We start from the raw sequence: 57,333 nt of genomic DNA on the forward strand, positions 1-57,333 counted from the left end.
ATGGTGGTACAGCACGAAAGTGGGGATGATCGACCTGAGAAATAGGTCGATCATCATGGGTAAAGGATGTTAAAAAGTGTTCACCATGTCCTTGAACACCTGTCTACCATGTCCCCGGTCTGTACAGGGAGAGGGTTCGGGTGAGGGGGCTATTTGCCGCTCAGTGCGCGTGGGAACAGCAGGTTGTTCTCCAGATGGATATGCTCCATCAGATCGCTGATAAACGTATTGATACCGTTGTACAGCGCCTGCCAGGTATTGCAGGCCCTTTCCGGTGGTGTGACGTTGTTGGTGAGGAATTTCACCACTTCCAACTGTTCGCCAGCCTCATCATGTTCATGCTCCATCACCGAAATCGGCCCTGCCGCCTGTTGCCCCATGCCCTGTTTAATCAGCGGAAACAGGATCTGTTCTTCCTTCATCATGTGATTTTCCAGATCGAGCCGGATCAGGTTTAGCTGCTTGGCCAGCCCGCGTGGGCAGGTGGGCTTGTCGCCATGGACGCGTTCAACCTTTTCCGCCATCAATACCAGTTCTGACAGCTGTTCACGATGGCGCTGGTGGAAGCGTGGCAGGATGTAATCGATGATCTCAGCCAGCGGAGCCAGACGCCAATCGCGGGTATCCACGGGGTCTGCCGCCAGCGCGGCTAGCTCACTTTCCAACTTATCCAGATCCAGTTCTTTGCGGCTGGCAGCGCGCTCCAGGGTTTGTTTACCCCCGCAGCAGAAGTCCAGATCGTAGTCGCGGAACAGCTTGCTGGCACGTGGGATTGCAATGGCGAGTGCGCCAAGGGATTGGTTACGGTAATCCATGATGATGCCCCTTTAAAGGAAGAAATCTATAACATGTATTTTAAATGCAATTTAAAGGGTGCGCCATGGTTAAAAAGGGGTAGAGGAGAAAAGGCGCGCCGTAACGCGCCTCACGCTCAATTATTTGGCTTGTAGGTCGATCTTATACAGCTCAAAGCCGATGCCGTCGTTACCTGCCGATTTCATAGGATACTGGGCGTTATCTTTAATAAACGCGGCAGCCTTCTCGCTAGGGGAGGTCTCAAAGCGGATATCCAACGGCTGTGGGCTGTGGAAGCTGGCCAAACGCCAGTTATTGTCCGCCTGTGGATGCACCGCGCCGTGCTTCTGGGTTTCTTCGCTGATGTAGGCCGCCAATACCGCGCGGTTCTCATCCGGTGAAGCAAAGGCAATATGCTTATCGCCCGTTCCGGCAAACTTGCCGCCGTAGGCGCGGTAGTTGTTGGTCGCCACCAGGAACTGGGCGTCAGGATCGATCGGCTTGCCCTTGAAGGTCAGCTGCTTGATACGCTCCGCCTGGTCATTGATCAGCGTACACTCCCCGTCGTAACGTGCCGGTTGGCTGACGTCGATCTGATAATTGACGCCGTCGATCACGTCGAAATTATAGGTGCGGAAACCGTCCCAATTGATCAGCCCCTGCGGTTTGCTGCTGTTAACGTCAATTTGGTTGAACTGCCCGGCGGAGCATTCCAGCCACTCTTTCACTTCCTTGCCGCTGGCTTTGACCACCACCAAGGTATTGGGATAGAGATAGAGATCGGCGGCATTGCGGAAGGTGAGCTGGCCTTTTTCCACCTCGACAAAGCTGGCGGGATCGTTCTTGCGGCCACCCACTTTGAACGGTGCAGCAGCGGCCAATACCGGCAGATCGGCCAGATCCGGATCGCCTTGAATATAGCGCTCAACGTAGGCTCTTTGCGCATTGTTGACGATCTGCACGGTAGGATCGTCCTGGATCAGGGCCAGATAGCTGTACATATTGCCGTCAGACTTGCCGATAGGCTTGCTGACGAACTCACGCGTTCCGTTATGATCTTCCTCTAACACCTTGACCAGCGCGGGATCTTCCACTGCCAACGAACGCTTGTTCTCTTTGTCATAAACCGGTCTGGCCTGCGCCTTCGCTGCGGTAACCTTCCAATTTCCCCCATCGTTATTCAACTGCAGATCCACAATGCCGAGATGATCTCCCCATTGGCCGGGCATCACCGCAGGCACCCCGTTCAGCAGGCCTTTATCGATATCCGCGCCTTTGATATTGGCGAAGTCCTTGCTGGGGAACACCGCGTGCGCATGGCCGAACATGATGGCGTCGATGCCTGGAACCTGGCTGAGGTAGTACACCGAGTTTTCAGCCATGGCCTTATAGGGGTCGCTGGAAAGGCCAGAGTGGGGGATCGCGACGACTAGGTCGGCCCCTTGTTTGCGCATTTCCGGTACGTAGCGTTTGGCGGTTTCGGTGATGTCGTTTACGGTTACTTTCCCCTGTAGATTGGCTTTGTCCCACACCAGGATCTGCGGCGGCACAAAGCCGATATAGCCGATACGTAAAGTATGAGCTTTGCCATCACGGTCTTTTACCGGGGTATCGACAATAATGTAGGGAGTGAACAACGGTTTTTGCGTGGTGGCATCAATAACGTTGGCGTTGACGTAGGGGAATTTGGCCCCCGCCAGGGCATTCTTCAGATAGTCGAGCCCGTAGTTGAACTCGTGATTACCGATATTGCCCACCACATAATCCAGGGTATTCATCGCCTTGTAGACCGGGTGCATGTCGCCGGGTTTCAAGCCCTTGGCAGCCATATAGTCAGCCATTGGGCTGCCCTGGATGATGTCACCGTTATCGACCAGTACGCTGTTGGTCACCTGCTGGCGAGCGTGTTGGATCAGGCTGGCGGTACGCACCAGGCCGAATTTATCGGTGGGCTTATCCTTGTAATAGTCGAAGTCCATCATATTGCCGTGCAGGTCGCTGGTTTCCAGCACGCGCAGGTCAACCGTGGCTGCCTGCGTTGAGGCGCAGACCAGCAGGGCCAGGGCAGATAGTCCCAAAGGGCGCTTGATCATGGTTATCTCCATTGGATTATTCTTCGAGGGGCATCTCAAGGGGGTATGTAATTACCACTACCTCTCTCAGCAAACTGTGAAGTCTGGCATAAACTGGCCGAATATAACCTATCGTTATGCAAAGTTGTGACGGAGAAGACTTGAATAAATACCACAGCTTAGCGAGTTGAGATGGATATTCCGCCCAAAAAAAACTAGGCTGCAAGCTATAGAAAGGGGAAATGTCCCACGCAACTGAATGTCTGAGGTGCACTATGTTGGAGCAGATTTGCCAGCTGTCCCGCGAGGCGGGTACGGCGATCATGGCGGTATATCATGGTGAACAATCGCTTGATGTGGCACAGAAAAAAGATGATTCACCGGTGACCGCCGCCGATTTGGCCGCACACCATATCATCAAACGGGGTCTGGCGGCACTGACGCCGGAGATCCCACTGCTGTCAGAGGAAGACCCTCCCGCCTGGGAAATCCGCCGCAACTGGACGCGTTACTGGCTGGTCGACCCGCTGGACGGTACCAAAGAGTTTTTAAACCGTAACGGTGAGTTCACGGTCAATATCGCGTTGATCGAAGAGGGTGAGGCGGTAATGGGCGTGGTCTATGCCCCGGCGATGGACGTGCTGTATCTGGCCGAACGCGGCAAGGCCTGGAAGGAAGAAGGGGGCCGGCGTCGTGAGATTAGCGTGAGTAATGCCGAGCTACCGTTGGTGGTGGTCAGCCGCTCTCATAGCGATGAGGAGTTACAGGATTACCTGCAACAGTTGGGCGAACACCAAACCATCTCGGTAGGCTCATCACTGAAGTTTTGCCTGGTGGCGGAAGGGCGGGCGCAGCTTTACCCACGGTTTGGGCCAACCAATATCTGGGATACGGCGGCAGGGCACGCGGTAGCGGTAGCGGCCGGGGCTCAGATCCACGATTGGCAGGGCAAGCCGCTGTTATATACCCCGCGTGAGTCTTTCCTGAACCCTGGCTTTAGGGTTTCTCTGTTTTAGGCCGCGCCCCGCTCATTGCCGTGCGGGACGCCGTTTAAGCGCTATTTCAGCAACTGGTGCAGCATCTCCATCACCTGCTGCACCTCTTGCGGCGTCAGTGCGCCATCTTTGGCAAACTGGATGTTGCCTTCTTTATCGAGCACCACAATTGCCGAGCCTTTTGGTTGCAGGTCCCAAGCTTTTTTGACGTTGCCATTACTGTCGACAATAAACTGCGACCAAGGGAACTCTTTCTTGCTGTCTTCAATACTGTTACGCACAAAGATGGCGGTACCGATGATGGCATCGTCGGTATTGACGATGGTCGTCGTTTGGTAACGATCGTGCGGTAGCTTGGCGGTCTTGATGGCTTCAATCAGCGGATCGTTGAGTTCTTTGGCCGAAGTGCGGCCAGCAATATGCTGCACCACTCGCACTTTTCCACCGAGCTGCGCGCTATTCCAACCTTTGTAGCTAAACTTATTATCAACATAGTCCAACTCGCCTTTATCGCTGACGCCGATCGGTGCCACGCGTTGGTGGAGTTGAAGGTTGTGAGCAGAGGCCAACATCGGGGCCAACAGCAGCGATATTATCAGCATGCAATTTTTCATGCGTTCTCCTGCAGAGGGAAATAAGTCTCAATATGACTCAAGGTGATTAAAGCATAGGTGCTCATCCGAGGTCTGTCCTGTTAACCGGATCGCAGTTTTTCCTTCTGGGGGCAATCACGCGGTTTTTGAATGGATATACTGCAAAGGTTATAAATAGGTATACACAATTCTGTCAGTAAGTGTAAATCCAGGATAGAAATCCAGGCGGAGTTGAACAAAATGGTCTTTACTCAGTCTACTAGAAAGCAATCAAGTTGCGCTCCGAATGTCGAGGTGGCCACTTTGGCCGCTCGCTGAGCGCATGGATCCAACGGGAGGAGAGTAACAACTATGAGAATCTTCCAGCGTTATAACCCACTGAAAGTGGCTACGTATGTAAAAACCCTGTTCCGGGGGCGGCTGTACATCAAGGATGTGGGGGCGTTCGAATTCGACAAGGGGAAAATCCTGTTGCCGAAGGTTCGTGACAAGCGCCACTTCAACGTGATGTCAGAGGTCAACCGGCAGGTGTTGTTACTACAGGCAGAGATGGGATAAAGCGCGAATTATGGAGTACCCTGCAAAGTAAAAATAATTGCGGCCCCCGAAGGGGCCGCTAATGTTTATGCCTGAGGTGATTCGTCCGGTGCTTTTGGTAGCACCGTGATCGGTTTGTCGACCAGCCTTGTTACCAATAGCTGATCAATTTTGTAGCTGTCGATATCGACCACTTCAAACTTGTAGCCGGCATATTTCACAAAGTCGGTACGTTTCGGGATTTTGCGCAGCATGTACATCATGAAACCGCCGATGGTTTCATAGTTGCCAGCCTGTGGGAACTCATCGATATGCAGTACACGCATCACGTCTTCGATTGGCGTCCCGCCTTCAATCAGCCACGAGTTCTCATCACGCGTCACGATCTGCTCTTCCTGACCTTGGCCTACCAGGTCACCCATCAGCGTGGTCATCACATCGTTCAGCGTAATAATCCCGACCACCAAAGCATATTCATTGAGGATCACCGCAAAGTCTTCACCGGCGGTTTTAAAGCTTTCCAGCGCTTCTGACAGGGTCAAGGTATCTGGCACGATCAGCGCCGAGCGGATCTGCACGCCGCTGCTCAGTACCAGGCTCTGGTTGCCCAAAACGCGGTTCAGCAGGTCTTTGGAGTCAACATAGCCAACGACCTGATCGATATGACCGTCGCACACCAGGAACTTGGAATGCGGATGAGTGGAGATCTTTTCTTTAATACTGTCTTCACTTTCCCGCAGGTCGAAGTAAATCACGCTTTCGCGGGACGTCATCGACGAGGGCACGGTGCGCGATTCCAACTCGAAAACGTTTTCAATCAGCTCATGTTCCTGTTTGCGCAGTACCCCGGCTAGCGCGCCAGCTTCCACCACCGCGTAAATATCTTCGGAGGTGATGTCGTCTTTACGCATCATCGGCAGCTTGAACATGCGGAAAATCAGGTTGGCCATGCCGTTGAAGAACCAGACCAGCGGGCGGAACAGCATGATCGAGAAACGCATCGGGTTGATGATCCGGACGGCAACCGTCTCTGGTGCAATCATACCGATGCGCTTCGGGGTTAAATCCGCGAACAGGATGAACATGCTGGTCACCATCACGAACGAGCACATAAAGCTTACCTGCTCGGAAATTTCGGGTGACAGGAAACGGTCGAAAATCAATTTGAAACTGGGGGAGAAGGCTGCATCGCCGACGATACCGCCGAGGATGGCCACGGCGTTGAGGCCGATTTGCACCACGGTAAAGAAAATACCCGGGGTTTCCTGCAGCTTAAGGACTCTGGCGGCATTGATGTTGCCTTCGTCAGCCATCAGTTTGAGTTTGATCTTGCGTGACGCGGCCAGAGAGATTTCTGAAAGCGAGAAAAACGCACTCACTGCGATCAGAAAAAGAATCAGTAAAATACTGTTTAACATAGTCTATCCATTCGTACCGACGGGATGTCGGCGATCTTTCGGAGGGGTAATACCGTAAAAAAAGGTGGATCCAAGGGCCGTTATATCACGTGCCCACAAAAGCGGGCCGCAAACGCGGCCCAACACAGTATAGCAGTTGCCCCGTGAGGGCCGCCAGTGGTTAAAAATTAACAGCTTAACCCTGTGGAGGCAGACACACCCCAATGCCGCCCAGGCCACAATAGCCGCCCGGATTCTTATGCAGGTATTGCTGGTGATCATCTTCTGCATAGTAGAAAGGCAGTGCCGGTGCGATTTCGGTGGTGATGGTGCGCTGATCGCCCGCTTTATCCATTGCCTGCTGGAAAGCTTGCAGGCTTTGCTCCGCTTCGGCCTGTTGCTCTGCATCCAGATAGTAAATAGCAGAGCGGTATTGGGTGCCGATATCTCCGCCCTGACGCATGCCCTGTGCAGGATCGTGGTTTTCCCAGAATACCTGTAACAGCTTGCGGTAGCTGATGACCTGCGGGTCAAACACTACGCGTACCACTTCGGCATGACCAGTCTGGCCGCTGCACACCTCGCGATAGGTTGGATTTGGCGTATAGCCACCGCTATAGCCTGCGGCAGTGCTATAAATCCCCGGCTGCTGCCAAAACAGGCGTTCAACGCCCCAAAAACAGCCCATGCCAAAGATGGCCGTTGCCATCCCCTCGGGCACGAAGGTCATGGAATGGCCGGTCACCTCGTTAAGCGTAGCGACGGGCATCGGCGTAGTACGGCCAGGAAGCGCACTCGCCTTATCGATGTTTTGAGACTTATCAAAAGATTGCACCACGTTTGACTCCTGTTGCCATAATAAGAATTAGCCTAATAGGAACGCGTGTCAGTTGTAACTGGCCGCTTCTTTGCCCACAATAAGCCCTATCTAAGGTTTATGTATCAGCTTAACGCAGTATTTTGAGCGCCAAAAGCTAAGAATGCGTCTTGTTTTCGGTAACGGTTGATGCCGTATGGGCAACGTCCGGGATCTAAAGGTAAGGGGGGCAGTCTGATAGCGCTGCCCCAGCACCAGAGCAAAGGTACTGACAGGACAGAAAAATCAATTAAGGAGCACCAGTGCCACGATATCGTGTCCTTTGCGTGTTATGTGCGCTATTCGTTATGCCGTCGGTGTTAGCGGCGAATGTGCGGCTGCAGGTTGACGGCCTGAGTGGGGATTTGGAGCGCAACGTTCGTGTGCGCCTTTCAGCGATCACGCCGGAAGAGGTCAATGCCGAGGGGCGTTTTCGCGCTCGGGTGGACGCTGCCATCCGCCTGGGGCTGCGGCCGTTGGGCTATTATCAGCCTACGATTGAATTCACCTTTGATGATAACCCGAAGCTTTCGCGGCCGGTATTGATCGCCAAGGTCGATCCGGGTGAGCCGGTGCGTATTGCAGGTGTGGATATCCAACTGCAAGGCGGGGCCAGAACCGACGAAGATTACCTGAATCTAGTCAGAACCGATCGGCCAACGATAGGTGAGATCCTCAACCATGGTCAGTTCGACAGTTTTAAAAGTTCGCTGACCAACCTTGCACTGCGTAAAGGCTATTTTGACGCTCAAATGCTCAAGAGCCAGCTTGGCGTGGCGGAAGAGTTGCATAAGGCATTTTGGGACATTGATTTCGACAGTGGTGAGCGTTATCACTTCGGCAAAGTGATTTTCAAGGGCTCGCAAATCCGCGAGGACTATTTGCAAAATCTGCTTCCCTTCCATCAGGGTGATTATTACAGTTCGAACGATCTTGCCGAGCTGAACCGCCGTTTATCCGCCACCAACTGGTTCAACTCTGTGGTGGTGTCCCCAGACTTTACCGACTCCAAAGAGAGCAAGATCCTGCCGCTAGATGCGGTGTTGACGCCGCGTAGCAGCAATATCGTGGAGCTAGGCGGTGGTTTTTCTACCGACATTGGTCCACGTGTGCTAGGAACCTGGAGAAAACCCTGGCTGAACGATCGCGGCCACAGCCTGGTAACCGCCGCCAGTATCTCTCAGCCGCAGCAGCAGCTGGATCTGACCTATAGAATCCCATTGCTTCGCAACCCACTAGAACAGTATTACCTGTTACAGGGCGGTTTCAAACGTACCGATCTGAACGACACTCAATCTGACAGTACCAAGGTCGTGGCTTCGCGTAACTGGGATCTCTCCAGCGGCTGGCAGCATGCGGTGAACCTCAGTTGGCGTCTGGACCACTTTACCCAGGGTTCCGTCACCAATACCACCATGCTGCTTTATCCTGGGGTGACCGTGAATCGAACTCGTTCACGGGGAGGCCTGATGCCCGTGTGGGGCGACAGCCAGCGTTATTCCATCGACGTGTCGGACACTACCTGGGGCTCCGGGGTGGACTTTGCGCTATTGCAGGCACAAAACGTCTGGATCCGTAGCTTGGGGGAGAAAAACCGCTTTGTGATCCGTGGTCAGGTTGGCTGGATCGAAACCAACGATTTTGACAAGGTGCCGCCGGATTTGCGCTTCTTCGCCGGTGGCGATCGCAGTATCCGTGGTTATAAATTCCAGGGCATTTCCCCGCGTGGCGATGATGGCAAGCTGACCGGTGCCTCTAAAATGGTGACGGGGTCGCTGGAGTACCAATATAACGTCACTGGCCGCTGGTGGGGGGCGATGTTTGTGGATTCCGGGCAGGCGGTCAATAAATTCTCAGACAGCAATTTCAAGACCGGTGCGGGCGTTGGCGTGCGCTGGCAATCGCCGGTAGGGCCGGTGAAACTGGATATCGCCGCGCCGGTTGGGGATAAAGAGACCCACGGCCTACAGTTTTATATCGGTTTGGGGCCTGAACTATGAGCCTGATAAAAAAGATTTGTCTGGGATTTTTGATCCTGCTGTTACTGCTGATAGGCACGTTGGCGTTTCTGCTTGGCACCACGACCGGCTTGCATATGGTGATCAACGGGGCCGCCCGCTGGGTACCCGGGTTGGAAATTGCGGCGGTCAGCGGTGGCTGGCGCGATCTGACCCTGAAAGGCGTGAAGTATCAGATGCCGGGTGTGGCCGTTAACGCCGGGCAGTTCCATCTCTCACTCGATCTCTCCTGTTTGAAACGCAGTTCATTGTGCGTCAATGCGCTGACCGCACAGGATGTTGATGTGGTGGTGAAAACCGCCGAAATGACGCCTTCTGCGCCAGTTGAGGAAAGCAACGAGCCGATCGGCGATCTCCGCACGCCTTATCCTATTACCCTGCGCAAGCTGGCGTTGAATAACGTCAAGGTTACCGTGGACGATACGGCGATCTCGCTGGGGGAATTCAGCACTGGCGCACAGTGGCAGGAACGTGCATTGACGTTGATGCCAACTACGGTGCGCGCTTTGCTGATCGCGCTGCCAAAAACGCCGGTGAATCCTTTACCGGAAGCGCTGCAGCCCGCAGCGGAGAAAGTGGCGGACAAGGTTGCAGAGAAAACGACGGTTGCGCCAGCATTGGTACCACCGCCAGCGGAAGAGAAACCGTTGGGCGAAACCCTGAAAGCGCTGTTTGCCAAACCGCTGCTGCCGGACCTGCCAGAAATTCGCCTGCCGTTGGATATTACCGTTGAGGAAATCAACGGTGAGCAGCTACATCTGACCGGGGACACTGAGGTGTCGATCACCCGCTTGCAGCTGCAGGCCAGCACCAAAGATCAGCATATTCAGCTGGGTCGCTTTGACGTGAGATCGCCGCAGGGCATGCTTTTCGCCAAAGGGCAGGCAACGCTGACCGGCAATTGGCCGGTGGAAATGGTGGCCAACAGCACGCTGAATATCGATCCGCTGAAAGGTGAGAAGGTGAAGCTGAATGTGTCTGGTGGGCTGCGTGAAGAGCTGAAAGTCGCGCTTAACCTGTCGGGCCCCGTTGGTGCGCAACTGGATGTGCAAACCCAGTTGGCAGAGGCGGGTTTACCCTTGGCGCTGACGCTGCAAAGCAAACAGCTGAAATGGCCGCTGACCGGCGAGGCACAGTATCAGGTTAATGATTTCCGCCTGCGCTTTAACGGCGAGGCCGCTGATTATGCGCTTTCTACCCGCGCTAATTTCAAAGGCCAGGATCTGCCACCGGCAGTGCTACAGCTGGATGGTAAAGGTAATCTTGAACAGTTCAGACTCGAGCGCCTGCGGTTGGTTGCGCTGGAGGGGAATACCGATCTGACGGCGCTGGTGGACTGGAGCAAAGCGATCAGCTGGACGTCACAGCTGACGCTGTCGGGCATTAATACCGCCAAGCAATGGCCGGAATGGCCAGCGCGCTTGGAAGGGAAAATCACCACCCGTGGCAGCCTGCACGGCGGCAGTTGGCAATTACAGGTGCCGGTGTTGCAGCTCGACGGCAATGTGAAACAAAACAAGGTATCAGCGCGGGGCTCTTTGCGTGGCAATGCGGCCGGGCAGTGGACGATCCCGGGTATCGATCTGGCGTTAGGGCGCAATACGCTCAACGTTAAAGACCAGTTGGATGAGAAAAGCTGGGTGCTGGATGCCAATGTTGATGCAGCGCATCTCGACGGTGCTTTACCGGGGCTTGCAGGCAATGTCCGCGGGCAGTTGAAGCTGCGTGGGAATTTGCAGGCACCGCAGCTGTTGGCAGATCTGACCGCGACGGGCTTGCAATGGCAGGCGCTGCACATCAATCGGGTGAAGGTCAACGGCGATGTCCGTTCCAGCGATCAGATCCAGGGGCAACTGGCGGTACGGGTTGAACAGCTCAAACAGGATGCGCTGCAGGTCAATCTGTTGACGTTGGATGCCAGAGGCAGCGAGCGCCAACATCGGCTGCAAGTGAATATCGACGGTAAGCCGGTTTCCGGGCAATTGGCCCTGGAGGGTAGCTTTGATCGTCAGCAACAGCGCTGGCGAGGCAACCTGAACAACACTCGTTTTGATACACCGGTGGGTGAATGGCGTCTGAGCCGTGCCATCGCGTTGGATTACCTGAATACGCAACAGAAGATCAGCGTAGGACCGCATTGCTGGGTGAACCCGAATGCCGAGCTGTGCGTACCTAGAACCATCGAGGCAGGGGCCAGCGGCCAGGCTAGCGTAGTACTCAACCGCTTTGACCTGGCAATGATCAAACCGTTCCTGGGGCCGGATACCGCCATGAACGGGGTCTTTACTGGCCGAGCTGACGTGAGTTGGCAACCGGGTGGCGCATTGCCACAGGCGAAGGTTTCCCTGGTGGGCAAGGGGGTGAAAGTGGTGCAGCAGGTGCAGGGTGCCGCATTGCCGATCGCCTTTGACACGCTAAACCTCAATGCGGGCCTGAACAATGGACGGGCACAGGCAGACTGGCTGATCAAGCTGACCAATAACGGCCAGTTTAACGGTAACGTTCAGATCGCCGATCCGCAGGTACGTCGTACCATCAGCGGCAACGTCAATATCACCAATGTGTCGCTGGCGCTGCTTAACCCAATACTGACGCAGGGCGAGAAAGCCGCGGGGATGTTGAATGCCAACCTGCAATTAGGCGGCAACGCGCAGAACCCGCTGGTATTTGGCCGTCTGGCGTTGGATAAGGTGGCGATCGTTGGCCACTGGATGCCGTTTGATATGACCGAAGGCCGCCTGGCGCTGAACTTCAACGGGATGACTTCGACCCTGGAAGGATTGCTGGCGACCACGCATGGGCAGCTCAATCTGTCTGGGGATGCCGACTGGCGGGATATCAATGCCTGGCGTGCACGTATTGCAGCCAAGGGCGATCGGTTGCGGGTGACCCTGCCGCCAATGGTCCGTATTGATGTTTCACCGGATGTGGTGTTTGAAGCCACGCCGCAGCTGTTCTCACTCAACGGTAGCGTAGATATCCCTTGGGCTCGTATCACGGTGCAAGAGCTACCGGAAAGCGCTGTCGGTGTTTCTCCTGATGAAGTGATGTTGAATAACCAGCTCAAGCCGATCCAACCGGCGACGGCAGGGATCCCAATCAACAGCAATCTGACGATCCGCGTGGGTAACGACGTGCGTCTGGATGCGTTCGGCCTGAAAGCCAGACTGCGTGGCGATCTGCGTGTGGCACAGGACCAGAATGGTCTGGGGGTGCATGGCCAGATTAATATTCCATCGGGGCGTTTCCATGCTTATGGCCAGGATCTGCTCGTGCGCAAAGGCCAACTGATCTTCTCTGGGCCACCGGATCAACCGTTGCTGAATATCGAAGCGATCCGTAATCCGGATGCGACGGAAGATGACGTGGTCGCAGGTGTTCGCGTGACCGGCATGGCCGATGCACCAAGGCTGGAAGTGTTCTCCGATCCGGCCAAGTCTCAGCAAGAAGCGCTGTCTTACCTGCTGCGCGGCCAGGGATTAGGGGCTGGCGGTGCCGATGGCAACGCCATGACCTCAATGTTAATTGGTATGGGGGTTGCACAAAGTGGTCAACTTGTGGGTAAAATCGGCGAGGCGTTTGGCGTAAGTAATCTGGCCCTTGATACCGAGGGAGTTGGCGACAGCTCTCAGGTAGTGGTGAGCGGCTATGTCCTCCCTGGCTTACAAGTAAAATATGGGGTGGGGATCTTCGACTCATTGGCCACGCTGACGTTGCGATACCGCCTGATGCCTAGGTTGTATCTGGAAGCGGTGTCTGGTCTCGACCAGGCACTGGATGTGCTCTATCAGTTTGAGTTTTAGCTATGCGAATCATTGTCTACGGCAGTTTACGACGCAAACAGGGAAACAGCCATTGGATGACCAACGCCCAATGGTTGGGTGAACATGAGTTAGAAGGCTACCAGCTTTATAATCTGGGGCACTACCCGGCGGCGATCCCTGGAGAGGGCACGGTACACTGCGAAGTGTATCGTATTAACTCATCGATTCTGGCCGAGCTGGACGAGTTGAAAAGCAATACCAAAGACTACAAGCGCGAGCTGATCCGCACGCCTTATGGCAGTGCGTGGATCTACCTGTATAGACACAGTGTGGACGGTTTCCCGCGGATTGAAAGCGGTGACTGGCTGAAGCGTCTTGACGAAAAGCAGTAAAAAAAACACCGCTCATCTGGGCGGTGTTTTTTTATCAGTTCGGGCGAGAATTACTTCTTGGCGCGCTCGAAAGAGGCAACGATCTCAGCTTTGGCTGCGGCAGCGTCTGCCCAACCTTCCACTTTCACCCATTTGCCTTTTTCCAGATCTTTGTAGTGTTCAAAGAAGTGGCTGATCTGCGCTTTCAGCAGTTCTGGCAGGTCGTTCACATCTTTGATGTGATCGTACTCTTTGGTCAGTTTGCTGTGCGGTACGGCAATCAGTTTTGCGTCTTCACCGGCTTCGTCGGTCATTTTCAGCACGCCAACTGGGCGGCAGCGGATCACTGAGCCTGGTTGCAGTGGGTATGGGGTTGGCACCAGCACGTCTACCGGGTCACCGTCCAGTGACAGAGTGTGGTTGATGTAACCGTAGTTGCACGGGTAGAACATCGCTGTGGACATGAAACGGTCAACGAACAGCGAGCCGGTTTCCTTGTCGATTTCGTATTTGATTGGATCGGCGTTAGCCGGGATTTCGATAACTACGTAGATGTCTTCTGGCAGGTCTTTGCCAGCAGGGACCAGGTTCAAGCTCATGTCGGTTTCCTTTAATCAAACCAGAAATGGAGTGGCGGCTATTATAGCGGAGTCTTTTGTGATTTCCCGCCCTTTTCATCATTGAGATGCTGACTGGTCTGTAACAGCAACTTTTCCAGATTAATCCTCTATTGATTGAAGTTTACTCCCCGGCTGCCGATAACTTCCTCAAATAATAACGGTCCAGCCGCTAGCTGGCCCTGCCTTCTTGCCTCCTCTACATCTGAAGCTACTTTTTTCTAAAGCCGGGAAACACTCATGTTAAAAAAGATCACCGTTAAGGCCGGGCTGATTGCCCTGTTGAGCCTGATGACGTTGCTGTTGATTGTTGTCAGCATCATCGGGGTTAAAGCCATTAACGACGGAACACGTTCGCTACAGACTCTGAACCAGATCCTGGGGGAAGAGCTGGGTTCGTTGGCCAACAGCTCCAACCTGGCGCTACGGGCCAGAACGGCTGCCTCGCTTGCAGTACGCCAGCGCGAGATTGGTCAGATTGAGGTTGCTGACGCCTCGGTGGGGCGCATTTATGGCTATCTGGAACAGTCGAAAAAGGAAATGGCGCGCTTTGTCGACGTGGGCACGGTGACCGAACGGGGTCGTCAATTCTCAATGCGCATGCAGGCGAGCTATCGCGCCTATCTGGAACAAGGCATTGCGCCCATGGCGGCGGCGATAAAGGCGGGGAAGTTGGATGACTATTACGCCATTCAAGAAAATCATATCTCTAAGCTGAGCATTGCTTTTGAAGCCGACCTCAGTGAGTTCCGCGCGTTTGCCATGGAGATTGGCCAGCAGCATGCGCATGAGGCAGAAAGAAATGCCAGCACCAAGATTATCCTGATCGTTGCGGCTGGGCTGCTCAGCGTGTTACTGGCGGTGCTGGCCTGGTTTGCTATGCGTGTGATCTTGCTGCGCCCGTTAGATGAGTCGATCGTCCAATTGGAACATATCGCCGCAGGGGATCTGACCCACGAAATTAGCGGTGAAGGTGATACCGAAATGGGGCGCTTGGTGCACGCCATGCAGCGTATGCAGCAATCGCTGGTGATGTCGGTCAGTAAAGTCCGCGATGCCAGCAGCCAGATCGATACCGGCTCCCGCGAGTTGGCTGCGGGTAACGTTCATCTGGCGCAGCGTACGGAGGAATCGGCCGCTTCGCTGGAGCAAACCGCCGCCAGTATGGAGCAGTTGACCTCTACGGTGAAAATGAATGCTGAAAACTGCGAACAGGCCAACCAGTTGGCACTGAGCGTCTCCGATATTGCCGAACAGGGCAGTGACGTGGTCAGCCAGGTGATGAGCAAGATGCAGGCCATTACCGACAGCTCACGACGCATCGCCGACATCATCAGCGTGATGGATGGTATCTCCTTCCAGACCAATATCCTGGCGCTCAACGCGGCGGTAGAGGCAGCACGCGCCGGTGAGCAAGGCCGTGGTTTTGCCGTGGTGGCCGGTGAGGTACGCAGCCTGGCCCAACGCAGTGCGCAATCGGCCAAAGAGATCAAAGGGCTGATCGAGGTTTCACAACACCGCGTGCGGGAAGGTGAACAGATGGCGGCTACGGCGGCGAAGACCATGAACGGAATAACCGGGGAAGTGGGGCGCGTCACGGCGCTGATGCGTGAAATCTCGGCGGCCACTCGCGAACAAAGCAGTGGTATCGAGCAGGTTAACCTGGCGGTAGTGCAAATGGATCAGGTGGCACAGCAGAATGCGGCGCTGGTGGAAGAGTCTGCGGCGGCAACGCGCTCTTTGGAAGAGCAGGCGCAGCTATTGGCACAGAGTATGGCTGTGTTCAAACTGTGATGTGAAGGGGCGGCATGCCGCCCCCTTTTAACTCGTTACTGGTCCGGGAACTCAGCAATAAAGCGTTCGGCGTCTTCTACCATCGATTTGGTTCCGACGAAGAATGGCGCACGCTGGTGCAGTTGTTGCGGCACGATATCCAGAATGCGGTTTTTGCCATCGCTGGCTTTCCCCCCGGCCTGTTCAGCCAGGAACGCCATCGGGTTGCATTCATACAGCAGACGCAGCTTGCCCTGTGGGTGGCTGGCGGTGCTTGGGTAGATATAGATGCCGCCTTTGAGCAGGTTACGGTGGAAATCGGCAACCAGTGAACCGATATAGCGTGAGGTATAAGGGCGCTGGGTGGCTTCATCCTGCTCTTGGCAGTATTTGATGTATTTCTTCACTCCGAGCGGGAACTTGATGTAGTTACCTTCGTTGATGGAATACATATTGGCTTTTTCCGGGAAGCGCACTTTCTCGTGGGAGAGGCAGAACACCCCCAGAGACGGATCGTAGGTGAAGGCATGTACGCCATAACCGGTGGTGTATACCAGCATGGTGGAGGAGCCATAAACCACATAACCGGCCGCTACCTGGGCATGGCCAGGCTGCAGGAAATCTTCTTCGGTGACTGGCGTGCCAATCGGGGTGATGCGGCGATAGATAGAGAAGATCGTCCCGACCGAGACGTTCACATCAATGTTGGACGAGCCGTCCAAAGGATCCATTAGCACCACATACTTGCCATTCTCAGCTCGCTCGCCGTCGAAAATCACGATCTCGTCTTCTTCTTCCGAAGCGATGCCTGCAACTTCACCACGAGCCTTCAAAGCTGCTTTCAGCTTTTCGTTCGCGAACAGGTCCAGCTTCATCTGAACTTCGCCCTGAACGTTGGAAATGCCATTAGTCCCCAAGATATCAACTAAACCCGCCTTGTTGATATCACGGTGAATGATCTTGGCACCCAGTTTGATGGCAGAAAGTAATGAGGTCAGCTCACCGGTGGCGTGAGAGAAGTCGTGTTGTTTCTCGACGATAAATTCGCCTAACGTTTTCATGACACAATCCCTGAATCTACGGATGGATAGCGGCTTGTTAACATACCGCCAACGTTTTCGTCAGCAGTGTAGCCCAAAGCAACTTGCGATTCATAGGCAAATCCATTTCTTCTGAGCGATTCTGAGCGCTAGAATAGGCAGTAAATCGATGCACTAAAATGAGAAACCTAATGCGCATACATATTCTTGGGATCTGCGGCACCTTTATGGGTGGGCTAGCCATGTTGGCTCGTTCACTGGGGCATGAGGTGACCGGTTCAGATGCCAACGTCTATCCTCCGATGAGTACCTTACTGGAAAAGCAGGGGATCGATCTGATCCAGGGTTACGATCCTGCCCAGTTGGATCCGGCTCCTGATCTGGTAATTATCGGCAATGCCATGAGCCGTGGTAATCCTTGCGTAGAAGCGGTGCTGGAACAGAGCATTCCTTACATGTCTGGCCCTCAGTGGCTGCATGATTATGTCCTGCGCGATCGCTGGGTGCTGGCGGTAGCGGGAACACACGGTAAAACCACCACCGCCGGGATGGCGACCTGGATCCTGGAAGCCTGCGGCTATCAGCCGGGCTTTGTGATCGGCGGCGTACCGGGCAATTTTGATGTCTCGGCCCGTCTTGGCGGCAGCCCGTTCTTTGTCATCGAAGCCGATGAGTATGACTGTGCCTTCTTCGACAAACGTTCCAAGTTCGTTCATTACTGCCCGCGCACGTTGATCATGAACAACCTCGAGTTCGATCACGCCGATATTTTTGACGATCTGAAAGCCATCCAGAAACAGTTCCACCACCTGGTGCGCCTGGTGCCGGGCCAAGGCAAGATTATCCTGCCGGAAAACGACACTCATCTGAAACAGGTGATGGCAATGGGATGCTGGAGCGAACAGGAATGGGTTGGGGAAGGGGGCGCGTGGCGTGCACACAAACTGACGACGGATGCCAGCCATTACGAAGTGTTCCTCAACGGCGAGAAGGTGGGCGAGGTTAACTGGGCACTGGTGGGCGAACACAACATGCATAACGGCCTGATGGCGATCGCCGCTACCCGCCATGTTGGCGTACAGCCAGCCGATGCCTGCCGTACGCTGGGTGACTTTATCAATGCCCGCCGCCGTCTGGAATTGCGTGGTGAAGCCAATGGTGTCACGGTGTATGACGACTTTGCCCATCATCCCACCGCCATTCTGGCTACCTTGGCGGCGCTGCGTGGCAAAGTGGGCGGCACCGCACGCATCCTGGCCGTGCTCGAGCCGCGCTCAAACACCATGAAAATGGGGATCAGCAAAAACGATCTGGCCCCCTCACTGGGCCGTGCCGACGAAGTGTTCCTGTTCCAGCCTCACCACATCCCGTGGCAGGTAGCGGAAGTTGCCGAAGCTTGCGTTCAGCCCGCGCACTGGAGTGCCGATCTGGATACGTTGGTGGAGATGATTGTGAAAACCGCGCAGCCGGGTGACCATATTCTGGTGATGAGCAACGGCGGGTTTGGCGGCATTCATGACAAACTGCTGGCAGGGCTGGCTAACAAGGCCGAACCGAAAGAAACCTACTGACGTTTAGTTAAACGGGCGCCGCATGCGGCGACCCTACCACTATGAGGCCGCTGATGCGGCCTTTTTTGCCCCCATAAAAAAGCCCTCGCGAGCGAGGGCAATGGGGTTCGTCGGATAGGACGACGATAATTTCCAAGATACTGGCGTTTACCTGAGAACTCGGCAGTGGCAGTGACGAGGGTAGTCAGTTCAGTAAGCGCGACCTTGGATTTTTACTTGTAGATTTCAGCCGTTGCGTGCCAGTTGCCATTTTCATAGGCTTCGATCACACGGTAGGCTTTGGCCCCTTGCTGGTCCGCTTTATCAGACAGCGCCTGACGGATATCAGAAGGTGCGCCACCCACGCCGCTAGCGGTGATGGTGCCGACAGACTGCAGATTGCTGGCTTGGGCATCAGTGACCAGGTTAGCCGCAGAAGCACCGAAAGAAACGGCAGACAGCAGGCTAAGTGCAACGAGAGTAGTTTTCATGTTCATGGTACTTGGATCCTTAATCGTTCAGAGATAACGGCCTGGAAGGGCTTTACAGCGTTTTTTATACTTGAAGGCGGTTATCTACTTGGTTTTTTACCAGAGAGTTGTCGTGCAATGCTCAGATAACATCTTGTACTTATTTGTAAATCTCGGCGGTAGCGTGGTAGTTGCCTTCATTACGAGCTTCGATCACGCGGTAAGCGGTCGCGCCTTGAGCATCGGCTTTGGCAGACAGTGCCTGACGGATATCAGAAGGTGCTGCACCGACGCCGCTCACGGTGATGGTACCGGCAGACTGCAGCTTTTCAGCCTGCGAAGCATCAATGGATTGTGCTGCGAATGCACCGAAAGACAGCATGGACAGCAGGCTAATTGTCGCTACAGTAGTTTTAATTTTCATGATTTATCCTCTTCGTATTCTTTTATCAGTTCCAATGAACTGTGATTTACGTCACGAAAATGAGTATACATCTAGTAACGGAAAAAATTAATAGCTGACTAACAGTTTCTAGTGAAACTTTATTGGGGTGGCCGTTACTTTTAATAACCTAATGGAATAAAAAACGGCGATAAAATGCACTTGTGATGTTAAATTTATGTAATTTCAATGAGCTAAGTGCTTTTGACTAAAAGTGCGGAAGCTTCCAGTCACTATCACTAGTCACCAAGAAATGTCATTGAAATGTGCTGCAGGTCGGCTTATTGGCAGTTTTAAACGTGGTAGGCAGCGCTGGAGAAGTAAACGAGGGATTAATAAAGGGTGCACCGCCCGCGACGGAAAGCCGCAGGCTGTGCTGAATGCATCAAAGTTCCTGTTCGAACAAGGAGAGAATGGCTTCAAACAGTTGACGTGCGGTAAAGGAGCTGGCCGGAGTGACAAAAATAGTATCGTCACCGGCAATGGTGCCCAGGATCCCTTCGGATTTGCCCAGTGAGTCCAACAGGCGGGCAATCAGCTGCGCTGCACCTGGGCTGGTATGGATCACCACCACCGCATCGTTATGGTCCACGTCCAGCACCAGATTCTTGAGCGGGCTGGTGGTGGTAGGGACACCGAGTTCAGCCGGGAGGCAGTACACCATCTCCATTTTTGCATTACGCGTGCGTACCGCCCCGAACTTGGTCAGCATGCGTGATACCTTGGACTGGTTAATGTTCTCGAAGCCTTCTTCTTGCAGCGCCAAAACGATCTCGCCTTGAGAACTGAATTTTTCTTCTTTCAATAACGCCTTAAACGCCTTGATCAGATCTTCCTGCTTTGCGGGATTACGCATTTTGCACCGTGGAATGTTGGTAATAGAGCTGATTATTATGCATATAAATGCATTTTTATGCAATATGGGGGCCGTCTGGAAAATCAAAAATGCCCAGACAGAAAGGCAAGAGCGCGATTTTAACAAAATCCGATGCTCATGAATATGCCCTTTCGGTGCGGGAAGCGAGTCAGCTCTCCGGTAACGAAAATGTTATTAAAATGATGTTGTTCTGATGTTACGTAAGGGTGTAATGTAACCGCCGGTTAACGCGATCGTGAAAAGCTTGGCACTATTTTCGATTAGTGTGCGCTATGCCCTTAATGCATAAGCGATTTACTTTAAAATGCTCGCAACATCGGCCATTTTATTGCGCCAGATCTAAAACCGACTGTTAAGAGGTTGTTTTTAAAGGCGTGATAAATTAAGGTCCGTGACCAAAGAATTCACGGCGCTTTTATATTTAAGACAATAAAGGAGTATAGGATGAAAGTTGCAGTTCTCGGTGCTGCTGGCGGTATCGGCCAGGCCCTCGCCCTTCTACTCAAGACCCAGCTTCCTTCAGGTTCTGAACTCTCCCTCTACGACATTGCCCCTGTTACCCCAGGCGTTGCCGTTGACTTAAGCCACATCCCAACCGCAGTTAAAATCAAAGGCTTCAGTGGCGAAGATGCAACCCCTGCGCTGCACGGTGCGGACGTGGTGCTGATTTCTGCTGGCGTTGCGCGTAAACCAGGGATGGATCGTTCCGATCTGTTCAACGTAAACGCTGGCATCGTACGCAACCTGATTGAGCAAGTGGCCAAAACCTGCCCGAAAGCCTGCATCGGTATCATCACCAACCCGGTGAATACCACGGTAGCCATTGCGGCAGAAGTGTTGAAGAAAGCGGGTGTTTACGACAAAAACAAACTGTTTGGCATCACATCGCTGGATATCATCCGTTCCAACACCTTCGTCGCGGAACTGAAAGGCAAACAACCGGAAGAACTGAACGTACCGGTGATTGGCGGCCACTCAGGCGTGACCATCCTGCCTCTGCTGTCGCAGATCCCTGGCGTAAGCTTTAGCGATCAGGAAGTGGCTGATTTGACCAAACGTATCCAGAATGCGGGTACCGAAGTGGTTGAAGCCAAAGCCGGTGGCGGTTCTGCAACCCTGTCTATGGGCCAGGCTGCTGCACATTTTGGTCTGTCTCTGGTGCGTGCGCTGAGCGGTGAGAAAGGTGTAGTGGAATGCGCCTATGTTGAAGGGGATGGCAAATATGCCCGCTTCTTTGCACAGCCACTGCTGCTGGGTAAAAACGGTATCGAAGAGCGTAAAGATATCGGTACCCTGAGTGCCTTCGAGCAAAAAGCGCTGAGCGAAATGCTGGACGTGCTGCACAAAGATATCTCACTGGGTGAGAAGTTTATCAACAACTGATCCCTCAGAATGTGATGTTTTGATAAGCCGCCGGGCCGAATCCGGCGGCTTTCTTATGTTTATCATGATTTGATTCGACTTTTCCGATCTCGCAGATGATGGGTAAGCGGATCAAAATACCTGCTCGGCCAGATCTCTGCCGGATGTACGTTCAGTGCATCAGCAATCAACCACTCTCCCTTGGGCCAAGGACGTGACAACGCGTTGGCCAACGTCGATGAACTTAGCCCTGCCCCCCGAGAAACCGCTGCCAGAGTGGTACCTCTCTTCTTCAAAGCCGCGATGACGTCTGCTGGATGCCAATCTGGGTCCCGTGAATTCATATTTTCATTCCTTTTTTGATTAGAGAAAGTTCTGTTAGTGGTATAACTAACAGGTCAGTATTAATCGTTTGAACAACGTGAAGCGTTTATTCAGAAACTAGAATACCACCAAGTTTCCCAAAAATACCTTATGGTTTCTGAAAAATTTGTCTTGCCACACTATTGTCCCGAGATCATGGCTATGAAAAACGAGTGGTTTGCTGCCAAGGAGCTGATAGGCATCGCAGGATTACCGTCCTCTACACAGGGAATCAACCTAATGGCCCGGCGCGAAAATTGGCTCAGCCGTCGCCGCAAAGGCGTACAAGGCAAGGCGCTGGAATACCATATCAACAGCTTGCCTACCGGCGTCAAAAACCTGCTGGTATTGCGCGAAGAGCCTGCGATCTATGAGGCCGGGCGTCAGGACCCGCTGGCGGTGTGGGTCGAATACTATTACCAGCTTTCAGACAGTGAGCGTGGCCAAGTGATGGCGTTTTTGATGCGTGAAGGTATGGATAGCCTGCTGGCCTGGATTGCTGAAAAGAACAAACAGTAAATCTCCTCGGCCGATGTGCACTTAGTAAGGGGGCCGCATGCTGCTCCCACCAGGCTCCTTTCTGCGTCGCCTCTGTGTTTCCCTCTCCTTGTTTGGTAAGTATTTCTTGAGTATTTCGCCAATTTTTTGGTTATTGGCAATGGCCTGGTTAATGTTATAACTAACTTATTGGCATTAGTGGTTCATGCAACTGGAAGGTCTGATAAGTCAGTTAGGGGTAACGCCGTGATCAAGGAGGGGGAATGGACAAGGAGTGGTTTACCGCCAACGAACTGAAAGAGAAGGGTGAATTGGGCAGCTCCCCGCAAGGGATCAATAAGCGGGCACGTGAGCAAAACTGGCGATGGCAGCGGCGTTTTGGCAAGCAGGGGGTGACCAAGGAGTATCATATCAGCAGCCTGCCCCTCTCGACTCAAAACGAGTTGTATCCCCAGCGGTATCTCCTTGCCGCAGAGGAATCGGCGGCTTATACCGTCTCCTGTGATGGGGATCCTTGGGTGCGTTTGCAGAGCTATCTGGCAGGTATGAAACCTGACGAATACGCGGTTTTATTGAGTTTTCTGGCGGAGAATGGGGCTGCGGGGCTACTGGATCTCATTAGCAAGGCAAATAAATAGGCCCGCATTGCAGACCTATTTGAATATTAAGAAACTTAAATTTCCTAAAAGTCTCGTTGAACCGCCAGATGCGCTAATCCTTCCAGTGCGGTTCGATAAGGAGAGTCGGGCAAAATCTGCAATGCGGCGATCGCCTTGTCCGCTTCTTCTTCTGCGCGCTGACGTGTATAGGTGAGTGAGCCACACTCCTGCATGGTAGCCAGAACCGGCTCCAGCAGATGGCGGCCATTCCCCTGTTCAATCGCGCCACGGATCATCGCAGACTGCTCGGCATTGCCATTATGCATCGCATGCAACAACGGCAGCGTCGGCTTGCCCTCGTTCAAGTCATCGCCGGTATTTTTACCCAGGGTCACGCCGTCTGCACTGTAGTCCAGCAGATCGTCGATCAGTTGGAATGCGGTGCCAAGATAGCGGCCATAGTCTTGCAGCGCCTGCTCTTCGGCCGGGTTAGCCTCGGAGAGGATGGCTGATGATTGGGCTGCCGCTTCAAACAGACGAGCGGTTTTGCTGTAGATGACCCGCATATAGTTTTCTTCACTGATATTCGGATCGTTGACGTTCATCAACTGCAGCACTTCACCTTCGGCGATTACGTTGACCGCTTCGGACATCACTGCCAGCACGCGCAGCGATTCCAGGCTGGTCATCATCTGGAAAGCACGCGTATAAATGAAATCACCCACCAACACGCTGGCGGCATTGCCAAACGCCGCGTTGGCGGTCGCCTTGCCACGGCGCATGTCGGACTCATCCACCACGTCATCATGCAACAGGGTAGCGGTATGGATGAACTCTATCAGAGCAGCGACGGCAATGTGTTTATCGCCTTGATAGTGCAAGGCCCGTGCCGCCAGAACGGCGATCATCGGGCGAATGCGCTTACCGCCACCGCTGATAATGTAATAGCCAAGTTGATTGATGAGCGTGACATCGGAATTCAACTGTTCGAGAATTGTTGCGTTCACGGCCGCCATATCTTGCGCGGTTAACTCAGTAATTTGTTCTAGGTTCATTGTATTTTTTTCAGCTGTGTTTCTGTTGACCGCGATGAGAACGCTGCTCACATCGGTACATGGCGGTAACTGTCCTGTTGATTGTACTTGAAAATCGGCCCAGATAAACGTTGTGAGAGAAACTGTGTTTTTTTTCTTCTTTTTTCACCTTCTGGCCCTAATCTGCTCTTGTCATATGCGGGATTATTGCGTAGAATTCGCGCCCTATTGTGAATATTTATAGCGCGCTCTGTACTGAACAGTTGGGCACGCGGAAAGCGGAGTTTTATATGTACGCGGTTTTCCAAAGTGGTGGTAAACAACACCGAGTAAGCGAAGGTCAGACCGTTCGCTTGGAAAAGCTGGACATCGCAACTGGTGAAGCGGTTGAGTTTGACCAGATTCTGATGATCGCTAATGGCGAAGATATCAAAATCGGCGTTCCTTTCGTCGATGGCGGTAAGATCAAAGCTGAAGTGGTTGCTCACGGTCGTGGCGAAAAGATCAAGATTGTTAAGTTTCGTCGTCGTAAGCACTATCGTAAGCAGCAAGGTCACCGTCAGTGGTTCACTGATGTTAAAATCACCGGCATCAGCGCTTAAGTTAGGAGAGCGGATTAATGGCACACAAAAAGGCTGGCGGCTCGACTCGTAACGGTCGCGATTCAGAAGCTAAACGTCTGGGCGTAAAACGCTTTGGCGGCGAAGCAGTACTGGCAGGCAGCATCATCGTTCGTCAGCGCGGCACCAAATTCCACGCTGGTACCAACGTGGGTTGCGGCAAAGACCACACTCTGTTTGCTTTGAAAGACGGTAAAGTCAAATTCGAAGTTAAAGGCCCGAGCAATCGTAAATTTATCAGCATCGAAGCTGAATAATTTTTCGAGCCTTACGAAATAGATGTTAAGCCCCGCAATTCGTTGCGGGGCTTTTTACATTTATAGATTGCTTGTGCCAGACGGCACAACGCACAGACAGTGAGAAGATGGAAAAAAAACAGCAGGCTGGCGTTGGTATTTTTCTGGCGGTCACCACAGCGGTTTGCTGGGGCGCACTGCCTATCGCAATGAAAGAAGTGCTGGAAGTGATGGAGCCGTTTACCATCGTCTGGTATCGCTTTACGATTGCCGCCATCGGCCTGGGGATGATCCTGGCAGTGCGCGGGCGCTTACCTCCGGTGAAAATGTTCCGTCAACCCCGCTGGTTGCTGTTGCTGGCGATCGCCACTGCCGGGTTGTTGGGCAACTTTGTCTTCTTCAGCTCTTCGCTGCAATATTTGAGTCCGACGGCCTCGCAGGTTATCGGCCAACTCTCGCCGGTGGGCATGATGTTCGCCAGCGTATTGATCCTGAAAGAAAGGATGCGTATCACTCAGGTGATTGGCGCTCTGATGCTGATCTGCGGGCTGATGCTGTTTTTCAACGTCAGCCTGATCGAGATCTTCACTCAGTTCACAGACTACACGCTCGGTGTGTTGTTGGGCGTGTGTGCAGCCATGGTTTGGGTGACCTATGGCGTGGCGCAGAAAGTATTACTGCGTCGATTGGCCTCACCGCAGATCCTGGTCTTGTTGTACACTTTATGTGCGATCGCGTTATTCCCGCTTGCGAAGCCAGCGGTGATTTTCCAGCTCAGCGGCTGGCAGTTGGCCTGTCTGCTGTTCTGTGGTGCTAACACGCTGATTGGTTATGGTGCACTGGCGGAAGCGATGGCGCGCTGGCAGGCGGCCCAGGTGAGTGCGTTAATCACGCTGACTCCCCTGTTTACCCTGCTGTTTTCAGATTTATTGGCGCTGGCCTGGCCACAGGTATTTACCGCCCCGGCATTGAATGTCGTTGGCTATGTAGGTGCTTTTGTGGTGGTTGCAGGCGCCATGTTTTCCGCAATTGGTCACCGTTGGTGGCCGCGACGGGCAGAAACCAACCTGGTTGCTTCTTTGAAGCGGCCCGGTGAATGAGTTACGGAGACGGTAAATGAAGTTTGTAGATGAAGCAGCGATCCTGGTCGTGGCAGGTGATGGCGGTAATGGTTGCGTAAGCTTCCGCCGCGAAAAATACATCCCGAACGGTGGGCCAGATGGCGGTGACGGCGGTGACGGCGGTGACGTTTACCTGGTGGCAGACGAAAACCTGAATACCCTGATCGATTACCGCTTTGAAAAATCTTTCCGGGCCGAACGTGGCCAGAATGGTCAGAGCCGTGACTGTACCGGTAAACGCGGTAAAGACGTTGAAATCAAGGTACCGGTCGGTACCCGTGTGCAGGATCAGGGCACCGGTGAGATCCTCGGTGATATGACCCGTCATCAGCAGCGTCTGATGGTGGCGAAGGGCGGCTGGCACGGCCTGGGCAACACCCGTTTCAAATCCTCGGTAAACCGTGCCCCGCGCCAAAAAACGCTGGGTACCAAAGGCGAGATGCGCGATATCCTGTTGGAGCTGCTGCTGCTGGCGGATGTGGGCATGTTGGGCCTGCCGAACGCCGGTAAGTCGACCTTCATTCGCGCGGTTTCTGCTGCCAAGCCAAAAGTGGCGGACTACCCGTTCACCACGCTGGTGCCGAGCCTGGGCGTGGTACGTATGGACCATGAACAAAGCTTCGTGGTGGCGGACATTCCTGGCCTGATCGAAGGCGCACATGAAGGTGCTGGCCTGGGGATCCGTTTCCTGAAACACCTGGAGCGTTGCCGCGTGTTGCTGCACCTGGTGGACATTGCGCCGATCGACGAGTCCGATCCGGTAGAGAATGCCAAGGTCATCATCAACGAGCTCAACCAGTACAGCGAGAATCTGTCGCACAAGCCACGCTGGCTGGTGTTCAACAAAGTTGACCTGCTGGACGAGGAAGAAGCCGCCGAGCGCGCCAAGGCGATCGTAGAAGGCATGGGTTGGGAAGGTAAGTACTACATGATCTCCGCTGCGAACCGCGAAGGCGTTAACGCGCTGTGCTGGGACGTGATGAACTTCATCAATACGCAACCTAAAGCCATGGCGATCGAAGAAAGCGCGCCAGAAAAAGTCGAGTTCATGTGGGATGATTACCACCGTGAGCAAATCGCTGAAGTGGAAGCTGAAGCGGATGACGATTGGGATGATGACTGGGATGAAGATGACGACGAAGGCGTCGAAATCGTCTACCAGAAGTAATTCTGCGTAATAAAGTAAGGGCTCGGTTCGATGAACCGGGCCCTTGTTGTTTGTTGCGGTTGCTGAAACCTCAATCGATGATGCGACGCTAGTGATTCAAAATATTATCGGGTAACCAGCACTGTGCATCCAGGCCGCTGGCTTCGGTACGGTTTTCCAGACGTAGACAGCCGCGGTGCAGTTGTACGATACGGATCACGATATTCAATCCTAGCCCGCTGCCGCCATAACGCTGATCCATCCGGCGGAAGGCCTGAGTCAACTCTCCCGCCATTTCTTGCTTGATACCCGGTCCCTCGTCGAGCACCTGTAAACGTTGCCCATTATTCTCGGGGGTGAGCTGAACACGAATGACACTCTTCTCGGGGCCATAGCGGTGCGCATTTTCAACCAGATTACGCAGCATCAGGCGTAGCAGCACCGGATCGCCATGGGTCGGGGCACTGGCTGGCAGTTGCCAGACAATCTTTTGCCCGCGTAGAGCGGCAAGCTCCTCCAGCTCACCCTGCAGCGGCTTGATAACGTTGGCCACCCAGTCAAACTGCTGGTAATGGCCGCTGGCGAAATCTTGCCCGGCGCGAGATAGCATCAGCAATTGCTCAACCACGTGCATCAGTTGGTCAATGCGGGCGATCAACTGTTTACTGCCCGCAACCCCCTGTTGCTCCATCAGTTCCAGATGCAGCCGGATCCCCGCCAGCGGCGTGCGTAATTCGTGGGCAGCATCGGCAGTGAACAGCCGCTCTTGCTGGATGGTATGATCAAGGCGCGAAAATAGCTGATTCAATGCCTTGGTGACCGCCACCATCTCCAGACTGTCGCTGGTTATCGGCAACGGCGTAAGATTATCTGCCGAACGTTTCTCCAGCTTTTCCTGCAGTTGATTCAGCGGCCGGATAATCCAGCTGATGGCCCAGAAGGAGGCCAGCAGGGTCACCACCATCATGATCAGCGATGGGGCTAGCAGGGAAGCGATCGCTTCGGCAATCTCGGTATCGACCCGTTCGTTGCGGACTTTGGCAGACAGGGTTTCATCCACCAGGAAACTGATTTGCTCCTGGCTTTCGTGCCATAACCAAAACGCGCTGATGAGCTGGGTGACCAGCAGGATCAGGGCCAACATCAGCAGCAAACGACGGCGCATGCTGATCAAGATGCTGGCTCCAGTCGGTAACCGATGCCACGAACGGTACGGATACGATCTTTGCCCAGTTTACGGCGCAAGTTGTGCATATGGACTTCGAGGGTATTCGAGCCCAGATCGTCGTTCCAGGTATAGAGATCCTGTTGCAACAGCTCACGGTTGACGGTTTGCCCGGCCCGCATCATCAGACGCGACAGAATGGCAAACTCTTTCGGCGTGACGTCTATCGCCTGCTGTTGCAGATACACCTGCTGGCTGGACAGGTTGAGTGTCAGATCGTCCTGTTGCAGCAGGTTATCGCTGTGGCCCTGATAGCGGCGGATCAACGCCCGGACCCGGGCTTGCAGCTCAATCAGCGCAAAGGGTTTGACCAGATAGTCATCGGCACCGGCGTCCAGGCCATCGACACGGTCTTGCAACGCGTCGCGTGCGGTGAGGATCAACACCGGGATGCTGATGTGCTGACGGCGCCACTGCCGCAGCAGGGTGGCACCGTCGATATCTGGCAGGCCGAGGTCGAGGATCACCATACTGTACTGGCTGGTGACGATCAGGCTATTGGCCTGCGCAGCACTGGCCGCACAATCGCAGGCGTAGCCTTCGTTGGACATTGCCAACGCCACGCCTTGCTGCAATAACTCATCATCCTCAACAATCAGTAGCTTCATGCCCTTGGGCCTCAATTGTTCTGATAGATATCCCGATACAGCCGGCTTTCGAACCGCACCAGCGGCGCTCGGCGCTGTTTCTGATCTTCTGGCGGCACTGCGTAACCTGATAGATATTGAACGAAGGCAAGGCGCTGACCGCTGGCCGTGGTGATAAAGCCTGCCAGGTTATAGACCCCTTGCAGCGCCCCGGTTTTGGCAGAAACCTTACCGTCGACCCCGGCTTCGTGCAGGCCACCGCGATAGCGCAGCGTGCCGTCATAACCGGACAGCGGCAACATCGAGATAAAGTTGAGCTCGCTGTCGTGCTGAGCAATATATTGTAACGCCTGCATCATGGTTGCGGGCGCCAGAAGGTTGTGGCGCGACAGGCCAGAGCCGTCCACCACGATGCTGTTACCCAGATCTACCCCTGCCTTCTGGCGCAGAACCTGGCGTACTGCATCTGCCCCCGCGCGCCAGGTGCCCGGTACGCCAAAGCGTTCATGGCCGATAGTGCGAAACACGGTATCGGCAATCATGTTGTCCGACTTCTTCAGCATGATTTTCAGCAGGTCATGCAATGGTGCAGACTGCGTCTGGGCGACCACAGTGCCCGTCATGCCTGGCTGGGTTTGGCGTTTCAAATGGCCGCGAATCTGGATCCCTGACTTGACCAGCTCATCTTTCAGGATGGCACCGGCATAGCTGGCTCCGTCTTGAATGGCGAATGCCAACGGCAGTGGTTCACTGCGCTGGGTCAGGCATCCGGTCAGTGTAAAGCGGTTCAATTCGCCCGGCACCACATCCAGTTCACAATATTGGGCATCCGGAGAGCCTTTCGCCAGCGTTCTTACCTGGCTGAACATATTGACCGGGTAGAATGAGGCTACGCGAATAAACGCCATCTCACCGGGGTTAGGGGCGCTATAAAGGGAAACCGAGAAACAGTTGCGATCGACAATCGCTGCCGCTGGCGGGGCGCTGAAACATTGGGTCATATCGTTCCAGGGCCAACCGGGCGCTTTGTCATGGCTGGCAAATACCGAGGTATCGACCAGCACATCGCCGCTGATTTCGCGCACTCCCTGTTTTTTCAGTTCCGCCACCATATTGCGCAGATTCTGCCGCTTGAAGGTGGGATCTCCGCTGAAACGGGCGATAAGGTTGCCACGCAACACGCCATCCGTGATGTTGCCCTGACTTTCCAGTGTCGTGGTGAAGCGATAGTCCGGCCCGAGCTGCAACAAAGCCGCCAGCGCGGTAAGCACCTTCTGGGTGCTGGCCGGGAGTGCCATTTGCTGTGAGTGATAGTCGATGGTTGGCGTGGTCGCGCCAATCTTCTGAACTATCAGGGCCAGGTTCGCCCCATCAGGCAAATATTGGGTGTAATCTTCAACCGGGGCCGCATGGGCATTAACAGCAAATGCGCAGGCCAATACACTGACAATTCGTGAAAAACGCATAATCTCGGGGTAACAGCTGGATAACGTGCTGTCATACTACGGTGCATCAAGGGATAAAGTAAACGATGACCCTTAAGGAACTCTAGGCTAAAATGCGTATCAAAATGCAAAATCGACGCTGACTTGGAGCAAACCTCCGAGCTCGGTTTCTTTTGTTTATCGCCTGGAGACGGAAGGCGCAACGTCTGCCGTAATTTCATACGAACACGTCAGGATGACGCTAATGCCCTGGGGATGTCGAGCTGCGGTTAGCTTGCAACACCACGGGTATATTTGAACAGGATAGATTTAGAGGTATTTAACGATGAAACAGATCCCGATGACCTTGTTTGGCGCAGAACAGCTGCGTGAAGAACTAGAATATTTGAAAGGTGTGCGTCGCCCGAAAATCATTGCCGACATCGCCACCGCACGCGAACACGGTGACCTGAAAGAAAACGCCGAGTACCATGCCGCTCGTGAACAGCAGGGTTTCTGTGAAGGGCGTATCCAGGAAATCGAGGCCAAACTGTCCAATGCGCAGGTGATCGACATCACCAAAATGCCTCAGACTGGCCGCGTGATTTTTGGCGCAACCGTCTCGGTGATGAACCTGGATACCGAAGATCAGGTGACTTACCGCATCGTGGGTGATGATGAAGCAGACTTTAAGAAAAATCTTATTTCTGTCAACTCACCGATGGCTCGTGGCCTGATTGGCAAAGAGCAGGATGATGTTGTTGTCATCAAAACCCCGGGTGGTGATGTAGAATACGAAATCCTGAAAGTAGAATATCTTTAATTTCGCCCGAGTTGGTTAAAAGTTCAGCAGGGTTTTGTAAAGAAAGGAAAAAGGCCGCAAGCGGCCTTTTATCTGAGCCCGGCGCATGGCACCGTCTCAGCAAACAGATTACGGATTAGCGCGGCAAAGTGATCTTGCGCTCTTTCGACGGGCGGTAAAGAATAAGCGTACTGCCGATCACTTGCACATTGCTGGCACCCGTTTCACGCACAATAGCGTCGGCGATCAGGGTTTTGGTTTCGCGATCTTCAGCTGCAATTTTTACTTTGATCAGCTCGTGATGCTCCAGAGCCAGCTCAATTTCAGCCAACACCCCTTCGGTGAGACCGTTATTACCCAGCATGACCACCGGTTTTAACGGATGTGCCAGGCCTTTCAGGTGTTGTTTTTGTTTATTATTCAGATTCATTGTCTTTTTTGCTTAAGTTGGGATTGAAAACGGTACATTCTACCGCCATCTCATGTGTATCACCAAATCGGTCTGCACCGAATTGAGTTTACGTGAGAAGCGAACCTGGCATGAGACTCTTTTTAGGATAGTTGGAATACTCGATGGCAAATAAAAAGCGTTCGGCCAGTTCCAGTCGCTGGCTCCAAGAACACTTTAGCGATAAATATGTACTGCAAGCGCAGAAAAAAGGGCTGCGCTCGCGCGCCTGGTTTAAACTTGATGAAATACAGCAAAGTGACAAACTGTTCAAACCGGGTATGACGGTCGTTGATTTGGGGGCTGCGCCGGGCGGTTGGTCACAATATGTGGTAACCCAGATTGGTGGTAACGGGCGTATCATTGCCTGTGATATTTTGCCAATGGATCCTATCGTTGGCGTCGATTTCCTTCAGGGCGATTTTCGTGATGAACTGGTCCTCAAGGCACTGTTGGAACGTGTAGGTGATAGTAAGGTTCAGGTAGTCATGTCTGACATGGCCCCGAATATGAGCGGCACCCCGGCGGTCGATATCCCAAAATCGATGTATCTGGTGGAATTAGCACTGGAAATGTGTCGTGATGTTCTCGCACCAGGCGGTAGTTTCCTGGTGAAGGTGTTCCAGGGAGATGGTTTTGACGAGTACCTACGGGAAATTCGCTCCCTGTTTACGAAGGTTAAGATTCGTAAGCCAGACGCTTCTCGCGCACGTTCGCGTGAAGTGTACATTGTAGCGACAGGGCGGAAACTGTAGTACCCTAACGCTGTTTGTTAACACAGTTGTAATATGAGGTTAATCCCTTGAGTGACATGGCGAAAAACCTAATTCTCTGGCTAGTCATCGCGGTCGTTTTGATGTCGGTATTCCAGAGCTTTGGGCCCAGCGAGTCTAATGGCCGAAGGGTAGATTACTCTACCTTCATGACCGAACTGACCCAAGATCAGATCCGTGAAGCGCGCATTAATGGGCGTGAAATCAACGTTGTCCGTAAAGACAGCAACAAATACACCACTTACATTCCGGTCAACGATCCGAAGCTACTGGATACGTTGTTAACCAAAAACGTGAAAGTTGTTGGTGAGCCACCGGAAGAGCCAAGTTTGCTGGCTTCCATCTTTATTTCCTGGTTCCCAATGCTGTTGTTGATTGGGGTTTGGATCTTCTTTATGCGGCAAATGCAGGGCGGCGGCGGCAAGGGCGCGATGTCCTTCGGCAAGAGCAAGGCCCGTATGCTGACGGAAGACCAGATTAAAACCACTTTTGCCGACGTTGCAGGCTGTGACGAAGCAAAAGAAGAAGTGAGTGAACTGGTAGACTACCTGCGCGAACCGAGCCGTTTCCAGAAGCTGGGTGGTAAGATCCCGAAAGGCGTGCTGATGGTTGGCCCTCCGGGTACCGGTAAAACCCTGCTGGCGAAAGCGATTGCCGGCGAGGCGAAAGTCCCGTTCTTCACCATTTCCGGTTCTGACTTCGTCGAAATGTTCGTCGGTGTGGGTGCATCCCGCGTTCGTGACATGTTCGAACAGGCCAAGAAAGCGGCACCTTGCATCATCTTTATCGATGAAATCGACGCCGTAGGTCGCCAACGTGGCGCAGGTCTGGGCGGTGGTCACGATGAACGTGAGCAAACGCTGAACCAGATGCTGGTTGAGATGGACGGCTTTGAAGGCAACGAAGGCATCATCGTCATCGCGGCCACCAACCGTCCTGACGTACTGGACCCTGCGTTACTGCGTCCAGGCCGTTTCGACCGCCAAGTGGTGGTTGGGCTGCCAGACGTGCGTGGCCGTGAGCAAATCCTGAAGGTGCACTCCCGTCGCGTGCCGTTGGCGCCAGATGTTGATGCTTCTGTGCTTGCACGTGGAACTCCGGGCTTCTCCGGTGCGGACTTGGCCAACCTGGTCAACGAAGCGGCCCTGTTCGCAGCACGTGGCAACAAGCGCGTGGTGTCGATGGTGGAGTTCGAAAAAGCCAAAGACAAGATCATGATGGGTGCGGAACGTCGCTCCATGGTGATGACGGAAGCACAGAAAGAATCGACCGCCTATCACGAAGCGGGCCACGCCATTATTGGCCGCCTGGTTCCTGAGCATGACCCGGTGCATAAAGTCACGATTATTCCTCGTGGCCGTGCGCTCGGCGTGACCTTCTTCCTGCCGGAAGGGGATGCGATCAGCGCCAGCCGTCAGAAGCTGGAAAGCCAAATCTCCACCCTGTACGGTGGCCGTCTGGCAGAAGAAATTATTTACGGGCCGGAAAAAGTCTCTACCGGTGCATCGAACGACATTAAAGTTGCTACCTCGATCGCCCGCAACATGGTGACCCAATGGGGCTTCTCTGAGAAGCTGGGGCCATTACTGTATGCGGAAGAAGAGGGCGAGGTGTTCCTGGGCCGTTCCGTGGCCAAGGCGAAACACATGTCGGACGAAACCGCGCGTATCATCGACCAGGAAGTCAAATCCCTGATTGAGCGCAACTACATTCGCGCTCGTTCGTTGCTGATGGAAAACATGGACATCCTGCATTCGATGAAAGATGCACTGATGAAATATGAAACCATCGATGCACCGCAGATCGACGACCTGATGAACCGTAAAGATGTGCGTCCGCCAGCCGGTTGGGACGACGTGGCGAAAAGCAACAACTCTGACAACGGTGGCAAACCACAAGCGCCAACGCCGGTAGATGAGCCGCGTACGCCAAACCCAGGCAACACCATGTCTGAACAGCTCGACAAGTAACATCGGCTGTAGCGTAAAATAAAACCCCGGCCAGCCGGGGTTTTTTATTGCTGGCTGAAAATTGCTGCCTCTCCTTGGATGAGAGGGGCGGGATCCACTCCAGGCAACACAGTTGTATTGACTCCAAGGTAGATTAATCATGCAGTTAACCGTGCGCGACCAAATCCTCGATCTCAACCATCCTCGGGTGATGGGGATCCTCAACGTTACCCCAGACTCCTTCTCTGACGGCGGGCGGCATAATTCGCTGAATGATGCCCTGCTGCATGCACATGCGCTGATTTCGGCGGGGGCAACGATGATCGACGTGGGGGGCGAGTCCACGCGCCCGGGTGCTGCCGAGGTCAGTGAAGAGGAAGAGATAGAGCGCGTTGTGCCGGTAGTGGAAGCCTTGGCGCAGCGGTTTGAGATTTTTATCTCGGTGGATACTTCAAAAGCCGGAGTGATCCGCGAATCCGCCAAAGCGGGCGCTCACCTGATCAACGACGTTCGCTCATTGCAGGAGTCTGGCGCGCTGCAGGCAGCCGCCGAAAGCGGTCTGCCAGTCTGCCTGATGCACATGCAAGGCGAGCCGCGTACCATGCAACAGGCACCGCATTACGATGACCTGATGGCGGACGTAAATGCGTTTTTCCAGCACCATATCGACCGCTGTATTGCTGGTGGCATAGCAAAACAGAAATTGTTGCTCGACCCAGGCTTCGGTTTTGGTAAGAATTTAGCGCATAATTATCAGCTTCTGGCCCGATTGGCGGAATTTCATCACTTTGGCTTGCCACTGTTGGTGGGGATGTCGCGTAAATCGATGATTGGGCAGCTATTGAATGTCCCACCCGAACAGCGGGTTATCGGCAGCGTGGCCTGTGCGGTGATTGCCGCGATGCAGGGGGCGCAGATAGTCAGAGTGCATGATGTCAAAGAAACCGTCGAGGCGATGCGTGTCGTCGAGGCAACACTTTCAGCTAAGGGATAGTAGAAACATGAGCGAACGCAAATACTTTGGTACCGACGGCATTCGTGGCAAGGTGGGTGACAGCCCGATAACCCCAGAGTTCGTCCTCAAGTTGGGCTGGGCGGCCGGTAAGGTATTGGCGCGCCATGGTTCCCGTAAAATAATCATCGGTAAAGATACCCGTATCTCAGGCTATATGCTGGAGTCAGCGCTGGAGGCCGGTTTAGCGGCGGCGGGGCTGTCTGCTTCGTTTACCGGCCCGATGCCAACCCCTGCGGTGGCTTATCTGACCAGAACGTTCCGTGCGGAAGCCGGGATCGTGATTTCTGCCTCACATAACCCGTTTTACGATAACGGCATCAAGTTCTTCTCCATCGACGGCGCCAAACTGCCAGACGATGTGGAAGAAGCGATTGAAGCGGAAATGGAAAAACCGCTGACCTGCGTTGAATCTGCCGAGTTGGGTAAAGCCAGCCGCATTGTCGATGCCGCAGGGCGCTATATCGAATTCTGTAAAGGTACCTTCCCGAGCGAACTGAGCCTGAACGGGCTGAAGATCGTGGTGGACTGCGCCAACGGCGCTACCTATCACATTGCCCCAAGCGTTTTGCGTGAGCTGGGCGCCACGGTGATCGCTATCGGCTGTGAGCCGGATGGCATGAACATCAACGAAGAGTGTGGCGCTACCGATGTACGTCAACTGCAGGCGCGCGTGCTGGAAGAACAGGCACACGTTGGCCTGGCCTTTGATGGCGATGGCGATCGCGTGATGATGGTGGATCACCTGGGTAACAAGGTCGACGGCGATCAGATCCTCTACATCATCGCTCGTGAAGGCCTGCGCCAAGGGCAGCTGCGCGGCGGTGCCGTGGGCACCCTGATGAGCAACATGGGCCTGGAGCTGGCACTGAAACAGCTCGGCATCCCGTTTGCCCGTGCCAAGGTGGGTGACCGCTACGTACTGGAAAAACTGCAAGAGCTGGGCTGGCGCATTGGGGCGGAAAACTCCGGCCACGTGATCCTGCTGGACAAAACCACCACCGGGGACGGTATCGTCGCAGGCCTGCAAGTGTTGACGGCGATCGTGCGTAATAACATGAGCCTGCACGACCTGTGCAGCGGCATGAAGTTACTGCCACAGATCCTGGTCAACGTGCGCTTTGTCGGTGAGCATAACCCGCTGGAGTCAGAGGCGGTGTTGAAGGTCGCTGAGCAGGTCGAAGCCGAGTTGGCCGGCCGTGGCCGCGTGCTGCTGCGTAAATCGGGCACTGAGCCACTGATCCGCGTGATGGTGGAAGGTGAAGATGAACAGCAGGTAATCGCGCTGGCGCACCGTATCGCCGATGCGGTCAAGCTGGCAGGTTGATAAGCTGATACCCCAGGAGAGGGGACCGATCGAGATGGCCTGAGAGTACTGCGATCCCTCATATGCATTAGTCGGCTCACCTTGGCTCAAGTGACACTCAAGCTTTGCTGAGATTATCTTCTTTCTCCCAACAGGGCAGGGACTTTCAGCTCCCTCTCCCTGTGGGAGAGGGTTGGGGTGAGGGGGCGATTAGCCCTGTTTTTGCTGTTTTTTTCCGCAAACGCATCGGCGGTTGCAAATTGCCCTTGCGCGCTTTGATGGCTTTGGTTAGTATTCACACCCGCTTCAGTGGGCTGTTTTAGTGACACGCCACGCCTTCTTTAGTTTAGAAGCATCTGGGGTGAGAAGCATTTGGCACGCGGTGAACCCGCAAGGATACAGGTACCACTATGTACGAAGCTCTTCTGGTAATTTTCTTGCTGATATCGATCGGGCTAGTCGCTCTGATCATGCTACAGCAAGGTAAAGGCGCTGATATGGGAGCCTCATTCGGAGCAGGTGCTTCTGGCACGTTCTTCGGATCGACCGGTTCAGGCAACTTTATGACCCGCATGACGGCTGTTCTGGCGACGCTGTTCTTCGTCATCAGTCTGATCCTGGGCAACCTGAGCACCAATCAGGGCAAGAAAGGCAGTGAGTGGGAAAACCTGGGTCAGCCAGCGCAAACTGAGCAGACCAGCACTCCGGCAGCACCCGCTAAACCGGTCAGTGATATCCCGCAATAAGCCGCTGAAAAGTTTTAAAACGGTTGTTTTCGACCTCAATAGAAACAGCCGTTAGCAGTAAAAATCAGTACCGAGGTGGTGGAATTGGTAGACACGCTACCTTGAGGTGGTAGTGCCCTAACGGGCTTGTGGGTTCGAGTCCCATCCTCGGTACCAAATCCCAGAGATAACTTGCGTTTTTGCAATTATCAGCGTAATATTTGCCACGTTTTCGGACGCGGGGTGGAGCAGCCTGGTAGCTCGTCGGGCTCATAACCCGAAGGTCGTCGGTTCAAATCCGGCCCCCGCAACCACTTTCCTTTAAGTGTCTATTTTCAAATACACTTTTCGATTGAATTCCGCTTTTCTCGATCAACATTTGAAAATGACACTTGCTAGAAAGTTGCACCGAAGTCGCTTTGCGGCAAACAGGGTCCAGTTGCATAAAGCCCCGAATTTTCGGGGTTTTTTGTTATTTGGCAACAGAATCACTGGGCTATTAGGCCCTTTTTTTATGTCTTGGGGGTGGGCTTGTCCACATTAGAGCAAAAATTAACAGAGATGCTTTCCGCACCGGTAGAGGCGTTGGGCTTTGAGCTCGTAGGCATCGAATTTATTCGGGCGCGCCAATCGACACTACGCATCTATATTGATAGTGACAACGGAATCAATGTTGATGATTGCGCTGATGTCAGCCACCAGGTCAGCGCTGTGCTGGACGTCGAAGATCCGATTACGGTCGCTTACAACCTGGAAGTTTCCTCTCCTGGCCTTGAGCGCCCTATGTTCACCGCGGAACACTATCAACGTTTTCTCGGTGAAGAAGTCAGCGTTGTTCTGCGTATGGCGATACAAAACCGCCGCAAATGGCAGGGCATCATCAAGTCTGTAGAAGGCGAGATGATCACGGTTACTGTGGATGGGAAAGATGAAGTGTTCGCGCTGAGCAATATTCAGAAAGCGAACCTGGTACCCCACTTTTAAAGTTTGGATGAGGCAACTAGGATGAACAAAGAGATTCTGGCTGTTGTTGAAGCAGTTTCCAATGAAAAATCCCTACCACGTGAGAAGATTTTCGAAGCCCTGGAAACCGCTTTAGCCACCGCCACCAAGAAAAAATATGAGCAGGAAATCGAGGTCCGTGTCAGCATTGACCGTAAGACTGGCGATTTCGATACCTTCCGCCGTTGGGTTGCCGTTGATGAAGTGACCCAGCCAACGCGTGAGATCACGCTGGAAGCTGCACAGTATGAAGATCCGTCCATAGAACTGGGCGGTTATATCGAAGATCAGATCGAATCTGTGACCTTCGACCGTATCACCACTCAGACCGCTAAGCAGGTTATCGTACAGAAAGTGCGTGAAGCCGAGCGTGCGATGGTGGTTGACGCCTTCCGCCAACACGAAGGTGAGATCGTCACCGGCGTGGTGAAAAAAGTTAACCGTGACAGCATTGCGCTGGATCTGGGTAGCAACGCCGAAGCGGTCATTGGCCGTGAAGACATGCTACCACGGGAAAACTTCCGCCCAGGTGACCGTATCCGCGGTGTACTGTACGCAGTACGTCCGGAAGCGCGCGGTGCGCAACTGTTCGTCAGCCGTTCCAGCCCGGATATGCTCAAAGAGCTGTTCCGCATCGAAGTGCCGGAAATTGGCGAAGAAGTGATTGAGATTAAAGCGGCAGCCCGCGATCCTGGCTCCCGTGCAAAAATTGCCGTGAAAACCAACGACAAGCGTATCGACCCGGTCGGTGCCTGTGTCGGTATGCGCGGTGCCCGCGTCCAGGCCGTTTCGAGCGAGCTTGGCGGGGAACGTATTGATATCATCCTGTGGGATGATAACCCTGCACAGTTCGTCATTAACGCCATGGCCCCGGCAGATGTTGCCTCGATCGTGGTGGATGAAGATCGGTGCACGATGGATATCGCCGTTGAAGCCAGCAACCTGGCACAGGCGATCGGCCGTAATGGCCAAAACGTGCGTTTAGCTTCCCAACTGTTGAAACAGCATCGTGATGATGATCGCTGGGAACTGAACGTGATGACGGCGGACGATCTGCAGGCCAAGCATCAGGCCGAGGCTCATGCCGCCATTGATACCTTCACCAAGTATCTTGATATCGACGAAGATTTCGCCACCGTTCTGGTCGAAGAAGGCTTCTCTACGCTGGAAGAACTGGCTTACGTGCCAATCAAAGAGCTGCTGGAAATCGACGGTCTGGATGAAGATATGGTTGAAGCGTTGCGCGATCGCGCCAAAGCTGCATTGACCACGCTGGCCCTGGCACAGGAAGAAAGCCTGGGCGACCAAAAACCTGCTGATGATTTGCTCAACCTTCCAGGTCTTGAGCGCAGCATGGCCTTTAAACTGGCCGCGCGTGGGGTTTGTACGCTGGAAGATCTTGCCGAGCAGGGTGTTGACGATCTGGCTGATATTGAAGGGCTTAGCGATGAGCAAGCCGGCGAGCTGATTATGGCCGCACGTAATATCTGTTGGTTTGGCGACAACGCGTAATAACTGTAGCAGGAAGGAACAGCATGACGACAGATGTAACCGTAAAATCGCTGGCAGCAGAGATACAGACACCGGTTGATCGCCTGGTACAGCAGTTTGCTGATGCAGGGATCAACAAGTCTGAGACCGACTCTGTGACACAGCACGAGAAAGAAACCTTATTGGCGCACCTGAACCGTGAACACGGTAGTGCGCCAAGCAAACTCACGTTGCAGCGCAAAACGCGCAGCACCTTGAATATTCCGAGCACCGGCGGTAAGAGTAAATCGGTGCAAATTGAGGTCCGCAAGAAACGCACTTATGTAAATCGCGATCCGCAGGAAGCCCAACAGGCTGAAGCGGCTGAGCAGGCACAGCGTGAAGCGGAAGAGCAGGCAAGGCGCGAAGCGGAAGAGCTAGCGAAACGCGAAGCAGAAGCTAAGCGCGCAGCCGAAGAGCAAGCCAAACGTGAGGCCGCGGAGATTGCTAAGCGTAATTCAGCGGAAAAAGAAAAAGTGACCAATCAACATACCGACGAAATGACCAAGCCAGCTCAGGCAGAAAAAGCACGCCGTGAAGCCGAAGCCGCCGAACTGAAACGTAAAGCGGAAGAAGAAGTACGCCGTAAGGTGGAAGAAGACGCCAAACGCGTAGCGGAAGAAGCGCGCCGTATGGCCGAAGAAAACGGTGAGAAGTGGGCCGAAGCCGAAGCAGCAAGTGCTGCGGTTGAAACAGCCGACTACCACGTAACCACCTCCGAGCACGCTCGTGCTGCCGAAGACGAAAACGACGCCAAAGTTGAAGGCGAGCGCCGTAGCCGTACTCGCGGTGGCAAAGCGACCAAACAGAAGAAAGGCAACAAGCTCTCCGAGTCTAAAGCAGACCGCGAAGAAGCTCGCACCATGACCCGTGGCGGTAAAGGCAAGCGTAAGCCAAGCACCCTGCAGCAGGGCTTTAACAAGCCAGCTCAGGTAGTGAACCGTGACGTGGTGATTGGCGAGACTATCACCGTTGCCGAACTGGCTAACAAGATGGCGGTAAAAGGGTCTCAGGTCATCAAAGCGATGATGAAGCTGGGCGCCATGGCCACCATCAACCAGGTCATCGACCAGGAAACCGCACAGCTGGTTGCCGAAGAGATGGGCCACAAAGTTATCCTGCGTCGTGAGAACGAGCTGGAAGAAGCGCTGATGAGCGACCGTGACACCGGCGCAGGTGCCGAGTCTCGTGCACCAGTCGTGACCATCATGGGCCACGTTGACCATGGTAAAACCTCTCTGCTCGACTACATCCGCTCCACCAAGGTGGCAGTTGGCGAAGCCGGTGGTATTACCCAGCACATCGGTGCTTACCACGTAGAAACCGAAAACGGCATGATCACCTTCCTGGATACCCCAGGTCACGCAGCGTTTACCTCAATGCGTGCTCGTGGTGCTCAGGCGACCGATATCGTGGTTCTGGTAGTAGCAGCAGACGACGGCGTGATGCCACAAACCATCGAAGCCATTCAGCATGCTCAGGCGGCTAAAGTGCCATTGGTGGTTGCGGTTAACAAAATTGACAAGCCAGAAGCCGATCCAGATCGCGTTAAGCAAGAGCTGTCTCAGTATGGCGTTATGCCAGAAGAGTGGGGCGGTGAAGCTCAGTTCGTCCACGTATCTGCGAAAGCCGGTACCGGTATCGACGAACTGTTGAACGCTATCCTGCTGCAGGCCGAAGTTCTCGAACTGAAAGCGGTTCGTAGCGGCATGGCGAGCGGTGTGGTAATCGAATCCTTCCTGGATAAAGGCCGTGGCCCAGTGGCTACCGTACTGGTACAGGAAGGGACGCTGAACAAGGGCGATATCGTCCTGTGTGGCTTCGAGTATGGCCGTGTTCGTGCGATGCGTGACGAATTGGGCCGTGAAGTGACCTCTGCGGGTCCTTCTATCCCAGTTGAGATCCTGGGCCTGTCCAGCGTTCCTGCTGCGGGTGACGAAGCAACCGTAGTGCGTGACGAGAAGAAAGCGCGTGAAGTTGCGCTGTACCGTCAAGGCAAGTTCCGCGAAGTCAAACTGGCTCGCCAGCAGAAATCTAAACTGGAGAACATGTTCGCGAACATGACCGAAGGTGAAGTTTCTGAACTGAACATCGTGCTGAAAACCGACGTACAGGGTACCTGTGAAGCGATTTCCGATTCACTGCAGAAACTCTCCACCGACGAAGTGAAGGTGAAGATTGTGGGTTCTGGCGTAGGTGGTATCACCGAAACCGACGCGACCCTGGCTGCGGCATCCAACGCCATCATCCTGGGCTTCAACGTGCGTGCGGATGCTTCTGCCCGCCGCGTGATTGAGTCAGAAAGCCTGGATCTGCGTTACTACTCCGTGATCTATAACCTGATCGACGAAGTGAAGCAGGCGATGAGCGGTATGTTGGCGCCTGAGTACAAACAGCAGATCATCGGTCTGGCTGAAGTACGTGATGTGTTCAAATCACCTAAGTTCGGCGCTGTTGCCGGCTGTATGGTGACCGAAGGCAACATCAAGCGTCACAACCCAATCCGCGTGCTGCGTGACAACGTGGTTATCTATGAAGGCGAGCTGGAATCCCTGCGCCGCTTCAAAGATGACGTTAACGAAGTCCGTAACGGTATGGAATGTGGTATCGGCGTTAAGAACTACAACGACGTGCGCGTTGGCGACATGATCGAAGTGTTCGAAATCATCGAGATCCAGCGTACTATCGCTTAAGCCTCGAAAAACGCTTAAATCTGTTTTTAGGGGGGCCTTGTGCCCCCCGATTTGTCTGGAGGGTTTCCAAATGGCAAAAGAATTCAGCCGCGGTCAACGCGTGGCACAAGAAATGCAAAAAGAGATTGCGATGATCTTGCAGCGTGAAGTCAAAGATCCGCGTGTCGGCATGGCTACCGTTTCAGGTGTTGAAGTGTCTCGCGATCTGGCTTACGCCAAAGTTTACGTCACCTTCCTGAACGTGCTGACCGAAAACCACGATCCGGATCTGGTGACCAACGGCATTAAAGCGTTGCAGGATGCCTCTGGCTATATCCGTACGCTGCTGGGCAAAGCGATGCGCCTGCGCGTAGTGCCGGAACTGACCTTCTCCTACGACAACTCACTGGTTGAAGGCATGCGTATGTCCAACCTGGTGACCAACGTAGTGAAGAACGATGCCGAACGTCGCAATGCATCAGGCGATGAAGAGGAGGCTTAATGAGTCGCCCTCGCCGTCGCGGCCGTGACATTCACGGTGTACTGCTGCTGGACAAACCGCAGGGCCTGTCGTCTAACGATGCCCTGCAAAAAGTAAAGCGTATCTATAATGCCAACCGCGCGGGCCATACTGGCGCGCTCGATCCACTGGCGACCGGTATGCTGCCAATCTGTCTGGGTGAGGCCACCAAATTCTCCCAATATCTGCTCGATTCCGACAAGCGTTACCGCGTGATTGCCCGTTTGGGCCAGCGCACGGACACCTCGGATGCCGATGGTCAGATCGTGCAGGAGCGCCCGGTAAACTTCACCCAAGCGCAGCTCGATACCGCGCTGGACACCTTCAGGGGTAACATCCAGCAGGTGCCTTCGATGTATTCCGCACTGAAATACCAGGGCAAAAAGCTGTATGAGTATGCTCGCCAGGGTATCGAAGTCCCGCGTGAAGCACGCAGCATAACCGTGTATGAGTTGCAGTTTATCCGCTGGGAAGGGGATGAGCTTGAGCTGGAAATTCACTGCTCAAAAGGCACCTACATCCGCACTATCACGGATGACCTCGGTGAGTTGCTGGGCTGTGGCGCACACGTGATTTATCTGCGCCGCCTGCAAGTGGCGAAGTATCCGATCGCCCGTATGGTCACGCTGGAACAGCTGAACGCGTTAGTGGAGCAGGCACAGGAGCAGAGTATCGCGCCGAGCGAACTGCTCGATCCGTTGCTGATGCCGATGGATAGCCCGGCCGAAGACTTCCCTGAGGTGAACCTGCTGCCAGCGGTAGCGGGTTACGTCAAACAGGGGCAGCCGGTGCAGGCCGCAGGGGCCCCGGCCTCGGGTCTGGTGCGCATTACCGAAGGCGAAGAACGTAAATTTATCGGCATTGGCGAGATTGCCGATGATGGCCGAGTCGCACCGCGCCGCCTGGTTGTCGAATATTTCGACTGACCTGCCCGCCTTGCGATCGCCCTGCGCTAAGAGTAGAATGGCGCAGCTTATGCATTGGGTTGCTGAATTAGAGATCGGCGCCTGTATTTATTATCTATAATTTTGGAGTATGACAATGTCTCTAAGTGTTGAAGCTAAAGCTAAAATCGTAGCTGACTTCGGTCGTGGTACTAACGACAGCGGTTCTACCGAAGTTCAGGTTGCCCTGTTGACTGCGCAGATCAACCATCTGCAAGGCCACTTCTCAGAGCACAAAAAAGATCACCACAGCCGTCGTGGTCTGCTGCGTATGGTTTCTCAGCGTCGTAAGCTGCTGGACTACCTGAAGCGTAAAGATGTAGCACGTTACACCAGCCTGATCGAGCGTCTGGGTCTGCGTCGCTAATTGAGCAAGTTTCAGGAGAAAGGGGCCAAATGTGGCCCCTTTCTTCTAGGAAGCATAAGCAAATCAGGTTAATGTATTACTGAGGATCTTCCGTTACAGAGGTTCGCGCGGCTAATGAGAGGCTTTATCTCATGAGAGATAAGGATTGTCATTAGTCGCGAGGATGTAGTGAGAAGGTCAGTGAACCACAGGCGTGTCGAGTCGAAGAACGATTGCGCGCCCCCAATTAAGGATTAAATTTTGCTGACTCCGATTATTCGCAAATTCCAGTATGGCCAACACACCGTGACGCTTGAGACCGGTATGATGGCACGTCAAGCCACTGCCGCCGTGATGGTGAGCATGGATGACACTGCAGTATTCGTCACCGTAGTAGGCCAGAAGAAAGCCAAACCAGGCCAGAGCTTCTTCCCTCTGACCGTGAACTATCAGGAGCGTACCTACGCTGCTGGCCGTATCCCGGGTAGCTTCTTCCGTCGTGAAGGCCGTCCGAGCGAAGGCGAAACCCTGACTTCCCGTCTGATCGACCGTCCGATCCGCCCACTGTTCCCAGATAGCTTCCTGAACGAAGTGCAAGTGATCGCTACCGTGGTTTCCGTGAACCCACAGGTGAACCCAGACATCGTAGCGATGATCGGTGCCTCTGCTGCCCTGAGCCTGTCCGGTATTCCGTTCAATGGCCCAATCGGTGCTGCACGCGTGGGTTACATCAACGATCAGTACGTACTGAACCCAACTACCGATGAGCTGAAAGAAAGCCGTCTGGACCTGGTGGTTGCCGGTACCGCTGGTGCAGTACTGATGGTGGAATCCGAAGCTGACGTGCTGAGCGAAGATCAGATGCTGGGCGCAGTCGTGTTTGGCCATGACCAACAGCAAATCGTTATCGAAAACATTAACGCTCTGGTTGCCGAAGCTGGCAAGCCGAAGTGGGATTGGCAGGCACCTGCAGTTAACGAAGCGCTGCATGCGCGCGTAGCTGAGCTGGCTGAAAGCCGTCTGGGCGATGCTTACCACATCACCGAAAAACAAGAGCGTTACGCTCAGGTTGATGCGATCAAAGACAGCGTAGTGGAAACTCTGCTGGCGCAAGACGAAACTCTGGACGCGTCTGAAATTCAGGACATCCTCGGCACCGTTGAGAAAAACGTCGTACGTAGCCGTGTGCTGCGTGGCGAGCCGCGTATCGATGGCCGTGAGAAAGACATGATCCGTGGTCTGGACGTGCGCACTGGCGTTCTGCCACGTACCCACGGTTCCGCACTGTTCACCCGTGGTGAAACTCAGGCGCTGGTTACCGCCACTCTGGGTACCGCGCGTGACGCACAGAACATCGACGAGCTGATGGGCGAGAAAACCGACAGCTTCCTGTTCCACTACAACTTCCCTCCGTACTCTGTTGGTGAAACCGGCATGGTAGGTTCACCGAAGCGTCGTGAAATCGGCCATGGTCGTCTGGCAAAACGTGGCGTTTTAGCTATGATGCCTAAACCAGAAGATTTCCCGTACACCGTACGTGTGGTGTCTGAAATCACAGAATCCAACGGTTCTTCTTCAATGGCTTCCGTTTGTGGTGCTTCTCTGGCACTGATGGACGCAGGTGTGCCAATCAAGGCCGCCGTTGCGGGTATCGCAATGGGCCTGGTGAAAGAAGAAGAAAACTTTGTCGTACTGTCAGATATTCTGGGTGACGAAGATCACCTGGGCGACATGGACTTCAAAGTGGCCGGTAGCCGCGAGGGTATCACCGCGCTGCAGATGGACATTAAAATTGAAGGTATCACCCGCGAAATCATGCAGGTGGCTCTGAACCAGGCCAAGGGTGCGCGTCTGCACATTCTGGGCGTGATGGAACAGGCTATCAGCACGCCGCGTGGCGATATCTCTGAGTTCGCACCGCGTATTCACACCATCAAGATCAATCCAGACAAGATCAAAGATGTGATCGGTAAAGGTGGCTCAGTCATCCGTGCGTTGACCGAAGAAACTGGCACCACCATCGAAATTGAAGATGACGGTACAGTGAAGATTGCTGCAACCGACGGCGACAAAGCGAAGTTCGCTATCCGCCGCATCGAAGAGATCACCGCTGAGATCGAAGTTGGCCGTGTGTATCAGGGTAAAGTGACCCGTATCGTTGATTTTGGTGCCTTCGTGGCCATCGGCGGCGGTAAAGAAGGCCTGGTGCACATCTCTCAAATCGCCGACAAGCGCGTTGAGAAAGTGACCGACTATCTGCAGATGGGTCAGGAAGTACCGGTTAAGGTAATGGAAGTTGATCGCCAGGGCCGTGTGCGTCTGAGCATCAAAGAAGCTACAGCGCCAGAATCCGCTGCGGCTCCTGCACCAGAAGCAGAATAACTGTATCAGCAGTTTTACAGCTCCCTGCCGTTAGGGTTGGGGGCTGTCCTTATCGCGTGGGTAGGATACTCGCGTATTAGCAAGCGGAGGACAGGACGTTCATCCAATGTTTGTCTTCGGGAGTGGGAAATGAAGCCTTTCTTGCGCTGGTGTTACGTTGCGACAGCACTATTGCTGGCAGGATGCAGCAACCATGATTGGCGTAAAGACGAAGTTCTGGCTATTCCGTTGCAGCCTACGCTGCAGCAGGAAGTGATCCTGGCGCGCATGGAACAAATCCTTGCCAGCCGGGCATTAACGGACGATGAGCGAGCACAGCTTTTATATGAGCGCGGTGTGCTGTATGATAGCCTTGGTTTACGTGCTCTAGCGCGCAATGATTTTTCACAAGCGCTAGCGATACGTCCTGATATGCCAGAAGTTTTCAACTACCTGGGCATTTACTTAACGCAGGCAGGCAATTTTGATGCTGCCTATGAAGCGTTTGATTCTGTACTAGAGCTTGATCCAACTTACAATTACGCGCGTTTAAACCGGGGCATCGCACTGTATTATGGCGGCCGCTTCCCGTTGGCGCAGGATGATCTGCAGGCGTTTTATCAAGACGACCCAAACGATCCCTTCCGTTCGCTGTGGCTTTATCTGGTGGAGAGAGAAATCGATCCCAAGATGGCTACCGTATCGCTCCAGCAGCGTTATGACAAATCGGACAGAGGGCAATGGGGATGGAATATTGTCGAATTCTACCTGGGCAAAATCAGCGAAAAAACGCTGATGGAACGCCTCAAGGCAGATGCAACGGATAACACTTCGCTCGCTGAGCATCTCAGTGAAACTGACTTCTATTTAGGTAAGCACTACCTAAGTCTGGGGGACAAGGACACCGCTTCGGCGCTGTTCAAACTGACGGTGGCTAACAACGTTCATAACTTTGTTGAGCACCGCTATGCATTGTTGGAATTGGCGCTGTTGGGCCAAGAACAAGACGACCTATCGGAATCGGACCAGCAATAGCTGACGGACACTTATCAGCCTGATTTACATTGGTTTTTTGACCAAAGTAATCGCCTTGACGGGCGAGGGCTTTTTTGTCTGTTTTATAATCTAATTTGAGCCGGTTCACACTTTTCAATGAAAATGACTGAAAATTTTCTCGACGAGTTATGTAGACTGGCTGCCATTATTAATGAGGCACGTGTACATGACTACTGAGCTTGAAACCTCTTTTGCTGACCTGGGGCTGTCTGCTCCGATCATTGCTGCCCTGACCGATCTGGGCTACGAAAAACCATCACCGATCCAGGCTGAGTGTATTCCTCACCTGTTGAACGGTCGCGACGTGCTGGGCATGGCGCAGACCGGTAGTGGTAAAACTGCGGCGTTCTCGCTGCCCCTGCTGCACAACCTCGATGCAGCCCTGAAAGCACCACAAATCCTGGTACTGGCTCCAACCCGCGAACTGGCGGTTCAGGTAGCTGAAGCCATGACCGATTTCTCCAAGCACATGCATGGCGTTAACGTGGTGGCCCTGTACGGTGGCCAACGTTATGACGTGCAGCTGCGCGCTCTGCGCCAGGGCCCGCAAATCGTAGTAGGGACCCCAGGCCGTCTGCTGGATCACCTGAAACGTGGCACCCTGAACCTTTCTGGCCTGAAAGGCCTGGTTCTGGACGAAGCCGACGAAATGCTGCGCATGGGCTTTATCGAAGACGTAGAAACCATCATGGCGGAGATCCCGGCTGAACATCAGACCGCGCTGTTCTCTGCGACCATGCCGGAAGCGATCCGTCGTATTACCCGTCGCTTCATGAAAGATCCACAGGAAGTGCGCATTCAGTCCAGCATCACTACTCGTCCAGACATCAGCCAGAGCTACTGGACCGTGCAGGGCATGCGTAAAAACGAAGCGCTGGTGCGTTTCCTGGAAGCGGAAGATTTTGACGCGGCGATCATCTTCGTACGTACCAAAAATGCGACCCTGGAAGTGGCTGAAGCGCTGGAGCGCAGCGGTTACAACAGCGCCGCACTGAACGGTGATATGAACCAGGCGCTGCGTGAGCAGACCCTGGAGCGTCTGAAAAGTGGCCGTCTGGATATTCTGATCGCCACCGACGTTGCCGCTCGTGGTCTGGACGTTGAGCGTATCAGTCTGGTAGTAAACTATGATATCCCTATGGATTCAGAGTCTTACGTTCACCGTATCGGCCGTACCGGTCGTGCGGGCCGTGCTGGTCGCGCACTGCTGTTCGTAGAAAACCGCGAACGCCGCCTGCTGCGTAACATCGAACGCACCATGAAGCTGACCATCCCTGAAGTCGAGCTGCCAAACGCAGATCTGCTGGGTGAGCGCCGCCTGGCCAAGTTTGCCGCTAAAGTTCAGCAGCAACTGGAAAGCAGCGATCTGGATATGTACCGTGCGCTGCTGGCTAAGCTGCAACCGGGTGAAGATCTGGATATGGAAACTCTGGCCGCTGCACTGCTGAAAATGGCGCAGGGCGAACGTCCTCTGATCCTGCCACCCGATCCAGTGTTCAAACCGCGTCAACGTCGTGAGTTCAACGACCGTGATGATCGCGGTGGCGAGCGTAGCAACGACCGTCGTCGTGATGCACGTCCAGACAGCCGTGATGGTGGCGCTGAGCGTCCACGTCGCGAACGCCGTGACGTGGGTGAAATGCAGCTGTACCGCATTGAAGTTGGCCGTGATGACGGCGTGGAAGTTCGTCATATCGTTGGCGCGATCGCTAACGAAGGTGACATCAGCAGCCGTTACATCGGTAACATCAAGCTGTTTGCTTCCCACTCCACCATCGAGCTGCCAAAAGGCATGCCGGGCGAGATCCTGAATCACTTCACTCGCACCCGCATTCTGAACAAGCCGATGAACATGCAACTGCTGGGCGACGCACAGCCGCATGAGCGTCGTGAGCGTCCTGCCGGTGGTAACGGTGGTGAGCGCCGTGGCGGTGCCCGTCCATTCAACGGCGAGCGTCGCGAAGGTGCACCAGCACCACGCCGTTCTTTCGGTGAGCGTCGTGAAGGCGGTAATGCTGCCGGTGGCGAACGCCGTGGCGGTAACTTCAACCGTGACAAGCCAGCACCACGCCGTGACGATGCAGCAGCTCCTGCCGCACCACGTCGCCGTTTCGGTGATGCATAACCGTTGATTTGACCGTATACGGTTAATCAGCTTAAGAAACCAGTCTTCGGACTGGTTTTTTTTTGCCTGGCATCTCAGTTAATACCGCTAAAGGGCGTATCATTCGCAAGGTTTATCTTACGGATGCACAGGAGCTGCCGTGAACTGGCAACAATTCAAATCTCAATACCTGGTGCGCTTTTGGGCGCCTTTACCGGCGGTGATCGCAGCCGGGATCCTCTCGACCTATTATTTCGGCATGACCGGCACCTTCTGGGCGGTCACCGGTGAATTTACCCGCTGGGGCGGCCATATCTTGCAGTGGTTGGGTTTCCACCCCGAGCAGTGGGGCTACTTTAAGGTGATCGGCCTACAGGGCACACCACTCGATCGTATCGATGGGCGCATGATAATCGGTATGTTTGCGGGTTGTATCGCCGCCGCGCTGTGGGCCAACAACATCAAATTACGTATGCCACAACACCGTATCCGCATTGCACAGGCGTTGCTGGGCGGCATTATTGCCGGTTTTGGCGCGCGTTTGGCGATGGGGTGTAACCTGGCGGCCTTCTTTACCGGTATTCCACAGTTCTCGCTGCATGCCTGGTTTTTTGCGCTGGCAACGGCGGCCGGTTCTTACTTCGGTGCCAAATTCACCTTGCTGCCGATGTTCCGTATTCCGGTCAAGCTGCAAAGAGTGAAAGCGGCCTCGCCGTTGACGCAAAAACCCGAGCAGGCACGCCGTCGTTTCCGTTTGGGGATGGTGATTTTCTGCCTTACGGTGGCCTGGTCATTATGGACGCTGTTTGATGCGCCGAAACTCGGCATTGCCATGCTGTTTGGTATCGGTTTTGGTCTGCTGATTGAACGGGCGCAGATCTGCTTTACCTCAGCGTTCCGCGATCTGTGGATCACTGGCCGTACGCATATGGCCAAAGCGATTATTATCGGCATGGCGGTCAGCGCCATCGGCATCTTCAGCTATGTGCAATTGGGCGTCTCGCCGAAGATCATGTGGGCAGGGCCCAATGCGGTACTGGGCGGCCTGCTGTTTGGCTTCGGTATTGTGCTGGCGGGCGGCTGCGAAACCGGCTGGATGTATCGTGCGGTAGAAGGCCAGGTCCATTACTGGTGGGTGGGGTTGGGCAACATTATCGGCGCCACGCTGTTAGCCTACTACTGGGACGATCTGGCGCCAGCCCTGGCGACCAACTACGACAAGATTAACCTGCTGGATACCTTCGGGCCGATCGGCGGCCTGCTGGTGACCTATCTGCTGCTGGCCATAGCCTTTGCCGCGATGCTGTGGTGGGAGAAACGCTTTTTCCGCGCCAAGCCAGATGCGCAGGTGGTGAATTTAAGGAGTGAAGCATGAAACAGACCGAGATCGTGCCGGATTACCGGTTGGATATGGTGGGAGAGCCTTGTCCTTATCCGGCGGTGGCTACGTTAGAGGCTATGCCGCAGCTGAAACCGGGCGAAATACTGGAAGTGATCAGCGACTGCCCGCAGTCAATCAATAATATTCCACTCGATGCCCGTAACCACGGCTACAAGGTGCTGGATATTCAGCAGGATGGGCCAACCATTCGTTACCTCATCCAGCGTTAATCGAACAAGGGCACCATTATGGTGCCCTTATCATTCATCCCTTCACTAAGTCGCCTTTCACCCCGGTAACAATCTCAAACGACCGTAAACGCGCCTGATGATCGAAAATCTGGCCGTTAACCATGATCTCATCCGCACCGGTTTCACGCAGCAGGCTTTGCAGGCCATGGCGGATGGTGATTTCGCTACCGACGATCGACATGCGCAGTGCCTGATCGACGCCATACTGCTCGCCTGCTGTCCACAGCGCGTGGATATTATCGACCGGCGGTGGCAGTGGGCCTGGTGAGCCACGGCGCAGGTTGATAAACTGCTGCTGCATGGAAGTGAACAGGAAACGGGCGTTTTGATCGCTGTCTGCGGCGACCACGTTGACACACACCATCGCGTGCGGCTGCTGGCACTGCTCAGACGGCGTAAAGTTCTCGCGGTACACATTCAGTGCCTGGAACAGCATATCTGGCGCAAAGTGCGAGGCGAAGGCAAACGGCAAGCCGAGCTGTGCCGCCAACTGCGCACTGTACAGGCTGGACCCCAACAGCCAGATTGGCACATGTAACCCTTGGCCCGGTACGGCCTGCACTGCTTGCCCCGGCTGTACTTCGCCAAAGTAATGTTGCAGTTCCTGCACGTCACGCGGGAAGTTATCTACCTCGCCAGAGAGGTGGCGACGCAGCGCCATCATGGTGCGTTGGTCGGTACCCGGTGCCCGGCCAAGCCCCAGATCGATACGCCCAGGATAGAGAGATTCCAAGGTGCCGAACTGTTCGGCGATCACCAGCGGCGCATGGTTTGGCAACATCACGCCACCTGAACCGAGGCGAATGCTCTGCGTACCGGAGGCTAAATAACCCAGTAATACCGATGTCGCGGCACTGCCGATGCCAGTCATATTGTGGTGTTCCGCTAGCCAGTAGCGCTGATAGCCCCACTTTTCGGCATGTTGCGCCAAATCCAGCGAGCAGTGAAACGCATCGCGTGCCTTGGCTCCCTGAGGGATCGGGGATAAATCCAGTACCGAAAGCGGTACCCGTGTGTGTTCAGTCATTTCATCGTCCATTGTGCTTATCAGGTTGATCGCTTAAAGGGCGATTGCAGGGATCTGCAACTAAAAAAGCGATTATGCTTTTTGTGTTAAAAGCATAATCGAAAATACGGTTATAAAAGGGGATATATGTGCTCGCAATATCCTTATGAGAATAATGGTTTTTTTACAGCTATGATGGTTTTTGTTTGCACGCTGATGTTCAAGGGGCTGAAGTAATGAAGAAGAAGACGCTGTTTACCCTGCTGCTGATGGGGATAGCTATCGCCATGGCGGTGCTATTTCGCGCGCATAATCAGGATTTGTTGTTGCAGGGCGAAGTGGATGCCCCCGAAGTGATCGTCGCTTCCAAAGCCAAGGGCCGGGTGATCGAGCGCCTGGTAGAGCGCGGGGACGATGTGAAAACCGGGCAATTGCTGCTGCGGCTGGAAAGCCCGGAACTGATGGCCCAGCTACGTTCGGCGCAGGCGTCAAAGGATGAGGCCCAAGCGCAGTTGGACCAATCGCTGCATGGCACCCGTGAAGAAAGCATCCGTAACCTGCGGGCCAATCTGGCACAGGCCGAGGCGCAATACCAGAATGCCCAACACGATTACGACCGTAACCTGAGCGTTGCCAGCAAGGGTTATGTATCCAAATCTGAATTGGACAGCTCACGCCGTGCGCGTGATACCGCCTATCAACAGGTGCAGGCCGCCAAAGCCAATTTGGACGAAGGCATCAATGGCGATCGCATTGAACTGCGGCAGAAATATGAAGCAGCCCTGCGGGCCTCCGAGCAAGACCTGCTAGAAATTCAGGCCCAGACCGACGATCTACTGGTTAAAGCTCCGGTTGATGGCGAAGTGGGGCCGATCCCGGCTGAAGTCGGTGAGCTGCTCAACGCCTCCAGCCCGTTGATGACGTTGATCCGCGTACCGGACGCCTATTTCGTGTTTAACCTGCGGGAAGATATTCTGGCGCATGTCCGCAAGGGGGATAAGGTCCAGTTGCGCGTCCCAGCGTTGAAAGACCAAACGATCGAGGCAGAAGTGCGCTATATCGCCCCGTTGGGGGATTACGCTACCAAGCGTGCCACGCGAGCCACCGGTGACTTTGATCTGAAAACCTTTGAAGTTCGTTTGTATCCGTCGCAGCCGATAGATGGCCTGCGCCCAGGGATGAGCACCTTATGGCAATGGAAAGAGTAAGGGCAGGTTGGCGCTGCTTCAGCCACGCGTTCAGCAACGAGTGCCGCATCGCTTTTCGCCGGCCGGTGGTGCACTGGCTGGGGTGGATCTTCCCGTTGATCCTGTTTGGCCTGATCAGCAGTAACTTCTCGGAAGGGACCTTGCTCGATCTGCCGGTCTCGGTGGTGGATAACGATCACAGCCCGCTATCCAAAAATCTGATCCGCAAGCTGGATGCGGGTTCTCATGCCCATGTGCAAGCCTATGACGGCGGTCTTGATGAGTCGTTGCGCCGTCTGCGTAGCGCGCAGGATTATGCTTTGCTGTCTATCCCGGCCGATTTTGAGGCGGACGCGCTGGCGGGCAATCAGCCGAGCGTGGTGCTGTATTACAACGCGCTGTTTTACGGTGCCGGGCTGTATTCTACTCAGGATTTCAGCGGCCTGATGGCCGAGGCCAACGCCAATTACCGCTCGATCATTGCCGGGGCCATGGGCAAGTCGCTGCCGCCGCTGGCGGATGTCACCCTCAACTACGGCAGCCTGTTCAATGCCAGTGGCAGCTATATCTATTATCAGCAGTTTGCCGCTACCATTCATATGCTGCAGCTGTTTGTGGTTACCTGCATGATTTACGTGATGGCGCGCAGCAAGTCCTTGCTGAAAGCCAAGCCCTTTAGCCTGGCCCTGCTGGGGAAACTGGCCCCTTACACCCTGTGCTTTACCACTTTGCTGATGGTTGAGATTGCTGCGTTGGTGGGCATTTTTGACGCTCGCGTCAGCGGCAACCCGCTGTTTATGCTGATGATTGGCTTCTTCTACGTGATGGCGGCACAAAGCATCGGCCTGTTGCTCTACACCTTTACCGGCAGCGCCATTACCGCCTACACCCTGATTGGCATGTTGGTGAGTATTGCACTGACTTTCTCTGGCATGGCAGTACCCGAGCTTTCCATGCCGCTACCCGCACGCATCATCTCCAATATCGAGCCTCTTACCCACGCGCTGTACGCCATGTTCGACGTCTTCCTGCGTCAGGTGCCCGCCAGCGCCATCCTCAGCGTATGTGCGCTGCTGATTGTCTACCCGTTGGTGACCGCACTGTTGGTGCGTAACCGGCTGCTGAAGCGGCTGGCAAAAGAGGAGACGGTGGGATGAAAAGCTATTGGCTCACCTTCCGCAAAGTATTGACGAGCATGTTGGAACGGCCGATGTGGCTAATGTTGATCCTGTCGTTGTGCATCATGAGCACGGTTTATGCCAACCGCACGGTGTGGGATCTACCGGTGGCAGTGATCGATCAGGATCACAGCACCGCCAGCCGCCAGCTTATCCGCCAGTTGGATGCCACCCCGAAGATCGCCATCCAAACTTACGACAGCTTGGACGAGGCAAAACGCGATCTGGGTTGGCGCAAACTGTTTGCAGTGATCATCATGCCGGTGGATCTGGAGAAGAAGATCCTCAATGGCAAAAACATTGAGATCCCGGTGTTCGGTGATGCCACCAACCGGCTGGCAAACGGCCAGATCCAGCAGGACGTGGTGGCTGCTTACCAGCAGTTGCTCGGCCAGTACAACACCTCACTGTTGATGCGAAGTGGGTTCAGCGAACGGCAGGCTCAGGTGATCATGATGCCGATCCAGAGCCAAACGCTGGACGTATTCAACCCCGGTATCAGTTTTGCGGCGATTATCTTCCCAGGGTTGTTAGTGATGTTATTGCAGCACTCGCTGTTGATTGCCTGCGTGCGCGTCAGCATTGTGTTGAAAGGAACGCCGGGCGGCAAGCCGTCGCTTCCTGTTTATCTGGGGGGGCTATCGGCCCTGTTGCCGATCTGGCTGTTCCTGTCGATTGTGTTATTTGTGCTGTGGCCCTGGGTTTTGGGCTATCGACAGACTGCGACGATCCCCGAGATCTTGCTGCTGACCTTCCCGTTCCTGCTAGCGGTGCTTGGGTTAGGCAAGCTGGTGACCGAATGCTTGCGCAGCGTGGAAATGATCTACCTGACGCTGTCGTTTATCACCACCCCGGTGTTTTACCTTTCTGGCACCATCTGGCCGCTGCAAGCGATGCCGCAGTGGGTCAGGGCGATTTCATCGATGATCCCCTCAACCTGGGCGACCAAAGCCATTGCTGGCGTGAATCAGATGGGGCTATCGCTGCGTGATGTCGGCGGGGACGTGGCCATGCTGCTGCTATTGGGGGCGATTTATACGCTGATTGGTATTGGCGTTGGAGCCGTGCGTAACCGCGTGGGGCTGCGCAATCTATTTCGTAAACGCTGAGTGTAGAGAGATTTTAACGTGCTACAAATCGGCTCCTGTACCTAACCGCGGCTCTGGACTGGTTCCCTCTCCCTAAGTACGTATTCACGTGGTACTCGGTCTATACTTTGGGAGAGGGTTGGGGTGAGGGGGGAGCCTGGATTTACTGCACCAGCTCCAACCCGGCTACGCGCCGCCAGTAACCGTTGCATTCGGTATGGTCGGTTAACGTCAGCGGCTGCTGACCTTGCTCATTAGCTCGGAAGCTGTCGAGCATCGCCAGTGTTTCTACGCCCTGTGGCGACAGGCGTACAATATCCACCAACCCCTGCATGCTGGTCAGTTCGTTGCCCAGGTTGTAGCAGTAGCCACTCATGGTCTGGATACCGTTGAGCACAAACACCTGTTGGTTCTCTTGAGAATTGACGATGCGCCCCTGCGGATATTTGATGCAGCAGGTTTCGCATTCATCCTTGCCCCGGTTTTCCGAGCGTGCAGTAAAACAGCGCGCCGAATAGGCCAGTGGCAAGTGCCCGTAACTTAACACTTCCACTTCAAACCCCTGGCGGAACCCTAACTCATCACATTGCTGCAATAAATTGACCAGCCAGTCGCGTGAAAGCTCTACCGGCATGCACCAGCGCATCATGCCCTGCTTGTGCAGCAGGCGCAGAGTGTAGGCGTTGTAGCAATTGAGGGCATGCCCGGCGACAAACGGCAAACCGCGATCGGCGGCCATATTCACCGTACCAAGATCGTTGGCTTCGATCAGGAATTCGCCGTTCTCCACATAACGCTTCAGCTCATTCAGCTCTGAGGGTGCCTGTAGCAAAGCCAGGGTAGAGATCACCACCTGCTTACCCGATTTGGCGATCTCCTGCGCCAGCGCCAGCCAGTCACCTACTTTCATTTCACGCCGTTTGGTGCAGACGCTCTCGCCAAGATAGATAATATCGGCGCTGCTGCTTATCGCCTGCTGATAGAAGGATTCTATCTCGCTGTTTGGCCAGTAGTAGAGCACCGGGCCTAATGCATATTTCATGGTTTCTCCTACTGCCATTTGCGGTGGTACGCGCCAAGCGTGGTCTGGGTGCCTTCGGACATTGCGCCGAGCGTTTCCATCCAGGCTGCGTCGGCTGTATAGCCAGCCGGGTTGGCCATACAGCGATCTATGGCCTGGCGCCAGACGCGCGCAACCTGGCTGACATAGGCAGGGCTGCGTTGGCGGCCTTCAATCTTCACCGAGGCAATATTGGCGGCCAGTAGCTCTGGCAGCAGCTCCAGCGTATTCAGGCTGGTGGGCTCTTCC

At 54.3% G+C, this 57,333-nt stretch carries 54 protein-coding genes and 2 tRNA genes (1 of these 56 only partly in view); 37 read left to right on the forward strand and 19 right to left on the reverse strand.

Annotated elements, in window-relative coordinates:
• Window positions 1–149: 149 nt before the first annotated feature.
• Both ytfE and ACMV5H_RS14475 read right to left on the reverse strand, forming a co-directional pair.
• On the reverse strand, window positions 150–815 hold the full coding sequence (ytfE, locus tag ACMV5H_RS14470) for an iron-sulfur cluster repair protein YtfE (protein WP_115159465.1): 666 nt from the start codon (window positions 813–815) through the stop codon (window positions 150–152).
• A 120-nt stretch (window positions 816–935) separates the two neighbouring features.
• On the reverse strand, window positions 936–2,888 hold the full coding sequence (locus ACMV5H_RS14475; RefSeq protein WP_115159466.1) for a bifunctional 2',3'-cyclic-nucleotide 2'-phosphodiesterase/3'-nucleotidase: 1,953 nt from the start codon (window positions 2,886–2,888) through the stop codon (window positions 936–938).
• A gap of 254 nt (window positions 2,889–3,142) precedes the next feature.
• Between ACMV5H_RS14475 and cysQ the strand changes: the two genes are divergently transcribed.
• Window positions 3,143–3,883, forward strand: coding sequence for a 3'(2'),5'-bisphosphate nucleotidase CysQ (cysQ, locus tag ACMV5H_RS14480; RefSeq protein WP_414822021.1), 741 nt, complete (start codon window positions 3,143–3,145; stop codon window positions 3,881–3,883).
• 41 nt (window positions 3,884–3,924) lie between these two features.
• Here cysQ and ACMV5H_RS14485 read toward each other — a convergent pair whose 3' ends face one another.
• Window positions 3,925–4,476, reverse strand: coding sequence for a YtfJ family protein (locus ACMV5H_RS14485; RefSeq protein WP_223500777.1), 552 nt, complete (start codon window positions 4,474–4,476; stop codon window positions 3,925–3,927).
• A gap of 330 nt (window positions 4,477–4,806) precedes the next feature.
• On the opposite strand from ACMV5H_RS14485, the gene ACMV5H_RS14490 reads away from it, so the two are divergent.
• Entirely contained in the window at window positions 4,807–5,013 is a 207-nt protein-coding gene (locus ACMV5H_RS14490) for a DUF1107 domain-containing protein (RefSeq protein ID WP_021179022.1), read from the forward strand.
• A 65-nt stretch (window positions 5,014–5,078) separates the two neighbouring features.
• Here ACMV5H_RS14490 and ACMV5H_RS14495 read toward each other — a convergent pair whose 3' ends face one another.
• Entirely contained in the window at window positions 5,079–6,410 is a 1,332-nt protein-coding gene (locus ACMV5H_RS14495) for a hemolysin family protein (RefSeq protein WP_115159467.1), read from the reverse strand.
• A gap of 175 nt (window positions 6,411–6,585) precedes the next feature.
• Window positions 6,586–7,224: a peptide-methionine (S)-S-oxide reductase MsrA gene (msrA, locus tag ACMV5H_RS14500; protein ID WP_094981894.1), complete on the reverse strand. Its 639-nt coding sequence runs from the start codon at window positions 7,222–7,224 to the stop codon at window positions 6,586–6,588.
• 284 nt (window positions 7,225–7,508) lie between these two features.
• Between msrA and tamA the strand changes: the two genes are divergently transcribed.
• Genes tamA through ACMV5H_RS14515 form a run of 3 tightly spaced genes read left to right on the forward strand, consistent with a single transcriptional unit; the run spans window position 7,509 to window position 13,419 of the window.
• Window positions 7,509–9,245, forward strand: a complete 1,737-nt coding sequence (tamA, locus tag ACMV5H_RS14505) for an autotransporter assembly complex protein TamA (protein WP_414822022.1) — start codon at window positions 7,509–7,511, stop codon at window positions 9,243–9,245.
• Complete coding sequence (gene tamB, locus ACMV5H_RS14510; RefSeq protein ID WP_414822023.1) at window positions 9,242–13,066, forward strand: autotransporter assembly complex protein TamB; 3,825 nt, start codon at window positions 9,242–9,244, stop codon at window positions 13,064–13,066. Before tamA ends, tamB begins: the two co-directional genes overlap by 4 nt.
• Window positions 13,067–13,068: 2 nt before the next feature.
• On the forward strand, window positions 13,069–13,419 hold the full coding sequence (locus tag ACMV5H_RS14515; RefSeq protein WP_024483355.1) for a gamma-glutamylcyclotransferase: 351 nt from the start codon (window positions 13,069–13,071) through the stop codon (window positions 13,417–13,419).
• A gap of 50 nt (window positions 13,420–13,469) precedes the next feature.
• Here ACMV5H_RS14515 and ppa read toward each other — a convergent pair whose 3' ends face one another.
• Window positions 13,470–13,997, reverse strand: a complete 528-nt coding sequence (gene ppa, locus ACMV5H_RS14520; RefSeq protein WP_021179028.1) for an inorganic diphosphatase — start codon at window positions 13,995–13,997, stop codon at window positions 13,470–13,472.
• Between the two features lie 258 nt (window positions 13,998–14,255).
• Here ppa and ACMV5H_RS14525 point away from each other — a divergent pair, with 258 nt between their 5' ends.
• Window positions 14,256–15,809 (forward strand): methyl-accepting chemotaxis protein, encoded by a 1,554-nt coding sequence (locus tag ACMV5H_RS14525; protein WP_059199539.1) that lies wholly within the window; start codon window positions 14,256–14,258, stop codon window positions 15,807–15,809.
• Between the two features lie 35 nt (window positions 15,810–15,844).
• Here ACMV5H_RS14525 and fbp read toward each other — a convergent pair whose 3' ends face one another.
• Window positions 15,845–16,849, reverse strand: a complete 1,005-nt coding sequence (fbp, locus tag ACMV5H_RS14530) for a class 1 fructose-bisphosphatase (RefSeq protein ID WP_021179030.1) — start codon at window positions 16,847–16,849, stop codon at window positions 15,845–15,847.
• A gap of 170 nt (window positions 16,850–17,019) precedes the next feature.
• On the opposite strand from fbp, the gene mpl reads away from it, so the two are divergent.
• Window positions 17,020–18,399 (forward strand): UDP-N-acetylmuramate:L-alanyl-gamma-D-glutamyl-meso-diaminopimelate ligase, encoded by a 1,380-nt coding sequence (mpl, locus tag ACMV5H_RS14535; RefSeq protein ID WP_414822024.1) that lies wholly within the window; start codon window positions 17,020–17,022, stop codon window positions 18,397–18,399.
• A gap of 212 nt (window positions 18,400–18,611) precedes the next feature.
• Here mpl and yhcN (ACMV5H_RS14540) read toward each other — a convergent pair whose 3' ends face one another.
• The 3 genes from yhcN (ACMV5H_RS14540) to argR all read right to left on the reverse strand — a co-directional run bounded on the left by yhcN (ACMV5H_RS14540) (window position 18,612) and on the right by argR (window position 20,146).
• Entirely contained in the window at window positions 18,612–18,875 is a 264-nt protein-coding gene (yhcN, locus tag ACMV5H_RS14540) for a peroxide/acid stress response protein YhcN (protein WP_021179031.1), read from the reverse strand.
• A gap of 133 nt (window positions 18,876–19,008) precedes the next feature.
• On the reverse strand, window positions 19,009–19,272 hold the full coding sequence (gene yhcN, locus ACMV5H_RS14545) for a peroxide/acid stress response protein YhcN (protein WP_021807531.1): 264 nt from the start codon (window positions 19,270–19,272) through the stop codon (window positions 19,009–19,011).
• A 403-nt stretch (window positions 19,273–19,675) separates the two neighbouring features.
• Window positions 19,676–20,146 carry a transcriptional regulator ArgR gene (gene argR / locus ACMV5H_RS14550; protein WP_021179033.1) on the reverse strand — a complete coding sequence of 157 codons (471 nt, stop codon included), beginning with the start codon at window positions 20,144–20,146 and terminating at the stop codon, window positions 19,676–19,678.
• A gap of 465 nt (window positions 20,147–20,611) precedes the next feature.
• On the opposite strand from argR, the gene mdh reads away from it, so the two are divergent.
• Window positions 20,612–21,550 (forward strand): malate dehydrogenase, encoded by a 939-nt coding sequence (gene mdh, locus ACMV5H_RS14555; protein WP_414822025.1) that lies wholly within the window; start codon window positions 20,612–20,614, stop codon window positions 21,548–21,550.
• Window positions 21,551–21,612: 62 nt separating this feature from the next.
• Here the strand turns inward: mdh and ACMV5H_RS14560 are convergent, their stop codons facing one another.
• The gene (locus tag ACMV5H_RS14560; RefSeq protein ID WP_071783710.1) at window positions 21,613–21,873 is read right to left on the reverse strand and encodes a helix-turn-helix domain-containing protein; all 261 of its coding nucleotides are present in this window, start codon (window positions 21,871–21,873) and stop codon (window positions 21,613–21,615) included.
• Between the two features lie 181 nt (window positions 21,874–22,054).
• Between ACMV5H_RS14560 and ACMV5H_RS14565 the strand changes: the two genes are divergently transcribed.
• Complete coding sequence (locus ACMV5H_RS14565; RefSeq protein ID WP_037376544.1) at window positions 22,055–22,411, forward strand: DNA-binding protein; 357 nt, start codon at window positions 22,055–22,057, stop codon at window positions 22,409–22,411.
• 242 nt (window positions 22,412–22,653) lie between these two features.
• A complete protein-coding gene (locus ACMV5H_RS14570; RefSeq protein WP_021807528.1) occupies window positions 22,654–23,028 on the forward strand; it encodes a DNA-binding protein in 375 nt (124 codons plus the stop codon).
• Window positions 23,029–23,072: 44 nt separating this feature from the next.
• Here ACMV5H_RS14570 and ispB read toward each other — a convergent pair whose 3' ends face one another.
• Window positions 23,073–24,044, reverse strand: a complete 972-nt coding sequence (gene ispB / locus ACMV5H_RS14575) for an octaprenyl diphosphate synthase (RefSeq protein ID WP_021807527.1) — start codon at window positions 24,042–24,044, stop codon at window positions 23,073–23,075.
• Window positions 24,045–24,313: 269 nt separating this feature from the next.
• Here ispB and rplU point away from each other — a divergent pair, with 269 nt between their 5' ends.
• From rplU to cgtA, 4 genes are all read left to right on the forward strand, one after another.
• On the forward strand, window positions 24,314–24,625 hold the full coding sequence (rplU, locus tag ACMV5H_RS14580) for a 50S ribosomal protein L21 (RefSeq protein WP_004955927.1): 312 nt from the start codon (window positions 24,314–24,316) through the stop codon (window positions 24,623–24,625).
• Window positions 24,626–24,642: 17 nt separating this feature from the next.
• Complete coding sequence (gene rpmA, locus ACMV5H_RS14585; protein WP_004933559.1) at window positions 24,643–24,900, forward strand: 50S ribosomal protein L27; 258 nt, start codon at window positions 24,643–24,645, stop codon at window positions 24,898–24,900.
• A 107-nt stretch (window positions 24,901–25,007) separates the two neighbouring features.
• Complete coding sequence (locus ACMV5H_RS14590) at window positions 25,008–25,979, forward strand: DMT family transporter (RefSeq protein WP_021807524.1); 972 nt, start codon at window positions 25,008–25,010, stop codon at window positions 25,977–25,979.
• A gap of 16 nt (window positions 25,980–25,995) precedes the next feature.
• Window positions 25,996–27,168, forward strand: coding sequence for an Obg family GTPase CgtA (cgtA, locus tag ACMV5H_RS14595; RefSeq protein WP_021179040.1), 1,173 nt, complete (start codon window positions 25,996–25,998; stop codon window positions 27,166–27,168).
• A gap of 88 nt (window positions 27,169–27,256) precedes the next feature.
• Here cgtA and pmrB read toward each other — a convergent pair whose 3' ends face one another.
• From pmrB to dacB, 3 genes are read right to left on the reverse strand one after another with little or no spacing between them, the layout of a single operon-like run.
• Complete coding sequence (gene pmrB, locus ACMV5H_RS14600; RefSeq protein ID WP_414822026.1) at window positions 27,257–28,321, reverse strand: two-component system sensor histidine kinase PmrB; 1,065 nt, start codon at window positions 28,319–28,321, stop codon at window positions 27,257–27,259.
• On the reverse strand, window positions 28,318–28,980 hold the full coding sequence (gene pmrA, locus ACMV5H_RS14605) for a two-component system response regulator PmrA (RefSeq protein WP_021179042.1): 663 nt from the start codon (window positions 28,978–28,980) through the stop codon (window positions 28,318–28,320). Before pmrA ends, pmrB begins: the two co-directional genes overlap by 4 nt.
• Window positions 28,981–28,991: 11 nt before the next feature.
• Window positions 28,992–30,425, reverse strand: coding sequence for a serine-type D-Ala-D-Ala carboxypeptidase (gene dacB, locus ACMV5H_RS14610; RefSeq protein ID WP_414822027.1), 1,434 nt, complete (start codon window positions 30,423–30,425; stop codon window positions 28,992–28,994).
• Window positions 30,426–30,729: 304 nt separating this feature from the next.
• Here dacB and greA point away from each other — a divergent pair, with 304 nt between their 5' ends.
• Window positions 30,730–31,206, forward strand: a complete 477-nt coding sequence (gene greA, locus ACMV5H_RS14615; RefSeq protein ID WP_021807521.1) for a transcription elongation factor GreA — start codon at window positions 30,730–30,732, stop codon at window positions 31,204–31,206.
• Window positions 31,207–31,321: 115 nt separating this feature from the next.
• Here the strand turns inward: greA and yhbY are convergent, their stop codons facing one another.
• The gene (yhbY, locus tag ACMV5H_RS14620; RefSeq protein WP_021179045.1) at window positions 31,322–31,615 is read right to left on the reverse strand and encodes a ribosome assembly RNA-binding protein YhbY; all 294 of its coding nucleotides are present in this window, start codon (window positions 31,613–31,615) and stop codon (window positions 31,322–31,324) included.
• 143 nt (window positions 31,616–31,758) lie between these two features.
• Between yhbY and rlmE the strand changes: the two genes are divergently transcribed.
• The 19 genes from rlmE (at window position 31,759) to yedF (ending at window position 51,544) form a co-directional block, all read left to right on the forward strand.
• Window positions 31,759–32,388, forward strand: a complete 630-nt coding sequence (rlmE, locus tag ACMV5H_RS14625) for a 23S rRNA (uridine(2552)-2'-O)-methyltransferase RlmE (protein ID WP_021179046.1) — start codon at window positions 31,759–31,761, stop codon at window positions 32,386–32,388.
• 56 nt (window positions 32,389–32,444) lie between these two features.
• Window positions 32,445–34,376, forward strand: coding sequence for an ATP-dependent zinc metalloprotease FtsH (gene ftsH, locus ACMV5H_RS14630; protein ID WP_037376529.1), 1,932 nt, complete (start codon window positions 32,445–32,447; stop codon window positions 34,374–34,376).
• Window positions 34,377–34,515: 139 nt separating this feature from the next.
• On the forward strand, window positions 34,516–35,349 hold the full coding sequence (gene folP / locus ACMV5H_RS14635; RefSeq protein ID WP_414822028.1) for a dihydropteroate synthase: 834 nt from the start codon (window positions 34,516–34,518) through the stop codon (window positions 35,347–35,349).
• A gap of 7 nt (window positions 35,350–35,356) precedes the next feature.
• Complete coding sequence (gene glmM, locus ACMV5H_RS14640; protein ID WP_024483368.1) at window positions 35,357–36,694, forward strand: phosphoglucosamine mutase; 1,338 nt, start codon at window positions 35,357–35,359, stop codon at window positions 36,692–36,694.
• Window positions 36,695–37,083: 389 nt separating this feature from the next.
• Window positions 37,084–37,419 carry a preprotein translocase subunit SecG gene (gene secG / locus ACMV5H_RS14645; RefSeq protein ID WP_024483369.1) on the forward strand — a complete coding sequence of 112 codons (336 nt, stop codon included), beginning with the start codon at window positions 37,084–37,086 and terminating at the stop codon, window positions 37,417–37,419.
• A gap of 69 nt (window positions 37,420–37,488) precedes the next feature.
• Window positions 37,489–37,575 (forward strand) — tRNA-Leu (locus ACMV5H_RS14650).
• A gap of 60 nt (window positions 37,576–37,635) precedes the next feature.
• A tRNA-Met gene (locus ACMV5H_RS14655) sits at window positions 37,636–37,712 on the forward strand.
• A 217-nt stretch (window positions 37,713–37,929) separates the two neighbouring features.
• Complete coding sequence (rimP, locus tag ACMV5H_RS14660) at window positions 37,930–38,382, forward strand: ribosome maturation factor RimP (RefSeq protein WP_024529072.1); 453 nt, start codon at window positions 37,930–37,932, stop codon at window positions 38,380–38,382.
• 21 nt (window positions 38,383–38,403) lie between these two features.
• On the forward strand, window positions 38,404–39,912 hold the full coding sequence (nusA, locus tag ACMV5H_RS14665) for a transcription termination factor NusA (RefSeq protein ID WP_021179051.1): 1,509 nt from the start codon (window positions 38,404–38,406) through the stop codon (window positions 39,910–39,912).
• 23 nt (window positions 39,913–39,935) lie between these two features.
• Window positions 39,936–42,623 (forward strand): translation initiation factor IF-2, encoded by a 2,688-nt coding sequence (gene infB, locus ACMV5H_RS14670; RefSeq protein WP_021807516.1) that lies wholly within the window; start codon window positions 39,936–39,938, stop codon window positions 42,621–42,623.
• A 70-nt stretch (window positions 42,624–42,693) separates the two neighbouring features.
• A complete protein-coding gene (rbfA, locus tag ACMV5H_RS14675) occupies window positions 42,694–43,104 on the forward strand; it encodes a 30S ribosome-binding factor RbfA (protein ID WP_021179053.1) in 411 nt (136 codons plus the stop codon).
• On the forward strand, window positions 43,104–44,048 hold the full coding sequence (truB, locus tag ACMV5H_RS14680; protein ID WP_021807515.1) for a tRNA pseudouridine(55) synthase TruB: 945 nt from the start codon (window positions 43,104–43,106) through the stop codon (window positions 44,046–44,048). The genes rbfA and truB overlap by 1 nt, the downstream gene beginning before the upstream one ends.
• Window positions 44,049–44,163: 115 nt before the next feature.
• A complete protein-coding gene (gene rpsO / locus ACMV5H_RS14685) occupies window positions 44,164–44,433 on the forward strand; it encodes a 30S ribosomal protein S15 (protein ID WP_010279698.1) in 270 nt (89 codons plus the stop codon).
• 240 nt (window positions 44,434–44,673) lie between these two features.
• A complete protein-coding gene (gene pnp, locus ACMV5H_RS14690; protein WP_021179055.1) occupies window positions 44,674–46,794 on the forward strand; it encodes a polyribonucleotide nucleotidyltransferase in 2,121 nt (706 codons plus the stop codon).
• 129 nt (window positions 46,795–46,923) lie between these two features.
• Window positions 46,924–47,808: a lipoprotein NlpI gene (gene nlpI / locus ACMV5H_RS14695; RefSeq protein ID WP_021179056.1), complete on the forward strand. Its 885-nt coding sequence runs from the start codon at window positions 46,924–46,926 to the stop codon at window positions 47,806–47,808.
• Between the two features lie 123 nt (window positions 47,809–47,931).
• Window positions 47,932–48,006 (forward strand): protein YrbN, encoded by a 75-nt coding sequence (yrbN, locus tag ACMV5H_RS14700; RefSeq protein ID WP_223499600.1) that lies wholly within the window; start codon window positions 47,932–47,934, stop codon window positions 48,004–48,006.
• A complete protein-coding gene (locus ACMV5H_RS14705) occupies window positions 47,996–49,954 on the forward strand; it encodes a DEAD/DEAH family ATP-dependent RNA helicase (protein WP_024483375.1) in 1,959 nt (652 codons plus the stop codon). The genes yrbN and ACMV5H_RS14705 overlap by 11 nt, the downstream gene beginning before the upstream one ends.
• A 139-nt stretch (window positions 49,955–50,093) precedes the next feature.
• Window positions 50,094–51,308, forward strand: a complete 1,215-nt coding sequence (yedE, locus tag ACMV5H_RS14710; protein ID WP_021807513.1) for a selenium metabolism membrane protein YedE/FdhT — start codon at window positions 50,094–50,096, stop codon at window positions 51,306–51,308.
• Window positions 51,305–51,544 (forward strand): sulfurtransferase-like selenium metabolism protein YedF, encoded by a 240-nt coding sequence (gene yedF / locus ACMV5H_RS14715; protein ID WP_021179059.1) that lies wholly within the window; start codon window positions 51,305–51,307, stop codon window positions 51,542–51,544. The genes yedE and yedF overlap by 4 nt, the downstream gene beginning before the upstream one ends.
• A 34-nt stretch (window positions 51,545–51,578) precedes the next feature.
• Here yedF and ACMV5H_RS14720 read toward each other — a convergent pair whose 3' ends face one another.
• On the reverse strand, window positions 51,579–52,604 hold the full coding sequence (locus tag ACMV5H_RS14720; RefSeq protein WP_414822029.1) for a luciferase-like monooxygenase: 1,026 nt from the start codon (window positions 52,602–52,604) through the stop codon (window positions 51,579–51,581).
• Window positions 52,605–52,807: 203 nt separating this feature from the next.
• Here ACMV5H_RS14720 and ACMV5H_RS14725 point away from each other — a divergent pair, with 203 nt between their 5' ends.
• Genes ACMV5H_RS14725 through ACMV5H_RS14735 form a run of 3 tightly spaced genes read left to right on the forward strand, consistent with a single transcriptional unit; the run spans window position 52,808 to window position 56,045 of the window.
• Window positions 52,808–53,779 (forward strand): HlyD family secretion protein, encoded by a 972-nt coding sequence (locus ACMV5H_RS14725; RefSeq protein WP_094981882.1) that lies wholly within the window; start codon window positions 52,808–52,810, stop codon window positions 53,777–53,779.
• Window positions 53,761–54,915 (forward strand): ABC transporter permease, encoded by a 1,155-nt coding sequence (locus ACMV5H_RS14730; RefSeq protein ID WP_021807510.1) that lies wholly within the window; start codon window positions 53,761–53,763, stop codon window positions 54,913–54,915. Before ACMV5H_RS14725 ends, ACMV5H_RS14730 begins: the two co-directional genes overlap by 19 nt.
• Complete coding sequence (locus tag ACMV5H_RS14735) at window positions 54,912–56,045, forward strand: ABC transporter permease (protein ID WP_059199548.1); 1,134 nt, start codon at window positions 54,912–54,914, stop codon at window positions 56,043–56,045. The genes ACMV5H_RS14730 and ACMV5H_RS14735 overlap by 4 nt, the downstream gene beginning before the upstream one ends.
• A gap of 142 nt (window positions 56,046–56,187) precedes the next feature.
• On the opposite strand, the gene ACMV5H_RS14740 is transcribed toward ACMV5H_RS14735, so the two are convergent.
• Both ACMV5H_RS14740 and ubiU read right to left on the reverse strand, forming a co-directional pair.
• Complete coding sequence (locus ACMV5H_RS14740; protein WP_223664983.1) at window positions 56,188–57,066, reverse strand: U32 family peptidase; 879 nt, start codon at window positions 57,064–57,066, stop codon at window positions 56,188–56,190.
• An 8-nt stretch (window positions 57,067–57,074) separates the two neighbouring features.
• Window positions 57,075–57,333 carry the 3' end of a ubiquinone anaerobic biosynthesis protein UbiU gene (gene ubiU, locus ACMV5H_RS14745; protein ID WP_021807507.1) on the reverse strand. Its footprint extends 737 nt past the window's final position, so only the last 259 of its 996 coding nucleotides appear in the window; its start codon lies beyond the right edge, outside the window; it ends in the stop codon at window positions 57,075–57,077.

The sequence above is a fragment of the Serratia sp. N21D137 genome, from assembly GCF_047530005.1.
GTDB classification, from domain to species: Bacteria; Pseudomonadota; Gammaproteobacteria; order Enterobacterales; family Enterobacteriaceae; genus Chania; species Chania fonticola_B.

Coding starts and splice junctions, on each gene's coding strand:
- ytfE (WP_115159465.1), bottom strand. CDS start 815: ATGGATTACCGTAACCAATCCCTTGGCGCACTCGCCATTGCAATCCCA.
- ACMV5H_RS14475 (WP_115159466.1), bottom strand. CDS start 2,888: ATGATCAAGCGCCCTTTGGGACTATCTGCCCTGGCCCTGCTGGTCTGC.
- cysQ (WP_414822021.1), top strand. CDS start 3,143: ATGTTGGAGCAGATTTGCCAGCTGTCCCGCGAGGCGGGTACGGCGATC.
- ACMV5H_RS14485 (WP_223500777.1), bottom strand. CDS start 4,476: ATGAAAAATTGCATGCTGATAATATCGCTGCTGTTGGCCCCGATGTTG.
- ACMV5H_RS14490 (WP_021179022.1), top strand. CDS start 4,807: ATGAGAATCTTCCAGCGTTATAACCCACTGAAAGTGGCTACGTATGTA.
- ACMV5H_RS14495 (WP_115159467.1), bottom strand. CDS start 6,410: ATGTTAAACAGTATTTTACTGATTCTTTTTCTGATCGCAGTGAGTGCG.
- tamB (WP_414822023.1), top strand. CDS start 9,242: ATGAGCCTGATAAAAAAGATTTGTCTGGGATTTTTGATCCTGCTGTTA.
- ACMV5H_RS14515 (WP_024483355.1), top strand. CDS start 13,069: ATGCGAATCATTGTCTACGGCAGTTTACGACGCAAACAGGGAAACAGC.
- ppa (WP_021179028.1), bottom strand. CDS start 13,997: ATGAGCTTGAACCTGGTCCCTGCTGGCAAAGACCTGCCAGAAGACATC.
- ACMV5H_RS14525 (WP_059199539.1), top strand. CDS start 14,256: ATGTTAAAAAAGATCACCGTTAAGGCCGGGCTGATTGCCCTGTTGAGC.
- fbp (WP_021179030.1), bottom strand. CDS start 16,849: ATGAAAACGTTAGGCGAATTTATCGTCGAGAAACAACACGACTTCTCT.
- mpl (WP_414822024.1), top strand. CDS start 17,020: ATGCGCATACATATTCTTGGGATCTGCGGCACCTTTATGGGTGGGCTA.
- yhcN (WP_021179031.1), bottom strand. CDS start 18,875: ATGAACATGAAAACTACTCTCGTTGCACTTAGCCTGCTGTCTGCCGTT.
- yhcN (WP_021807531.1), bottom strand. CDS start 19,272: ATGAAAATTAAAACTACTGTAGCGACAATTAGCCTGCTGTCCATGCTG.
- argR (WP_021179033.1), bottom strand. CDS start 20,146: ATGCGTAATCCCGCAAAGCAGGAAGATCTGATCAAGGCGTTTAAGGCG.
- mdh (WP_414822025.1), top strand. CDS start 20,612: ATGAAAGTTGCAGTTCTCGGTGCTGCTGGCGGTATCGGCCAGGCCCTC.
- ACMV5H_RS14560 (WP_071783710.1), bottom strand. CDS start 21,873: ATGAATTCACGGGACCCAGATTGGCATCCAGCAGACGTCATCGCGGCT.
- ACMV5H_RS14565 (WP_037376544.1), top strand. CDS start 22,055: ATGAAAAACGAGTGGTTTGCTGCCAAGGAGCTGATAGGCATCGCAGGA.
- ACMV5H_RS14570 (WP_021807528.1), top strand. CDS start 22,654: ATGGACAAGGAGTGGTTTACCGCCAACGAACTGAAAGAGAAGGGTGAA.
- ispB (WP_021807527.1), bottom strand. CDS start 24,044: ATGAACCTAGAACAAATTACTGAGTTAACCGCGCAAGATATGGCGGCC.
- rplU (WP_004955927.1), top strand. CDS start 24,314: ATGTACGCGGTTTTCCAAAGTGGTGGTAAACAACACCGAGTAAGCGAA.
- rpmA (WP_004933559.1), top strand. CDS start 24,643: ATGGCACACAAAAAGGCTGGCGGCTCGACTCGTAACGGTCGCGATTCA.
- ACMV5H_RS14590 (WP_021807524.1), top strand. CDS start 25,008: ATGGAAAAAAAACAGCAGGCTGGCGTTGGTATTTTTCTGGCGGTCACC.
- cgtA (WP_021179040.1), top strand. CDS start 25,996: ATGAAGTTTGTAGATGAAGCAGCGATCCTGGTCGTGGCAGGTGATGGC.
- pmrA (WP_021179042.1), bottom strand. CDS start 28,980: ATGAAGCTACTGATTGTTGAGGATGATGAGTTATTGCAGCAAGGCGTG.
- dacB (WP_414822027.1), bottom strand. CDS start 30,425: ATGCGTTTTTCACGAATTGTCAGTGTATTGGCCTGCGCATTTGCTGTT.
- greA (WP_021807521.1), top strand. CDS start 30,730: ATGAAACAGATCCCGATGACCTTGTTTGGCGCAGAACAGCTGCGTGAA.
- yhbY (WP_021179045.1), bottom strand. CDS start 31,615: ATGAATCTGAATAATAAACAAAAACAACACCTGAAAGGCCTGGCACAT.
- rlmE (WP_021179046.1), top strand. CDS start 31,759: ATGGCAAATAAAAAGCGTTCGGCCAGTTCCAGTCGCTGGCTCCAAGAA.
- ftsH (WP_037376529.1), top strand. CDS start 32,445: ATGGCGAAAAACCTAATTCTCTGGCTAGTCATCGCGGTCGTTTTGATG.
- folP (WP_414822028.1), top strand. CDS start 34,516: ATGCAGTTAACCGTGCGCGACCAAATCCTCGATCTCAACCATCCTCGG.
- glmM (WP_024483368.1), top strand. CDS start 35,357: ATGAGCGAACGCAAATACTTTGGTACCGACGGCATTCGTGGCAAGGTG.
- secG (WP_024483369.1), top strand. CDS start 37,084: ATGTACGAAGCTCTTCTGGTAATTTTCTTGCTGATATCGATCGGGCTA.
- nusA (WP_021179051.1), top strand. CDS start 38,404: ATGAACAAAGAGATTCTGGCTGTTGTTGAAGCAGTTTCCAATGAAAAA.
- infB (WP_021807516.1), top strand. CDS start 39,936: ATGACGACAGATGTAACCGTAAAATCGCTGGCAGCAGAGATACAGACA.
- rbfA (WP_021179053.1), top strand. CDS start 42,694: ATGGCAAAAGAATTCAGCCGCGGTCAACGCGTGGCACAAGAAATGCAA.
- truB (WP_021807515.1), top strand. CDS start 43,104: ATGAGTCGCCCTCGCCGTCGCGGCCGTGACATTCACGGTGTACTGCTG.
- rpsO (WP_010279698.1), top strand. CDS start 44,164: ATGTCTCTAAGTGTTGAAGCTAAAGCTAAAATCGTAGCTGACTTCGGT.
- nlpI (WP_021179056.1), top strand. CDS start 46,924: ATGAAGCCTTTCTTGCGCTGGTGTTACGTTGCGACAGCACTATTGCTG.
- ACMV5H_RS14705 (WP_024483375.1), top strand. CDS start 47,996: ATGACTACTGAGCTTGAAACCTCTTTTGCTGACCTGGGGCTGTCTGCT.
- yedF (WP_021179059.1), top strand. CDS start 51,305: ATGAAACAGACCGAGATCGTGCCGGATTACCGGTTGGATATGGTGGGA.
- ACMV5H_RS14720 (WP_414822029.1), bottom strand. CDS start 52,604: ATGGACGATGAAATGACTGAACACACACGGGTACCGCTTTCGGTACTG.
- ACMV5H_RS14725 (WP_094981882.1), top strand. CDS start 52,808: ATGAAGAAGAAGACGCTGTTTACCCTGCTGCTGATGGGGATAGCTATC.
- ACMV5H_RS14730 (WP_021807510.1), top strand. CDS start 53,761: ATGGCAATGGAAAGAGTAAGGGCAGGTTGGCGCTGCTTCAGCCACGCG.
- ACMV5H_RS14735 (WP_059199548.1), top strand. CDS start 54,912: ATGAAAAGCTATTGGCTCACCTTCCGCAAAGTATTGACGAGCATGTTG.
- ACMV5H_RS14740 (WP_223664983.1), bottom strand. CDS start 57,066: ATGAAATATGCATTAGGCCCGGTGCTCTACTACTGGCCAAACAGCGAG.